We start from the raw sequence: 57,671 nt of genomic DNA on the forward strand, positions 1-57,671 counted from the left end.
TCACCATCGCCAGTTTCTTCGTTCGGGATAAATGAAGATGCATGAATGTCGATTTCGTCGTCTTCACCGTCATCTTCCCCGATTGGGTAATAAAGAACATATGATTTTCCAAATTCATCTGATTCAAATGTGAACAAAATTTCGCATAATTGTTCGTTTCCTTGCTCGTCCACTACTGTAATTGTATTAGTTTCTCCGTGTTCCATTACTTTCACCTCATCATTTCTGGCTATCTAAATAGCCTTGTAATATCATAGATGCTGCCATCTTATCAATTACTTTTTTCCTTTTTTTTCTGCTGACATCTGCTTCAAGAAGGACTCTTTCAGCAGCCATCGTCGTCAGGCGCTCATCCCAAAATACAACTGGTAGACCGAATCTTTCTTCAAGAAGCTTGCCGAAATGTTGGCTTGCTTCACCGCGAAAGCCGATGCTGCCATTCATGTTTTTTGGAAGGCCAACCACTATTTTACTTACATCATGCTCAACAATCAATACTCCTAAACGGTCTAATCCGAATTCTTGTTTCTCTTCGTCGATTTTTACAGTTTCAATGCCTTGGGCTGTCCACCCAAAAGCATCACTAATTGAAACCCCTACCGTTTTTGAGCCTACATCCAAGCCCATTGTTCGCATTTCTTTAATCCTCTCGCTGCTGTTTTAAGTAGAACTTAACAAGCTCTTCAATAATCTCGTCACGCTCTAGTTTGCGCATAATATTTCGTGCATCCATATGGCGCGGGATGTATGCAGGGTCTCCTGAAAGTAGATAACCGACAATTTGATTAATTGGGTTATAGCCTTTTTCTTGAAGAGCATCATATACTTGATTCAACACTTCTTTTACGTCATGTTCATATGGTTCTTCAGGAAAATTGAATCTCATTGTTTTGTCGAATGAGCTCATTTACAACACCCCTATTTTCAGACAGATTCTGTTAATTGATACCTACATTTTACACTACTTGCCCACATTATCAAATGGATTTGATATATTCCTCAACATAGTTTAGCGCTTCTTGCAATTTTTGAGGGTCTTTTCCGCCAGCTTGAGCCATGTCCGGACGTCCTCCGCCGCCACCGCCGCAGCGTGTTGCCACTTCTTTGATGATCTTACCAGCATGGTAACCTTTGTCCATCAAGTCTTTCGTAACAGCAGCAATTAAGTTTACTTTATCTTCATTTACGCTGCCAAGAACAATGATTCCAGAATCAAGCTTTTGCTTCAAGTCATCAGCCATTGTGCGCAAATTGTTCATGTCCACACCTTTAATGCTTGCTGTAAGAACATTAACTCCATTAACGTCTTTTACTTGGTCAACTAGGTTGCCTGCTTCAATGTTGCTTAGTTTTGCTGCAAGCGACTCGTTTTCACGCTGAAGCTGTTTCAGCTCTGCTTGAATTGTCTCAATTCTAGTGCCGACATCTTTTGGGTTTGTTTTCAGCTTGCTTGCTGCATCCTTCAAGATGTTAAGCTGATCTGTCAACTGCTGGTAAGCAGCTTGTCCTGTTACAGCTTCGATCCTTCTTGTACCTGCACCAATACCAGCTTCTGAAATTATTTTGAACAAACCGATTGTGGATGTGTTATCAACATGACACCCACCGCATAGCTCAAGGCTGTAATCGCCAACTTGAACAACACGAACAACTTTTCCGTATTTTTCGCCGAATAAAGCCATTGCTCCCATCGCTTTTGCTTCCTCGATATCTTTATAATCAATTTGAACAGCAATACTTTCCCAAATTTTTTCATTAACGATTTTTTCAATTTTTTCAAGCTCTTCTGCTGTAATTTGCCCGAAATGAGAGAAGTCAAAACGCAAACGGTCTGTTTGTACTAGAGAACCTGCTTGGTTAACATGCGTTCCAAGCACATCCTTTAATGCTTGATGAAGCAAATGTGTTGCCGTATGGTTTTTAACGATTTTTGAACGGTTGCTTCTGTCAACAGCAGCTTCCACTTCGTCATTAACTGTTATAACACCTGATTGCACGATGCCTCGGTGCAGGTTTTGTCCGTTTGGTGCTTTTTGAACATCTTGGACCAAAATAGTAACAGCTTCTGATGAAATGGTTCCAGCGTCTGCAATTTGTCCGCCGCTTTCCGCATAGAATGGTGTCTTATCCAAAATGAACTGGATTTCTTGGCCTTCTTCTGCTTTCTCTACTACCTCTCCATCTACTAGCAAAGCAGATACAACAGCAGAAGCAGTTAGAGATTGATAGCCAACGAATTCACTTTCCACTTTGATTTCCCCAAGAACACTCGATTGAACTTGCATGCTTCCCACTTCTTGACGTGCCTTACGAGCTCGGTCACGCTGGCTTTCCATTTCTTTCTCAAAGCCTTCATGGTCAATTTTCATGCCTTGCTCTTCTGCATATTCCTCTGTCAATTCTACAGGGAAACCATATGTGTCATAAAGACGGAATACATCTTCACCTGAAATAACCAAGCTGTTAGACTTCTTCGCCTTTTCCATTACTTCCCCAAGAATGGAGAGACCTTCATTCAACGTCTCATGGAAGCGCTCTTCTTCGCTCTTCATTACTTTTTGAATAAAGTCGGCTTTCTCTTTCACTGTCGGATAGTAATCAAACATGATTTCACCAACAACAGGTACTAGCTCAAACATGAACGGGCGGTGGATATTGATCTTTTTCGCATAGCGGACAGCTCTGCGCAGCAATCTTCTTAAAACATATCCTCTGCCCTCATTAGAAGGCAATGCTCCGTCACCTACTGCGAATGCAACTGTACGAATATGGTCAGCAATTACCTTAAATGCTTCATCTGTTTCCTTATCTGCACCATATTTCACATCAGCAATTTGTGCTGTTGCCGCAATAATTGGTGTAAAAAGATCTGTATCAAAATTGGTTGGAACATTTTGCACAACAGAAGCCATGCGCTCAAGTCCCATCCCTGTATCAATATTTTTCTTTGGAAGTGGTGTGTATGTTCCATCTGGATTATGGTTAAATTCAGAGAAAACAAGATTCCATACTTCTAAATAACGGTCATTTTCGCCGCCTGGATATAGTTCTGGGTCATTTAAATCATTTCCGTATTCTGGACCACGATCATAGAAAATCTCTGTATTCGGCCCACTTGGACCTTCCCCGATATCCCAAAAGTTTCCTTCTAAACGAATAATGCGGCTTTCAGGAATCCCTATTTTGTCGCGCCATAACGCATATGCTTCTTCATCCTCAGGATGCACTGTGACAGATAGTTTCTCTTTGTCAAAACCAATCCACTTGTCGTCTGTTAAAAACTCCCAAGCCCAATCAATTGCTTCCTCTTTGAAATAATCTCCAATTGAGAAGTTTCCAAGCATTTCAAAGAATGTTTGGTGCCTTGCGGTTTTTCCGACATTCTCAATATCATTTGTGCGAATTGATTTTTGTGCATTTGTAATTCGCGGATTTTCCGGGATTACACGGCCATCGAAATATTTTTTCAATGTTGCAACACCGCTGTTGATCCAAAGCAAAGAAGGATCTTCATGAGGAACTAATGATGCACTAGGTTCCACACTATGCCCTTTTTCTTGGAAAAAATCAAGGAACTTTCTTCTAATTTCTGCCCCTGTTAATACTTTCATAAAAAGTTTGCCTCCTTCTATGTATGACTCCTTAAATATTGATTAGGAGTAATAATTTTAAAGCATAAAAAAAACCCCCATCCCTGGACAGGGACGAAAGTATGCTCGTGGTACCACCCTGATTTATGGCAAAACACTGCCATTTCTCAAATCTCCTTAACGCGGATGGACGGCAGGTATTAACTGCATTCAAGAATTAGCTTTCGACTATCCTTCACTTATGTTCCTTTCAGCCACGGGAACACCTCTCTATTTAGCATACGCCTAAAGTGGACTATAATCTACTTGATTCTATCATCATTTTGTCACTATGTTCTTCTCTCGAATTATACTGATTTTTCTCTGCAATTGTCAACATGTGAATCACTTAAGAATGCTAAGGATTAGTGGTTTTTCCAAAATGAACGTGCAAATGCATGATTGCTACTTTCAAAATAGAAAGGACAGGAACTGCTACTACCATTCCGACAATACCGCCTACCTCTCCACCAAGGAGCAGGGCAAACATAATAAATAGAGGATGCATATGCAAGCTTTTCCCAACAATAAAGGGCGAAAGGATGTTACCTTCCAAAAACTGCAGCACTACAATGATGATAACAACAATGATCAGCATTTTAACAGACATTGTACTTGCAATTATAACGGCTGGAATTGCCCCTATAATGGGTCCGAAGTAAGGAATAACATTGGTAATTCCGATGATTATTCCTAATACTAGCGGGTACTTTAAATCAAAAAAATAAAAGGAAATCGATGATAGACTGCCAATGATAAAACAAACTAGCAGCTGTCCTCTTATATAGCTGCCCAAAGACTGATTTACATCCTTCAAAAATAAAACACTGCTTTCACGCCATTTGTTAGGAGTTAAAAGCAAGGCCGCTCTTTTTACTGCTTCAATATCCTTTAACATGTAAAAAGAAATAAACGGTATTAACATCATAATTACGAATGAATTAACAAAACCCATGATACCTTTAATAAGCTTTGTCAGCAATCCATCCAGCTTAACTTCAAAAGATTCAATCCCTTTATCAACCTTCGTCTGCAAATTATCAGGCCATGCCCTTGTTCGCTCTTGTATATAGTCAATCCAGCTTCTGTACTGGTTTGCAAGCTCTGGCGCATTTTCTGTCAGCTCTCTCATCTGCTCAATGAAAATCGGAATGCACTTATAAAGTCCATAGCCGACTCCTCCAAAAAAGAGGATATATATAAATGCCACAGCAAGGCCGCGATGCAGTCCCATTTCGTGGATTTTTTCAACAATCGGATGAAGCAAATAGGTAATAAATGCACCAAGGACGAAAGGAAATATCACCTTCATCAACAGCTGCAAGATTGGAGTCCAAATTGGAGATAATTTAAAAAAGATAAAAACTACAATAAACAGCAATAGTGTAAATGCTAAGCGATAATACCACTTGACTCTTATTTCCATTCTACACTCCTCCCACCCATAATTTGTGTGAAAAGGAGGTAATTTATACAAATAAAGGAGGCGAATTACACGCCTCCTGATTTCTTAACTGTATCTGCGATTGTCTTCCTCGAACAAGTCATCTAATGAACTAAGGCTTCCATCCTCTTCCACTTGATGTGTATGGATAACCCCTTTTACTAATGACAGCTCAATAAAACAGTTCCAGCAATAATACTGGCTGATTCCAATTTTCCCGATATCTTTGCTTTGGCAATTTGGACAGACTAACATCTGAAAACACCTCTAACAATAAGTTTATAGACAGCCATTTCTCAAAATGGTTGTCACTGGTGTTTCCAGTGTGTCCAATTCTTACCATAAATAAACATCTCATAGCTTTTTTTATAGGAGCCGGCTTTTTAATGCTGTTTTCTTCTCAAAAAAAACAGATGCCATTCCTTAGAATGACATCTATAGCTTGCTTCTTTATATAAAAACAATGTGATACAAACATTTCCACTAATCGTTTATTGTGTCAGCTTTCTTGAGCTGGCATAAAATCATATGGAGTAACATTCTCCATTCCGATAAGCGGATCAATTTCCATTATCCGATCACTGTAAAACAAGGAAACATCTTCTTCTGCTGCCTCGATATCTGCATCACTTTGCGAAAAGACTTCTTTCAGCTTTTCCTGCAGGGAAGTTTGGCGGTTCAGCTCATCATTTCGGCCTACCCCTATTTCCATCGCATCCACTTCGCCAAGCAATATTAAAAATTGTTTACTTCTTGTAATGCCGGTATATATTAAGTTTCTCCGCAGCATCCTATAGTAGCTTTTTACAATCGGCATAATAACAATTGGAAATTCACTACCTTGGGACTTATGAACAGAACAGCAATAAGCATGGGTAATTTGATTTAAATCCTGCCTAGTATAAGTTGCTTCAATTCCATCGAAGGAGACAATAACCATGTCTTGTTTTTCTGTATTTTCCTTTGCATAAAAGATGGATACAATTTCTCCCATATCTCCATTATAGACATTGTTTTCTGGCTGATTAACGAGTTGCAGCACCTTATCGCCAATTCGGTATTTAACATCGCCGAACTTCAATTCCTTACGTGTTCCATCTGGATTTGGGTTCAATATTTCCTGGAGAATGACATTGAGCCGGTCTATTCCTGCAGGGCCTCTGTACATCGGTGCCAGAACTTGAATATCCATTGGCGCATAGCCCTTTTTCTTCGCGTTGAGGACAACCTTCTCTATAGCCTGTGCTATTTGTCCAGAGGCACATTTAATGAAGGACCTGTCTGTTTGCTGCTGAGTTAAATTACTTGGCAATCTGCCGTCCTTTATCTCATGAGCAAGTTCAATGATAGAAGAACCTTCACTCTGCCTGTAAATATCAGAAAGCCGGACTGTCGGAATGCAGCTTGATGCCAGCAAATCCTTCAGCACCTGGCCTGGTCCAACAGACGGAAGCTGGTCTTCATCTCCGACAAGAATGACTTGAATATTGGCTGGCAATGCTTTAAACAGCTGAAAAGCTAGCCAAATATCAACCATGGAGGTTTCATCAACAATAATGATTTTTCCTTCAAGAGGATTCTCCTCGTCCTTGTCAAAACCGCCGCTTCCGTTCCAGCCTAACAGACGATGAATGGTGACAGCAGGTAAACCAGTCGATTCTGTCATCCTTTTAGCCGCTCTTCCTGTGGGAGCCGCTAAAATAAAAGGAAAAGGTTCTTCCTTTTTGTAATCCTTCGGATCAAGGCTGCAGCCATGCAGTTCACCATAAAGCTCTACAATCCCTTTTATAACCGTGGTTTTTCCTGTCCCCGGTCCGCCTGTCAGCATAAGCATCGGCGCCATCAGTGCTGTTTGGATGGCTTCCCTTTGTGATGGTGCATATTGAACTCCAAGCCTGTCTTCCAAATTTCCGAGTGCAAGCAAAAATTCCGATTCTGGAAACTGATCTTCGTATTCCTTCTGTTCCATCACTCTTTTAATATGCCGGACAAGGCCTTTTTCTGAGTAATAAAGGGAAGGCAGGAAAATCTTCTTATCTTCGACGATGATTTTCTTTTCTTCCTGAAGCAAGACAATCTGGTCTGCAATAGCTGAAAAGTCTACTTGCTCCTGTTTATTTTCCTCGAGAAGATCCTTTACTCTGTTCAGCACATATTCTGCTTCCAGGTAGACATGTCCCTCCTGGCTGCTGCCAAGCTCGAGCACATAGAGGCAGCCTGCTTTAATTCTGTCAGGATGGCTGCCAATTAGGCCAATCTGAAAGCCTAAGTCATCTGCTTTACCAAAACCGATTCCTTCTACATCCTCTACAAGCTTATAAGGGTTGGACTGGATAACCTCCAATGTGTTTTCCTTATAAGTCTGGTAAATTTTCATGGATAGCTGCGGCCCGAAACCATACTGATTCAACGATATCATCGCCTGCTCCAGCCCTTGATTCTGCATGAGCGTATCATAAAGAAGCTTCGCCTTGTCTGGAGGAAGTTTGGGAACAGTATCAAGCAAAGATGGTTCATTCAAAATTTTAGAGATGGCATTTTCCCCTAAAGTGTCCACGATGTTCTCTGCTGTTTTCTGGCCGATTCCTTTAAATAGCTCACTAGACAGATAGGTGATAACCCCTTGTTTTGTCTGCGGCATCTCTTTTCGGAAAGAGGAGACCTGGAATTGGAGTCCAAAGCGGGGATGGTCTTTAAATTCACCAAAGAATGTATATGTATCATTTTCATGCATCTTCGGCAAATATCCTGTGACAACGGCTTCCTTATCTTCATAGCTGTCATTCGTTTCATCTACCCTTATCCTGAGCACGGTATAAAGATTATCTTCGTTGTGAAATATCGTGACAAGATGGCGCCCCTTCACATACTTACCCTGCTCCTCGAAAAGATCCAGTGAATTTTGCTCTTCCAATTTTTTCTCCCCCCTCTTTTAAATTTTTTAAAATACCATCAGCCTCCGAGAATTTGTTTTCCCATTTGAGCCAGCTGATGATCAGGCTGAATTTCCAATGCTTTGTTAAACATCTCAAGCGCTTTTTCTTCCTGTTCCTTAAATCCATATGCAACACCAAGATTATAATAAGCATCTGCATGCTCTGGGTCTAACTCAATGCAGCTTGTAAATTTCTCCATTGCTTCATCAATATATTCCCCTTGCGCAAGGCATAAACCAAGCTGGAACAATGCTTCTGCATCCTCACTGTTCAGCTCAACGGCACGCTGCAGAAAGGGAATAGCAAGAATCGATTTTTCCAACCCAATATATGTCATGCCCAGCATGAAATAGTTGTCACTCGATTCGAGTCCTTTCTCAAGTGCTGTCTCGAACATCGCTTTAGCAGACTCAAGCTCCTCCTGTTCAAAATAGACTGTTCCTGCACTATAGTAAGCTGCGGCCATATCTGGATCAATTTCTATCGCTTTTTCATAGAAGGAAACAGCTCTGCTTAAATCACCCAACGCTGACAGCACATTTCCAAAGTTAACATATGATACTGCGTTAGCAGGGTTCTTTTCAATTTCTTCCATAAACACTTTTGCTGCTTCTTCAAATTTGCCTTCTTGCATATATTTAATTCCTAATTGATTTGTCTCCACTTATAAACACACTCCGTTTCTCACTAAAAGTATAGCATATTTTAGCCTAATGGAAATCTTCCAATTCACTCTGCATTTCTTTCTTAAAAAAAAGAGAAACAGCTGCTTAATTCCAAAGGAAAAGCAGCAAGTTTCTCTTTTTTTATCAGCCTACATATGTTAATTGCTCGTTGTTGCGGTACACTTTATCTATTGTTCCGCCGCCAAGGCATTCTTCTCCTTGATAGAAGACAACTGCTTGTCCTGGCGTAACTGCACGAATTGGTTCATGGAAAGTTACTTTCACTTTCGAATCATCGAGCAGTTCCACTGTCACTTTATTATCTGGTTGACGATAGCGGAATTTAGCTGTACATTCGAATGTTTTTGGAGTTGAATCATTAGAAACCCAGCTCACATTATCAGCAATAATGCTGTCAGAGTAAAGCATATCATGATGGAACCCTTGACCTACATACAGCACATTTCTTTGCAAGTCTTTGCCGATAACGAACCAAGGATCACCGCTTCCGCCGATGCCAAGACCGTGTCTTTGCCCGATTGTATAGTACATTAAACCATCGTGTTTACCAACAACCTTGCCATCGAATGTTTCCATATTTCCTTTTTGTGCAGGCAAGTAACCGCTCAAGAACTCCTTAAAGTTCCGTTCGCCGATAAAGCAGATACCTGTGCTGTCCTTTTTCGTTGCCGTCGCTAAGTTCGCTTTAGCAGCCAGCTCCCGCACCTTTGATTTTTCCATCCCGCCAATTGGGAACATAACCTTGCTTAACTGCTCTTCTGTCAATTGGTTAAGGAAATACGTTTGATCTTTATTTTCGTCCTTGCCGCGCAGCATGCGGACTTTGCCATCTTCTCTGACAACTTGCGCATAATGCCCTGTAGCCAAATAATCTGCGCCAAGACTCATTGCATGCTCTAAAAACGCCTTGAACTTGATTTCTTTGTTGCACATAACGTCAGGGTTTGGCGTTCTTCCTGCCTTATATTCATCAAGGAAGTAAGTGAATACTTTATCCCAATATTGCTTTTCAAAATTGACCGCATAATAAGGGATACCCAGTTGATTGCAGACACGGATAACATCCTCATAGTCCTCTGTTGCTGTGCAGACGCCGAATTCGTCTGTATCATCCCAGTTTTTCATAAATATGCCGATAACGTCATAGCCTTGCTCTTTTAAAAGCAGTGCAGCAACAGAGGAATCGACTCCACCTGACATGCCGACAACTACGCGTGTATCTTTTGGTGCTTTTTCCATTTCATTCCCCCCTGTATTCCATAGTCCTATCTATTTGGAAGAATACAGTTCAAGCTAGTCAGATAAGCTTATTGCCTGTTAATCTTTGCACGATTTTAGACAGCTCAGATCCGACCTTTTTGATCTGTTCTTCTGTATTGTATAACCCGAAGCTAAATCGAATAGAGTTCTTCGTCCTTTCTGAGTTCTCGCCAAACATGCTTACGAGTACATGGGAAGGATCGATAGAGCCTGCTGTACAAGCAGAACCGCTTGAAGCAGCAATGCCTGCCAAATCTAGATTTACGAGCAGTGCCTCTACATTTGTTCCAGGAAAGCTTAAGTTTAAAACATGTGGCAGCATATTTTCAACTAATCCGTTTTGCACAAACTCAATTTTATTTTCTTCCAATGTTTGAACAAGCGTTTTTTTAAAGCTTTCATACTTTTGCTTTTTTTCCTGTCTCTCAGAAATGGCGATTTCTGCGGCCAGTTGAAAGCCTGCTACTGCTGGAACATTTTCCGTACCAGCTCTGCGCTTTCTTTCCTGTTCACCGCCAAATAAGCGTGGTGAAAGCTGAATGCCATTTTCAATATAAAGGAAACCAATTCCTTTAGGGCCATTGATTTTATGAGAAGAAACGGACAGAAGATTGATATGCTGCTTCTTCACATCAATTTCCTCCATACCGTAAGCTTGGACAGCATCTGTATGGAAAAGGGCCTGATGGTCTTTTAGGACTTCTCCTATTTCAGCAATAGGCTGGATTGCGCCAACTTCATTGTTTCCATACATAATTGTCACAAGTATAGTATCGTCTCGCAATTCCTTTTTCAACACATCAAGATCAATCACACCAAATTCATTAACAGGAAGATAGGTAACATCAAAACCTTTTTTCGCCAGCTCCTCACATGCATGCAAAACTGCGTGATGTTCAATTTCTGTTGTTATGATATGTTTCCCAAGATGTTGATAGCTTTCAGCCACTCCAAATATTGCGTGGTTATCCGCTTCTGTCCCGCCGCTTGTGATAATGATTTCCGACTCTTGCGCTCCTATGCTTGATGCAAGGCTGGCTCTGGCATTATCAATAATCTTTCGGGCCTGTCTTCCAAATGTGTGAATGCTTGAAGGATTTCCATAAATCGATTGCATCACTTCATGCATTCTTTCGATAACCTTAGGATGCATCGGCGACGTTGCCGCATGATCCACATATATATGTTCCAACTTCTTCACCTACTAAAGTTTTATTCTAAATAGCAACTATCTTATAGTAATAGGATAGGCACATTCTTTCCAATTATTTGTTTCAACGATTAAATATAGAACATGTATGAATCTGTATCATTTTCCTCTTTATGGTTCGCCAAGTCCTCAATTGTTGTGGAATCAAGCACTTCTTTAACTGCATCACGGATTTTCATCCATAGAGCTTTTTTAGCAGGCTCCTCGTTTTCAATCCCCTCAACAGGACTGATTGGTCCTTCTAAAGTGCGGATGATATCACCTGCAGTGATGTTTTTCGGGTCGTCACCAAGAACATAGCCGCCGTATGCTCCTCTGATGCTTCGGACAAATCCTGCGTTGCGGAGCGGTGCTACAAGCTGCTCTAAATAATGCTCTGACAAGTCATTTGTCTGTGCAATTGACTTAAGGGAAATCGGACCGTCTCCATGTTTTTTTGCTAATTCCATCATAATTGTTAAGCCGTAGCGGCCTTTTGTTGAGATTTTCATAAACCAGCACTCCTATTATTAGCTATTTTTTTATGTCGATGATGTGATTTTTTCACATTTGCCAGCAGCAATTCCGTCCATTTCCGGCATTGCGGAATACTGAAACCAGCGATTTTACCGATGATAACCGCATATGCGACCGTTCCCCAAAATACAGGTCCGCCCATAAGCCAGCCTGAAAACAGAACAGCCGCCTCCATGATAAACCTGGTTTTAGAAATACTTAAGCCAAGCTTTTGTGATAATACAAGCATCAAACTGTCTCTTGGCCCCGCTCCCAGGTTCGCAGAGATATAAAAGCCCATTCCATAAGCCATGATAACAAGACCAAATAAAAACATCACTTCCCTGCCAAGTAATGTGGGAGGTGTCTTAATAAATGGCATCATTAAAAATAAATCAATAAAAATACCTACTAACAGCATATTGAGAAATGCACCGATCTGCGGGATTGACTTGGAAAGGATTGCACTTACAAAAAGGACAAAAAAGCCGACAATGATCGTCCAGCTCCCAATTGTCAAACCAAGTTGGTAGTACAAGCCGATATTCAGTACATCCCACGGAGCAGAACCTAAGTCTGCTTCTATCAAAAGAACAATTCCAAATGACATGATAAGCAGGCCGACAATGAATATTACCGTTCGCCATGTAAGCTGTCTCATCTTCAATGTGGCTTCCATTCTTTATATCCACCTTTACATGTTTACAAATATCCGCAGCAAATTGAACAATATGCATTATAACATATTCCCTCTTCACGCCGCTTGCTTCAACACTAATACTTTCATTATGAATATGATATATCCTATCTATTCAATAGGATATCATATTTCTGGTCTTTTTTTTGGTTTTTAAGTGGTTGCTTACGTAAAATTTCGTATTAAAGGCTGTATTTTTGTTATTTCCATGACAAACAGGCAGCTTTTTTAAAAAGCTGCCATTGCATTAATTTTCATCTGCAGTAAACTCATTCAGTCTCATGACAGACAATGCCATAATTTTAATGCCATTTAGCAAACTATCCAGTTCAAATGACATTTTTGGATGGTGCAGGCCTGGTTTTAGGTCTGTACCTAAGCCGATCATTGTCGAGTGTAGGTTTTTTAATTTTTTTGCATAAAAATGGAAGTCCTCGCCTCCTGGTGTGACTGGTGGCGGAACAAGTCCTTTTTTACCAAGCACTTCTTTAATGCTGCCTGCTACTGCTTCTTCCATCGCATTATCCTTCTGTGCTGCAGGCATCTCAGACAAGAGCTCTAACTCTACTTTAGCTCCATTTGCTTCTCCAGCGTGATAGATGCTCCTCTTTAGTTTATCGATAAGGTCATTCATTGCTTCATTCGTTTGTGCTCGCGCATCAATGCCGAATTCTGCATAATCAGGAATGATATTAAAGCTTTTCCCTCCGCCTTGAATGAAGGTCATCTTTGCTGATGCAGGTATGATAGGATTAAGCGGTATAGCGCGGATTGCCGTATTAATAGCCGTAATACTGTCTATAACATTTATTCCTAAATGATGACGGGCGGCATGTGCCTGCAAGCCAAAAACCCGCCCTTTAAATGACGCTGCTGCTCCGTGATAGATAGCTGGAGATGCTTCATTATGCCTCATTTCCTGAATCGGCCGCAAATGAAGCCCAAGTAAATAGTCCACATCATCTAATAAATTTTTATTGATAAAAGAAAGGGCACCGCCGCCTGTTTCTTCTGCAGGCTGAAAAAAACTTTTAATCATTCCTCTCGGTTGTACCCCAAGCTCTTTTAGGCATTTGAGTGTAAAGAGTACAATTGTCATATGGGCATCATGGCCGCATGAATGATTTGCCTTCCATACACCGTCGACATTTTGCCATAATGCATCTATATCTGTGCGCACACCGATAGTTGGTCCGGTCCTGTTATTGCCCCAATAGCCGACTGCTCCTGTTTGGTCCGAAAAAGTTTTATAAGGTATATCTAGCAAATCAAGCTGTTTGCATATAAAAGCTGTTGTATGATGTTCCTCCCAGCTAATCTCTGCATGTTCATGCAAATAATGATACATCGCTTTTATTTCTACTTCTTTTTTGTTCACCCAATCTATTACTCTATCCTTCACTGTTCGTCCTCCGCTCCCTGTTACCAGCCAATATACCGAATGTTCTGTGTTTTCAAATCATAGGAGCACAATCTTAGCATTGCAAGAGATTGTGCTGTATGTTGATTAATTAATTGTGAATGTCTTTTTTCCTAATAAGTATTTTTCAATCACTTGCTCGTTCAGCTCATAACCGATGCCTGGCTTTGTCGGGACTGCTATTTTTCCTGGAGCAGACATAATCACCTCAGGCTGGATAATGTCTTCCTTCCAATAGCGATCAGAAGCAGAAGTGTCACCGGCAATTGTAAAGTTCGCAAGCGAGGTTATAGCAATATTATGAGCCCTGCCGACACCAGCTTCAAGCATTCCTCCGCACCAGACAGGAACATTATAATTATCACATAAATCATGAATTTTCTTTGCTTCTGTCAAACCGCCGACGCGGCCAATTTTCAAATTGATAATTCTGCAGCTGCCCAGCTCGATTGCCTTGCGGGCATTCTCAGCTGAATGGATACTTTCATCCAGACAAATCGGAGTGCTTAGCTCCTTTTGCAGAACAGCATGGTCAATCATGTCGTCAAAGGCTAAAGGCTGTTCAATCATCATCAGCTTGAATGCATCTAATTTTTTTAAATGTGTCAAATCTTGCAGGGAATATGCTGAATTCGCATCGGCCATAAGAGGAATCCCAAATCCGAACTTCTCCCTGATTTTCGCCAATGGCTCCAAATCATAGCCTGGCTTTATTTTAACTTTTATTTTTTTATAGCCATCTGCCAAATATCTTTCGATTTTCAAGAGTAGCTCGTCTAGCGACTTCTCTATTCCAATGCTTACGCCAACATCAATGCTTTTTCTCGTCCCGCCAAGTGCATGGGCAAGGGACACTCCATTTTTTTTGCTGTAAAGATCCCAAACAGCTCCTTCTAATGCTGCTTTTGCCATATTATTTCTTCTGATTGGTGCGAATATATTAGAAACGTCGTCTGGATGGTTAATGGTGCTATTAAACAAAAGAGGAATTAAAAATTCTTCTATTATATGCACAGAAGTGCCTGTAGTTTCTTCACTGTAGCCTGGATTGGGCATAGCAACGGACTCTCCGTAGCCTACATGCCCGCCGCTGAACATTTTAATAATCAGGAAGTCCTTTTCCATTAAACTCCCGATACTTGTTACAAACGGATGCAGCAACGGCATCTTTAGATGAAGAAGCTCGATTCTTTCAATCTTCAAAACTAACTACACGTCCCTTAATCGTTAAATTCGGTAAAGCTTTATTGTTTTTTCTCGTTTTCTGTCCGGAATCCTGCCAGCCGTTCGTAAATAGCCTTAAGCTTTTTCTCTTCTCCCGCCTCAGTTGGCTGATAGTATTGCGTTCCTTTAAGCTTTTCTGGCAAATATTCTTGATTGACCCAGCCGCCGAATGTGCCGATTGGATAATCATGAGGATACACATAGCCAACATGGCCGAGCGCTTTGCTTCCAGCATAATGGCCGTCGCGGAGATGCATCGGAATATCCCCAACATGGCCACTCCTAACATCAGCGATTGCTGCATCGAGGGCCTTATAGGCTGCATTTGATTTAGAAGATAAACACATTTCTACAACAGCAACAGATAAAGGAATTCTTGCTTCAGGCAATCCAAGCCGCTCACTTGCTGTAACGGCTGCAAGTACATTATTGCCTACAGATGTTTTCGCAAGACCGACATCTTCATAGGCAATTACAAGCAGTCTTCTGTTAACAGCAACAAGATCACCTGTTTCGAGCAAATGAGCAAGATAATAAAGAGCTGCGTCAACATCGCTTCCGCGAATGCTCTTTTGCAGGCTGGAAAGAAGGTTATAGAAATGAGACCCCTTCTTATCTCCATAAACTCCGACTCTTTCAATCATTTGTGCGACTGTTTCATCTGTTACAACAAATGTATCTTCTTCTTTATCAGAGGAATAGACAATAGACTCTAAAAGGGTTAAGGATTTCCGAGCATCTCCATTCGTTCCTTGGGCAATTTTTTTTATTTGTTCATCGCTTATCTTTATCGACAGGGTGCCTAGACCCCGTTCTTCTTTAATAGCCCTAGTAAGTAGCTCCTCAATATCAACATCTGTCAATCTTTTAAGCTGCTTAATCTGCCCGCAGCGGCTTCTGATGGCAGGATTCACATCATGATACGGGTTTTCAGTAGTTGCACCGATTAAAACGATATCCCCTCTTTCCACATGGGGAAGCAAATAATCTTGCTGTGCTTTGTTGAAGCGGTGAATTTCGTCGAGAAACAGCAGCACTTTCCCTGTTAATCTCGCTTCATCCACGACTGCCTCCACATCCTTTTTGCCTGCTGTTGTCGCATTTAAGGCAATAAACGGCAAATTCGTCGTACCGGCAATCGCAAAGGCAATGGAGGTCTTTCCTATGCCTGGCTCCCCATATAAAAGCATGGACGGAACATGACCATTTTTAATCATTTTATATAAGCCTGTTTGTTTGCCGATTATATCCTTTTGCCCGACTACTTCATCAATGGTAGTCGGCCGCATTCGATAGGCTAGTGGTTCTCCATTCACTATATGTACACCTCTTTACTCGCACTTCTTTAAAAACTATTATATCGCAACTTACCCCATAAACGAAAAAGTTTAGATGAAACACCAAAAAGCGGATGGTTATATTCCATCCGCAAAAACCTAACTTATGCCGCAACATCTCTTTTCTTGAATACGAAAAAGGCAAGCAAGTGAAAAATCAGGAAATAAACACACAGCATTACAATTGAAAATGTTAATGTCATGCCTTCCATTAATGGAGTACCTTCAAAATACTGAGTCAAATCTGTATTAGCAAATAAAATATATTTTGCCCATTCAAACTTTGTCGACAGCATGTAGGTCACTGTGCCGCCCATAAACATTAAGAATATCGAGATTCCAACAGCAAGTGAACTGTTGCGGAATACACTCGAAATCATAAACGCCATTGTCGTAATCATCAGCAGATCGATTGAATTCAGTCCATATGTTATTAACAGATGGAGAATCATACTTTGTTCTGTCACTTTTCCGTCATGATAATTTAAATAGGGAGTGCTGCTCTCTGGGAATCCGAACAATATGGCGCCCAGCAATAAAGCAAAACCAAATAGAACCAAAATTAAACATACCCCAAACAATATTACGGACAAATACTTAGAAAACAGTATTTTGGCTCTTCCAATCGGGCGTATTAGCAACAGCTTTACCGTACCCCATGCAAACTCGTTTGCAACTATGCCAGCTGCAATGATAATAGTAAACAAGCCGGCAAAGGAGATGAGTTCTGAACTATCTGATATAAAATCCCACACAGAGTAATCCACATTTGTAGTAATATCATGCTCTAATCGATATTCATTAATGGCAATCTGTGACCTTGTATATTCTATTAAATCAGGGGAGACTGTTCCTTCATCGAGCTGTTTTTGATATTCCTTGTTTTCCATCTCTAAACCTTGGCGCCAATTTTCATTGTCAGGAACAGATAATCCATTTTCCTGATACTTCGTAATGGCTCCAATAGCGATTACACTTAGAAGCAAAAGGACAACCATTACGTGTGTGGCTGCACGCTTCCATATCTTCATCCATTCATTTTGCAACAGCTGCAGCATTACAATTCCCCCTTCTCATTTGTTACTTCTAAGAATCTGTCTTCGAGTGTCTTAGAAACTTCTTTAATTCCATAAATGGAGAAATCCTGACCCGAAAGAAGTTTTACCAATGCTGGAATCTGCTCTTTCGTTACTGGGATTTCTATGCCTGCAGCACTTTTGGACACCTCTATGCCAGGCATATACTCACGTACAACACTTAAAGCTTCGTCGCTACGGTCTATTTCCACTTCATAGAGCTTTTCTGTGTTGTTGACAAAGTCCTTCACCAATTGGACATCCACCAGTTTGCCTTGCTGGATAATACCAATCCGGTCACACATCATTTCCATTTCCGACAACAGATGGCTGGAAACTATTACGGCCATCCCTCTGTCTCTGGCGAGCATTCTTAAATGGTCGCGAATTTCTCTTATTCCTGCTGGATCTAAGCCGTTTGTCGGCTCATCCAATATTAGAACTTTTGGATCATGCAATAAGCTTTGTGCAAGTCCAAGTCTCTGTCTCATCCCAAGAGAATAGGTTTTAACCTTGTCACGTATTCTATCTGTCAGGCCGACAAGCTCAACCACCTCATTAATCTTCTCCTTGCTTACTCCTCTTGTCATCCGAGCATAATGGACTAGATTATCGTAACCTGACAGGAATTTATACATTTCTGGGTTTTCTACGATTGCACCGACATGCTGCACAGCCTTTTCAAATTCCTTGGTAATGCTTTTTCCGCTTATTAAAATATCACCGGCTGAAATGTTTATTAGGCCAACAATCATTCGAATGGTCGTTGTTTTTCCGGCACCATTTGGGCCAAGAAATCCAAACACTTCACCTGCTTCTACATTAAAGCTTAAATTATCAATGATTTTCCTGCCTTTAATCACCTTTGAAACATTTTTCAGTTCAACAATGCTTCCCATTTTATCTCCCCTTTTTTATCAATGTTTGATATTGTTCTTCATCCACTCCACAATAGACAACCCTTGCTCTTCTTTCAGCTGGTCAACATGAAAATGCGCCGCTAAATGTCCCTTATTGATAACAACAACATCATCCAAAATTGGCTCTATTTCAGCAATCTCATGTGTAGCAATAATAACTGTCTGCTTTTCAAAATCAATATAATGGAGCAACCCCTTAACGATCGAATCTCTTACCATCGGGTCTAGTCCGGAAAACGGCTCATCCAGCAACAGAACTGGAACCTGCCTGCTTAAAGAGAGAACCAGCTTCAATCTTCCTCTGTTGCCCTTTGACAACTCTTTAATTTTCTTGGCCTTATCAAGCTCCATGAAATGAAGTAGCTCCGTTGCCGTCTCAAGGTTTAAATCCTGAAACTGCGAGGCAGAAAAGCTGATCATGTCAGCAACAGTAAAACCATCGTAGAACATATCTAATTCCGTCAAATACGATACATCTGCTGCTATTTTTCGATTAACCTGTTTGCCATTTACAGTGACAGTTCCAGAGGAAGGCTGAACGAGTCCTGCAATAAGTTTTAAGGTTGTTGATTTTCCGCTGCCATTAGCACCGACTAAGCCGTAGATTTTCCCTGGCAGAAAAGAGAAATCAACATCTTCTAAAGCTGTTTCTTTGCCATACTTTTTTGTAACTTTCTCTAATTTAATCAATCTTTTCAGCCTCCTCCCCCTGCTTAAATGCAGCTTTTAGTTCTGCAATCATTTCCTCTTCTGATATTCCGAGTTCCTTCATACTCTCGACAAACCTGCCAACAAGTTCAAGCTGCAATTTTTTCTTCACTTCCTCTAGCACTTCCTTCTTTTCGGTAATGAATGTCCCTTGCCCTCTTCTCGTTTCCACGATATTCATCCTCTCCAATTCACTATAGGTTCTTTGAATTGTGTTTGGGTTCACTCCTGAATCAATGGCCATTTCCCGTACAGAAGGCAGCTTTTGGCCAACCTTTAATTCCTGTCTTGCAATCTGCCGCATAATCCGATCAACAATTTGCATATAAATCGGCCGTGATTGCTTGTAGTCATCTGCCATGCAGCTTACACCTCTACTTTCTTATCTAACAGCCAAGACGAAACCCAAAAAATAACAAGAGCTGTCAGACAATAGCCTGCTAGGACAAACACGGAAATGTCTGTTGCTTCAAAGGTAGCTTGAAAGGAATTCATACCTGTTTCCATCTGAAAAGCTCTACCTAAATTAAACATCCCTATTTCTTTTAAATCTTTAATAAAGCTGATTTTCCCAAACTGTTCTTTTAACAGTTCCCATCCATAGAAAAAGGCAATGAGGATAATCCAGCGAAATTTCTTCAACCATAGGATGGCTCCTAAACTGTGGTAGACAGTCCAATAAAAGATGACCCAGATGCTCAAGTAAAAAGAGATTAACCATATTGCCGCAGCCATAAATACAATATCAAATGCAGTAAACATTTCTTGAAATTCTGCTATCGGCAAAAGACTTAAAATGGTAATAATGGTTATAAGGACAGCGGAGCATAACGATAATATCGAACAGGCCGTAAGCTTTGACAGCAATAATTGCACACTGCTTGCTGGATTATGGAGCCACAATTGCGTTTTGCCTTCCAAATTAAGTGATGTCAGCAAAGACCCTGGTAAATAAATAACATGGGCAATAATTAAAGCAATCGAAATGGTTCCTGCCAGCATGCTAGTGCTGTAATAACCAGAAAGGAACCAGCCAGCCGCATAGGCGATTGCCATAAAAATTAATATCGTATAAAAATAGCCGATGGTTATTTTTAAGTCCTTCCTCAACAAGCCTTTAAATGCTTTCATATTCTTCCTCCAAAACTTTGTATTAGTGTACTAAGTAGATAGTACACTAATACACCAATGCCTGCAATAGGTTATTTGTAAATTTAAACCAGTATTTTTACTCTAAAAAAAGATCCTAGGCCGATAGCCTAGGATCTTTCGTTTATATTAGTCATTTACACGCTTAATTTTAATGTCCCCCAGTAATTCCTTCACCACATGGCTTGCCATAATTAAACCGGCAACAGATGGAACAAAGGCATTGGAAGAAGGCGGCATTTTTGCCTTGCGAATCGGCGCATCTTCTTTCCCAACCACTTTGCGGACATCTTCTCTGATAACGATCGGGCTTTCATCTGAAAAGACTACTTTAATTCCTTTACGGATTCCCTCTTTTCGCAGACGAAGACGAATAACTTTAGCAATTGGATCTGTATGTGTTTTGCTGATATCAGCAATTTGGAAACGAGTCGGATCCATCTTATTCGCTGCACCCATACTTGAAATAATAGGAATATTTCTTTGTAAACATTCCTTCATTAAGTGAATTTTATAGGAAATAGTATCAGATGCATCCACAACAAAGTCCAAGCCGTATGCAAAGATTTCCTCATAAGTTTCTTCTGTATAAAACATTTTCAGTGCGATTACTTCACAATCTGGATTGATATCTGCAATGCGCTCTTTCATGATATCAACTTTCGGACGACCGACAGTTGACAATAATGCAATCACTTGGCGATTGACGTTGGTAATATCAACATCATCCTTGTCAATCAATATTAATTTTCCGACTCCTGAACGAGCCAGAGCTTCAGCAGAAAAGGAGCCGACCCCGCCAATTCCTAGCACTGCCACCGTGCTGTTTTTTAACTTTTCTAATCCATCTGTACCGATCGCTAATTCATTTCTTGAAAACTGGTGCAACATCTATTTCTTCAACTCCATTATTAGATTTACGTTAATAGGAATTATACATATGTTTTCTAGTATTATACTCTTAAACCCTTTTGTACTATAACATAAATTATTGACAGGTTCTAGCCCTTGTCCTCAGGACTGTTGACAGGAAAAAAAGGCTGTCACTTTTAGACAGCCCTCTTTTATCAGTCATTTTTTTTCGGTGATTTAAGTGCTAGATGCAAATCATCAAGCTGGCTTTGAGAAACCTCGCCTGGTGCATCTGTCAACAGACAGCTTGCACTTGCTGTTTTCGGGAATGCGATTGTATCACGCAGGTTTGTTCTGCCAGACAGAAGCATAATCAGTCTGTCTAAGCCGATTGCAATTCCGCCATGCGGAGGTGTTCCATATTCGAATGCTTCCAGCAGGAAACCAAATTGCTCATAAGCTTCTTCTTTAGAGAAACCAAGCAGTCCGAACATTTTTTCCTGAATATCTTTTTCGAAAATACGAAGTGATCCTCCGCCAAGCTCATAACCATTCAATACAATATCATACGCTTGTGCTTTAACTGCCTTAGGATTGGAATCAAGCAGTTCAATATCTTCTCGTTTTGGCATTGTGAACGGATGGTGAGCTGCATAGAAACGGTTCTCTTCTTCATCAAATTCAAACAACGGCCAGTCTGTCACCCATAGGAAGTTGAATTTCTCTGGGTCTATTAAGTTCAACTCTTTTGCTAATTTAAGGCGAAGTGCACCTAATGAGTCTGCAACAACGCTTGCTTTATCTGCAACAAACAGCAGCAGATCACCTGGTTCAATAGCAAGTGCTGCTTCAAACGCTTTTTGCTCTTCCTCTGAGATGAATTTTGCTATCGGACCTTTTAATCCATCCTCTTCTGCCTTCAACCATGCTAAGCCTTTCGCGCCATAAACTTTCACGAATTCTGTCAAAGCATCAATATCTTTACGAGAATATTTGTCATTTGCTTGCTTCACATTAATTGCTTTTACTTGGCCGCCTGATTCAACAGCAGCTGCAAACACTTTAAAGCTGGAGTCTTTAACGATTTCAGACAGATCTGTAAGCTCCATTTCAAATCTTGTGTCTGGCTTATCCGATCCGTAGCGTGCCATTGCTTCATCATAAGGCATTCTTGGGAATGGTGAAGGAACATCGATTCCTTTCACTTCACGCATAATTGTCACCATCATGTTTTCCATCATTTTCATGATGTCTTCCTGACTTAAGAAGCTTGTTTCAATATCAAGCTGTGTAAATTCAGGCTGACGGTCTGCACGCAAGTCTTCATCACGGAAGCAGCGGGCAATTTGGTAATAGCGCTCAATTCCGCCTACCATCAGCAGCTGTTTGAAAAGCTGCGGAGACTGCGGCAATGCATAAAATTCATTTGGATGAACACGGCTTGGCACAAGATAATCCCTTGCTCCTTCAGGCGTGCTTTTTGTAAGGATTGGTGTTTCGATATCCAAGAAGCCTTCGCTGTCTAAATAATCTCTCATAATCTTTGTTACTTGATGACGCATTTTTAATGTTTCAAACATAACTGGTCTTCTGAAATCTAAATAGCGATATTTTAAGCGAACATCTTCTGCTACGTCTGTTTTATCAGAGATAGCAAACGGCGGTGTTTTTGCTTCGTTCAGAATGATAATTTCGTCTACAACAATCTCAATTTTACCTGTTTGCAGGTTTTCATTGATTGTTCCTTCCTGCCTTGCCACAACCGTTCCTTTAATATCTAGAACAAATTCATTTCTTACTTTTTCTGCAATTTCAATTGCTTCTTTATTTATTTCTGGATTAAACACGACTTGAACAATGCCAGTACGGTCACGCAAATCAATGAAAATAAGTCCTCCCAAATCACGGCGTTTTTGAACCCAGCCCTTTAAGCTGACTTTTTCGCCAATAGCCTTTTCTGTTACTTCACCACAAAAATACGTTCTTCCAAACATATTTCATCCTCCTTTTAGTTCCCTACTATTTATTTTTAATAGCTTTGAAAATCTTGCAGCGCTGCCGCTAATTCTTCCAGCTTCACTTGTTTTTGTTCACCAGTTTCCTGACTCTTCACATTAATCTTGTTTTCCTTCAGCTCATCCTCGCCTATAATAGCGACAAATTTAGCTTGAAGGCGATCGGCAGCTTTAAATTGAGCTTTTACTTTTCTGTCCATATAATCTCTTTCAGCAGATAAGCCTGCTCTGCGCAAATCATTTAAAAGTCCGACCGTATAATCCTTTGCTTCTTCTCCCAATGCAACAAGATAACAATCGATTTTCTTCTCAACAGGCAATTCGATTCCTTCTGCTGTTAAGGCTGCAAGCAATCTTTCCAAGCTCATCGCAAACCCGATACCAGGTGCTTCCGGTCCGCCAAGCTCTTCTGTAAGCCCATTATAACGACCGCCTCCGCAAAGTGTCGTAATGGCTCCAAATCCTTCTGCCTCACTCATGATTTCAAATGCAGTGTGATTATAGTAATCCAAGCCTCTTACTAGATTTGAATCGACTACGAAAGGAATATTTAAGGCAGTTAAATATGCTTTCACTTTCTCAAAGTATTGTTTAGACTCTTCATTCAAGTAGTCTAGGATCGACGGTGCCGACTTCATTAACGGGTGATCATGATCTTTCTTACAATCCAAAATTCTCATTGGATTTTTTTCGAGACGGCTTTGGCAGTCACTGCAGAATTCGCCGATGCTTGGCTTAAAGTGGCCGATTAGTGCATCTCTGTGTGCAAGTCTGCTTTCTTTATCACCAAGACTGTTTACAACGAGCTTCAGCTTTGAAAGCCCAAGTGATTCATATACACTATAGGCAAGTGCCATTACTTCCGCATCAATCGCAGGATCCTTGCTGCCGATTGCCTCTACACCAAACTGGACGAATTGGCGAAAACGGCCTGCTTGTGGACGCTCATAACGGAACATTTGTCCTAAATAGAAAAGCTTAACTGGCTGTGATGGCAACCCGAACATTTTATTTTCTACAAAAGAACGAACGACAGAAGCAGTACCCTCTGGTCTGAGTGTCAGGCTTCTTTCTCCTCTGTCTTCAAATGTGTACATTTCCTTTGTGACAATATCTGTTGTATCTCCAACACTGCGCAAAAACAGCTCTGTATGCTCAAAGATAGGTGTTCTTATTTCGTTATATTGGAATCTGTCGCAAAGCTCTTTAATACGCGTTTCAATATATTGCCATTTTTCCACTGTGCCTGGCAGAATATCTTGCGTTCCTCTTGGAATATTTATTTGCATATTATTATCCTCCTGTATTGGCTTATGTATCGGAATTAGGGATGGGCAATTTTAAAAAAGCAAACAAAAAAATCCCGCCCCTTGTATATCAAGAAATATACAAGGGACGAGATTTTGGAATCCCGTGGTGCCACCCTAATTGAAGAAATGCATCTTTAAAGAAATGCATCTTCCACTTTGCAGTTAACGCCTGCTAACGTTTCATACCTAGTAATGTTAAAAAACATGTTCAGAAGAAAACCTACGGAGTGTTCGTTCATTAAGTCATCATGCAGAAATGCTTCCAGCCTTTGGCATTTCCTCTCTTTTCATGTGTATCCTAACTACTTTTCTCCCTCATTGGCTTTTTTAATTTATCCCTTATTATTTTATTAATAATAATAAGAGATGAATTGATTGTCAATAGCCCTTTAATATCTCCCAACCTGCTTTTTCAGTTTTCTTGCTTCTCCTACAGATAACCCAAACTCTGAAGCAAGCTCAACAGCTGTCGAGTTAGCTTCCTTTTCGATAAAATCATGAAAGTCCACACCGAGTAATTTCGAGCTTACATCATGGGTTTTTATGCTTTTTTCACCAAATCTCATTGTTTTCACCCTTTTTTCTTGTTAATTTCTATTATTATCCCCATGAGTTAAAAAATTTTTCATCATATGTTATATTTATTGTCTAAAATTGAAAAGAAAAAGAGAAAAGTTATCAAAGGAGATTGTATCTTGAAAGAGAAATGTATTAAAATGCAACTAACTATGCTCTTTCAAGGAAGGGAGGAGAAGCTATCAAATGATAAAGAAACAGCATATATGGATAATTCCCATTATGATGCTAATGCTGATTCCTGCAATCCAAGCTAAAGCGGAAAGCAGTCTATCTGTGCAATCGACGACAGTCCTTAATATAAGAGAAGGTCCTAGCCTTGATGATTCAATTATTGGGAAAATGGAAATAGGCACAAGCTATAAAGTGCTGACTGACAATGGGGACTGGCTGGAAATCGATTTAGGAAATGGTCAAGCCGGCTGGGTGGCAGCCTACTTAGTAACAAAGTCTGAAGGTTCGAGTAATGATGCTCCCAATACGCAAACAGACAGCGTCACAGCTTCAGAAGGAACCATTTCTGAAAATGGATTAAGACTGCGCAAAGGACCTGGAACCGAGTATCAGGTTATCACAACACTCAGCAAAGATACTCCTGTCACCATTCTTTCAAATGAAGGAGACTGGGCTGAAATCCAAACAGCGCTCGGAACAGGCTGGGTTAACAGCCAATATATTATCGGCGGCGCGCAAAACACTTCAGACACAACGGACGTCTCACAAACAGACGGCCAAACTGCGATTGTAGCTGACGATGATATAAACGTTCGTGACACAGCTTCTTTGAATGGAGTAGTCATTGGCAAGCTGGCAAAAGGAACGGTAATACATATAGTAGCAGAGGATGGAGATTGGGCTAAAATCCAATTTTCAGGTAATACTGGCTGGGTGTCTAAAACCTTGCTGACTGAGGACAGCGAGGTAGAAAACATTTCTGCAAAACCAATTGATGCATCTGTTACTATTCTTCATGATGGGACAAACATTCGGAGTGAAGCATCCGTACAAGCCTCAGTCTTAAGTATTGCAAGTGAAGGGGATTCCTTTAAAGCAACAGAAGAGATTGGCGACTGGTATAAAATTGAGCTGGCAGACGGTCAAGCCGGCTATGTAGCCAGCTGGATAGTGTCAGAATCTGCTGAAAAGCAAACAGCACCTTCCTCACAAGACAGTAACAAAACAGGCGACTTAAAAGGAAAAACAATTGTCATCGATCCTGGTCATGGCGGTAAAGACAGCGGAACAATCGGAGCTGTCGGCACATTGGAAAAAACGCTGACAATCCGAACAGCTAACCTTCTTGCTGAAAAACTGCAGGCTGCTGGCAGCAATGTTGTGATGACAAGACAGAATGACTTTTTTATCTCGTTGCAGGACCGTGTCAATATGAGCAGCTTCTATAAAGCTGACGCCTTTATCAGCATCCATTATGACAGCATAAAGGACAGCAGCGTCCGAGGGATGACAAGCTATTATTACAGCTCTTCCCAAAAGGAGCTTGCCAACAGTCTGCATGAAAACATTATTGAAGCAACCCAATTAAAGGACAGAGGTGTAAGGAAGAACGATTATTTTGTTCTTAGAGAAAACACACAACCAGCAACGCTTTTAGAGCTTGGTTATTTAAGCAACCAGCAAGAAGAGGCGCTTGTTTCGTCCCAAAAATACCAGGAGACAGTTTCCGCAGCCATTTATGAAGGGCTCGAAAGCTATTTCCAATAATAAAAAGAACCGTTCCAATCGGAACGGTTCTTTTATTTGCTTTCGAGTATAAGAGTAACAGGGCCATCATTCACCAATGAGACATCCATCATGGCACCGAAAACACCTGTCTCCACATGCAAGCCCTTTTCCCTCAGCATAAGATTAAATTGATCGTATAGATTTACTGCATAATCCGGTTTGGCGGCATTCATAAAGTTCGGCCGTCTCCCTTTTCGCGTATCTCCATACAGAGTAAACTGGGAAACAGACAAAATAGCGCCTTCAACCTCCATTATGCTGTGATTCATTTTCCCATCCTCATCATCAAAAATTCGCAGATGGGCAATTTTATCTACAAGCTTGGCTGCATCCTCTGCTGTGTCATCATGTGTGACGCCAACGAGGAGCATATAGCCCTTATCAATTTGTCCAACGGTTTTCCCGTCGACTTCCACTTTTGCTTCTTTCACTCTTTGCAACACAATACGCATACCGTTTCTCCTTAGTTCATGATTCTACGTACAGAATAGACATCAGGTATCTGCTTAATCCGCTCCACCACTTTATGGAGGTGATTGACATTCAGAATGAGAATAGACATCGTGATGGTTGCCATTTTATTGCGGTCAGATTTGCCTGAAACAGCAGAAATATTCGTTTGCGATTCGTTAACTGCCTGAAGAACCTCATTTAAAAGGCCTCTTCTGTCATATCCGCTTATCTCAATTTCCACATTATATTCTTTCCGATCATTCAGCGCTGTTTCCCATTCAACAGGAATCAGTCTTGCTTTTGCATCCTCGGTATCGATATTAGTACAATCTGAGCGGTGAACAGAAACGCCTCGTCCTTTTGTAATGAAGCCGACAATCTCATCGCCTGGCACTGGGTTACAGCAGCGTGACAGCCTGATTAGCAGGTTGTCAATCCCGGTTACCCGCACTCCAGAAGCACGTTTTTTCGCACTAGGAAATGACTTTAATTCAGCAACAGCATTAGATATTGTTGCAGACTGCTCCGCATCACGCTTCTTGCGCCATTTCTCTGTAAGGCGGTTGGCGACTTGAAGGGCTGTTATGCCATTGTAACCGACAGCAGCATACATATCCTCTTCACCAACAAAATTGAACTTCTCAAGCACTGTCTTAATATTATCAGGGGTAAGAATTTCCTTCAGATCAAACTCCATATTGCGGATTTCTTTCTCGACAAGCTCCTTGCCCTTTTCCACGTTCTCCTCTTTGCGCTGCTTTTTGAAGAACTGCCTGATTTTATTTTTTGCTTGTGAGGTTTGTGCAATCTTGATCCAGTCTTGGCTAGGACCATATGAATGCTTGCTTGTATGAATTTCGACGATATCGCCAGTCTTTAACTTATAATCAAGTGTAACCATCTTGCCGTTAACCTTGGCACCAATTGTTTTATTACCGATTTCCGAGTGAATTCGATAAGCAAAGTCAATCGGAACGGAGCCTGAAGGCAACTCAAATACATCGCCTTTTGGGGTAAACACAAATACCATATCGGAAAACAAATCGATTTTCAGACTTTCCATAAACTCCTCGGCATTAATACTGTCTTCCTGGAAGTCGAGAATTTCTCTAAACCATGACAGCTTCTCTTCAAAGGAGGAGCCTTCATCAACTGTTTTTCCTTCTTTATATGCCCAGTGTGCGGCAATCCCGAACTCTGCAATTCGATGCATTTCTGTTGTGCGTATTTGCACTTCCAGCGGGTCACCCTTCGGCCCAATCACTGTTGTATGCAAGGATTGGTACATATTAGCTTTAGGCATCGCGATATAGTCTTTGAAGCGTCCTGGCATCGGCTTCCAGCGTGTATGAATAATTCCAAGCACGGCATAGCAGTCTTTGATGCTGTTTACCACAATGCGCACTGCCAAAAGATCATAAATCTCGTTGAACTGCTTGTTTTGTAGCACCATCTTGCGGTAAATGCTGTATATATGCTTTGGACGTCCCGAAATGTCAGATTGAATTTTTACTTCATCCGTGCCTTCCCGTATTTCGGAAACAACTTCTTCTAAATATTGTTCACGCTCAGCGCGCTTTTTCTTCATTAAGTTAACAATTCGATAATATTGCTGTGGATTCATATAACGTAGAGCTGTATCTTCAAGCTCCCATTTAATTGTAGATATCCCTAGTCTGTGGGCTAATGGAGCGAAAATCTCAAGCGTTTCATTTGAAATGCGGCGCTGCTTCTCTGCAGGAAGATGCTTTAGCGTTCGCATGTTATGAAGTCTGTCGGCAAGCTTAATCAGTATGACTCGTATATCCTGCGCCATTGCGACAAACATTTTGCGATGGTTCTCTGCTTGTTGTTCTTCATGGGATTTGTATTTGATTTTCCCTAGTTTCGTAACGCCGTCAACGAGCATGGCCACTTCATTGCTAAAGCTGTCACTAATATCCTCTAATGTGATATCGGTATCTTCAACAACATCATGGAGAAAACCTGCAGCAACAGTAGCCGGATCCATCTGCAAATCAGCAAGAATCCCTGCCACTTGAATAGGGTGGATTATATATGGCTCCCCAGATTTTCTATATTGTTCACGATGAGCATTTTGGGCAAAATCATAGGCTTTTTGTATGAATTTTGTATGCTCTTCGTTTAAATATCCTTTAGTCTTATCGATGACTTGTTCGGCGGTTAACACTTGATCATTCGCCATGTAATCACCTTTCATATTCCGAGTGTATTATTAGAATTTATCATAAGTTCGACTATTTATCTATCCCGCTATATGTTTTTCCTTATATTGCATCATGCAATTTTTAATAGAATTAAAACAATTTTAGAATGATTATTTCTATTATTAAAAAAAAGAGAGAGAATGTAAAGAGAATCCATGTAATTTTTTTGCAAAACATTAGAATTTTTGTCGAAAACAGTCGAAAGTTCCCGATGCTTTTTTATTGCAAAAAAAAAGAGCGCTATCACAGCGCTCTTCTTCGTTATTAATATTCCATCAATGTCAAAATATCATAGCCATCAAGGTTTTTGCGTCCTTCTAGGTAAGACAATTCAATCAAGAAGGCAATCCCAGCTACTACACCGCCCAATTCTTCTACAAGCTTGATTGTAGCCTCAATTGTGCCGCCTGTTGCAAGCAAGTCATCAGTAATTAGGACTCTTTGGCCAGGCTTAATTGCATCCTTATGGATTGTCAGCACATCCTTGCCGTACTCCAAGCCGTAAGAAACCTTGATTGTTTCTCTTGGCAGCTTTCCTTCTTTACGAACTGGCGCAAAGCCTACTCCTAATGAATAAGCAACAGGACAGCCGATGATAAAGCCGCGGGCTTCTGGTCCGACAACAATATCGATTTCCTTTTCTTTAGCGTACTCAACAATTTTATCTGTTGCGTATTTATATGCATCACCATTATCCATAAGTGTGGTAATATCTTTGAAACGAATGCCCGGTTTTGGCCAATCTTCCACAATTGTTACATACTGTTTTAAATCCATTCTTGCACTTCCTCCTCATTCTTAACGGATTTCTGAAGAATAAGATCAAACCAATTCTTTAACTGCTCATAAGACGAGTATATTAATTCATTTTCGAGCGAAAATTGTGCTTGTTTCTGTTGAAAAGAAGGAGACTCTGTTAAATCTCTTCTATTGCTATTCTTATTCAGCGTAATAAACCCATCCTTCATTGTAACAAAATTCAGCTCAAAAAACACCTTTGACATAAAAACAATTGTTTCTTTGCTCCAGCCTTGGCGTTTCGCAAGCTCTCCGCCGTACTTTTTAAGGTCAAAGCCATTTTGCTTTGCAAGAAAAGCGTAGTACCATTTAAAGTGATCCCTTGTCGGCATCGTGCTGAAAAAGTCGCTGTCCTGCTTAAAAAAGCTTGCATATATTCGTTCAGGGGCAGTGCTAGCTAACAATTGTTGAACGATATCTTTGCTATGCGGAAAGTCTGCCAGTACTAGTATGCGATTTTCGGTTTGGAAGGATGCTGCATCATCAAGATTTTCAATAATTTTATAATCAGAAATAGAATTAAGAGCCTCAGGTACCGAATCCTTGTGAAAGAAAATCCATGTTGCACTGTTGCCTGGTATGGCAGATGCGAGCTTCTCCAAATTTCTAATACCTCGGTAATCGAAAAGCTGCCAATGCTTTACAGCAATATCCTGAATAAATATTTGCGGCTTTTTTATATTATTCCATTCATTGATAGAAAGCTGTCCTAGTACAGACACCTTTGCACTTGGCGATATATGGTCATAAAGCTCGCCAATCCCAAACCCAATTCCATCAAGGCTTGTGTCTTCCTGCTGAAATTGCACCTTCAAATGATTCTGGTTAGCTCCAATCTTCCTTATAGTGCTTATCTCAACAGAATCCATCACAATCCGCGGCTTAGCATTATCCACACCAAATGGCGCAAGCAGCTGCATTTCCTCAATGGCTTGTAAATGCGCATCTTTAAGGTCAATCTCCATATCAACGGCTGTTAATGGAACTAAATCTTCAGGAACAAGCTTGTCAAAAGCGAGTTGGTTCAAGCGCTGACGAAGCTGATCCACATCCTCCAATGCAAGTGTCATCCCTGCTGCCATCGGATGTCCGCCGAAATGGGGAAGTATCTCTCTGCATGTAGACAGATTCTGGTATAAATCAAATCCGGCAATACTGCGTGCCGACCCCTTTGCAATACCTTTTTCCTGATCAAAGCCGAGAACAATGGTCGGTCTGTAAAATTTCTCGACTAGCCTTGAAGCCACAATACCGACTACTCCCGGATTCCATCCCTCTTTACCGACGATAATCACCCGGTTTTCGGCCAACGGATACAGCGTCTCAACTTGTTCAATCGCTTCCTCCGTAATTTGGTTAACGATTGCCTGCCGTTCTTTATTTATCGCTTCCATCTCTTCTGCAAGAGATGCAGCAAGGTCTGGGTCATCTGTTAAGAGCAGTTCAACGGCAGGGTCAGCACTGTCGAGCCGGCCAACAGCATTTATCCTAGGGGCAATCATAAATCCGATTGTTTCCTCATCTATCCCGCTTGCTTCTGTCTTCATCTGCTTCAGTAATGCCTGTAAGCCGATGTTAGCAGTCTGCTTCAACTTCTTGATTCCAAGTTTGGCGATAATCCGGTTTTCCCCTGTCAGTGATACAAGGTCGGCAATTGTCCCAATTGCAGCAAATTGCAGAAGATGCTCTGGGAGTTCGCCGTATAGCGCATGCGCAACTTTTAAAGCAACACCGACTCCGGCAAGCTCATGGAAAGGATACTCGCTCCCATCCAATCTTGGATGAATGATTGCTAGCGCATCTGGAAGAACTAATCCAGGCTCATGGTGGTCTGTCACGATATAGTCTATCCCTAGCTCTTTCGCCACATCTGCTTCCTTGACAGCAGCTATTCCCGTATCCACTGTAACAATCAGCTTAATGCCGATGCTTGCTGCATATCGAAATGCCCCTTCATTCGGTCCATAGCCTTCTGTAAAACGATTGGGTATATAAAATTGAACATCGGCGCCTAAATCCTCCAATGTTTTCATCATAACAGTGGTGCTTGTTACACCATCTGCGTCATAGTCGCCAAATATAAGGATTGGCTCTTGTTTATCGATGGCATGCTTTATGCGGTTTACTGCTATATCCATGCCCTTCATTAAAAATGGGTCATGAAACTCATCTATGCTGTATAAAAATGCTTTTGCCTTTTCAAGGCTGTCATACCCTCTGTTTACGAGTAAACTTGCTACAAGAGGTGTGATTTTTAACTGGTCTGCAAGTATTGCAGCATTATCATTATTTTTCTTTTCTGTAATCCATCTAGATTTAGGATGAAGCATCTTATCACCTCAATCTATCATTATACAAGTATGAGTTAATCCTTTCAATGTTTGATAGTGGAAGAAACAGACTTTGATTACACACAAAAAAGCTTATGCCATTGCTGAGCATAAGCTTTTTTGTGTGTGAAATTATTTTGTTGGAGCAGCTATTGTCTCTACTGGTTCTGCCTCACCAGCTTGTACTGGTTCAAGCTCTTGCAGCCGCAATTGAAGTGACTCGTTTTCCTTAACTGCAGCCTTCCATTTTCTCTGCAACGAATAAATTTTTATCAAGCCAGCAGAGCCTATCATAAGTCCTCCCAGCAATACGGAGATTAGAATTACGAGAATGAGCGGCCATTCTCCTGTTCCAAATAAATAGTTCACTGTAACAGAATCAACATTTATCACAGCAAAAACAGCTACTATAAGTGCAAAAACAATGCCAAATAATAAGTTCCATTGGATTTTCATAAGCTACCTCCAATACTAAGTCCTTCCCTATAACTTTCCCATAATATGCAGGTATTAAACTAAAAAGACAGGTCCTTCAATCAAGGACCTGTCTTAAATCAAACTTATACTTGCGGCTCATCTGAACTTACACGTTTTTCTTTAACCGTAATCAGAACGCCTTTTTTCTTAAGCTCTTTTTTCTTCCATACAAACCATAACTGGGATGCGATAAAGATAGAAGAGTATGCACCGCCAATTAAACCAATCAATAAAGCTAATGAGAAGTTTCGGATTGACTCGCTTCCAAAAATCAACAAAGCAATTACACAGATAACAACTGTGAGAACTGTATTGAGGGAGCGTGTAAATGTTTGGCGGATACTTGTATTGATAATATCTTTGATTTCCTTCGCAGTCGTAATTCTTTTCTTTTTCACAAGGTTTTCGCGGATACGGTCGAACGTAACAATCGTGTCGTTAATAGAATACCCGACAATCGTAAGTACTGCCGCGATAAATGTAATATCAACTTCAAGCCTTGTAAAGCTGAAGATGACAATGATAAAGAATGCATCATGAAGCAGGGCGATAATAGCTGCTAATGCCATATATATTTCAAAACGGATTGTTACATAAAGTATTATCCCTAGTGATGCTAAAATGATGGCATAGAACGCATTTTTGGCCAGCTCTTTTCCGACTGTAGGTGATACGGTGCTGACATTCGGATCGGAGCCGTATTTATCATGCAGAGTCGTTTTCAGTTCTGCGACTTTGCTTTGACTCATATCCCCTTTTATGCGGATTGCAGCTCTGTCATTATTTTCACCAGAAATAGTGATATCATCTGCTGTAATGCCGAGAGCATCCATATCTGCTTGAACCGCTTCTGTTGTCAATGGTTTCTCAGAGCTTATTTCCACCCGTGAACCCGCTGCAAAGTCGATGCCAAGGTTAAGTCTAAACACAGCAATAACAATGATACCTACAACAACAAGCACGCTTGATATTCCAAAGAATACGTTTTTGTATTTTACAAAGTCAATACGGTCAAATTTCGTCGGCAATGTAAGTGTATCGTAGTTTTCGCCAATATGCTTAATATCCTTCTTATTGACACCAAACCATGACGGTCTCTTGTTGAATGCTTTGCTGTTAACAATAAGCCCAAGCAACAATCTTGTCCCATATACTGCCGTGATAAAGCTCACTAGAATACTGACAATCAGCAATGTCGCAAATCCTCTAACAGAGCTTGTACCATATGCAAATAAGATAACGGACGCAAGAATCGTTGTAAGGTTAGCATCAATAATGGTGGATATTGAGTTTTTGTTACCAGCTTGGTAAGCCGATTTCAGTGTTTTCCCTACTTTAAGTTCATCCTTAATCCGTTCATATGTGATGATATTGGCGTCAACCGCCATACCGACACCAAGTATTAGGGCGGCAATTCCCGGCAGTGTCAGTACCCCGTTAATTAAATCAATAACAAGCAGATTTAAGTATACGAATATAGACAGGGTGATGACTGCAATTAAGCCTGGCAAACGGTAGTAGAACAGCATAAACAAGAACACAAGTCCAACACCAACAATGCCGGCAAATACTGTTTCTTTAAGAGCCTGGTCACCAAACTGGGCTCCAACGCTTGTTGAATAAACCTCAGTCAGCTTAACAGGAAGAGCTCCCGCATCCAGAAGCTCAGCCAATGTCTTCGCTTCTTCAATCGTAAAGTTCCCTGTAATCGAAACGGTATCTGTGTTCAATACACTGCTTACCATTGGGTTAGACAGGAATTTAGGATCAGCTTTTGTTGCTTCTTCCGCATAGGAATCGCCTTCTTCATAATCGAGCCAGATGACAAGCGGATTTCCAAGCACTTCTGTCGTTACGTCCTTAAATTTCTCAGCATTCTTCAGCTTTAAGGAAACACTAGGTTTACCATATTCATCAAATACCTGTTCAGCTCCGCCTTGCACTAAGTCAGAACCATCCATCAGCTTTTTATCGTTAACATCACGGAACGACAGGTTCGCTTCTGTCGACAGCAATTCCCGTGCCTTATTCTGATCAGTTATGCCTGCTAGCTGTACACGGATGCGGTCCTTTCCTTCGATTTGAATGCTTGGTTCGCTGACACCGAGCACGTTGATTCGCTTATCTAAGGCTTGAGCCGTACTGTTAAGAATATCCGTATTAATCTTTTTCCCATCTATTGGTTCTACTTTATAAAGAACCTCAAAACCACCTTGGAGATCAAGACCAAGTTTAATATCCTTTAAAATATTATTTGTTGTTCCTCCCATCAATCCTGCAAAGACAACTACAATTAATAGGAAGGCAACTATTCTGCTCCGCTTTACCATTATGTATTTTTCCTCCTCGTTCTAAAAAGGCGTACATATGATTACACCTATTGACAAGCTTAAGCCATCCTGACAGCTTGACAGGACGGCAAGCACTATTCATTACAGAATTTGTTCATGAATTCTTCGTTAATTAAACATTTTCTTTCTATAATAAAACATTATGAAACAGTTTATGAGTGCTGTCAATTTGTACTAAAAATTATCGAACTTCTTCACAAAAAATTCACAAATGCTCTGTATGTAAAGGTTATTTTAGCAGCTCCTTTTTTTCCTCCTCTGAAAGCACAGAGAAATAGTCGTCTGCCTTGTAGGCTTCCACTGTGGCAAAATTCATGAAGTCTAATACTTTAACATTCATTACATCTTGAACAATTTCTGCAATCCTGTAGTCCGTTGAGGTTTTCTTCCACTTTTTCTTCGTTAAGAAGAACCATAGTTCGTTCTCATCTATAGTGTCATAGCCCAGTAGATGAAATTCCTCCAGCTTGCTCTTCAGCGCTGGCTTCACTTGATGGCGAAAATGATCATACAAATGCTCAGATGGCATCTTTCAAACAGCTCCTTTAACATGATGGTCCTTTTCCTCTTATCATAAACCTCTTACGTTTTTCATGATGAAAGGCAATAGTTCCTTTTCGATCCAATCTCTGCTTCTTTTCAAATTCCTTTATATACTTGTCATGCTTTGTCCACATGAATGCATATAGTTAATTGTATAGCATTATTCGTTATTTGAGAAGGCAGGGAAATAGAATGTCTAAGTTTTTGAAAGGCACCATTATACTGCTAGCAGCAGGACTGATCACTAGAGTTTTAGGTTTTATCAATCGCATCGTTATTGCCCGATTTATAGGGGAAGATGGAGTCGGGCTGTACATGATGGTATATCCCACACTCATTTTAGTCGTGACCATCACTCAACTTGGACTGCCTGTCGCCATTTCAAAAAACGTGGCAGAAGCATATGCGGAAGGGAATCAGCGCAAAGTCAAATCCATACTTGTCGTTTCTTTATCAACGACACTTGGACTTGCATTGGTTTTTACACCGCTTTTATATTTGCTTGCTCCATATTTGGCTGAAACATTATTTAATGACAGAAGAACACTAGTGCCAATGATGGCCATCGCACCGATTATTCCTGTCATCGCTGTCTCTTCTGTTCTAAGAGGATATTTCCAAGGGAAACAAACGATGAAGCCGGCAGCTGTTTCACAGGTAATTGAACAAGTTATCCGCATCACGTTAATAGCTGTTCTTACGAAAGCATTTTTGCCTATGGGAATTGAATATGCTGCTGCAGGAGCGATGCTCGCTGGGGTTATTGGAGAATTGGCTTCTCTTCTTTACTTGCTCGCCTCTTTCAAATGGAAAAAGAGCTTTTCCCTTCGAAACAAATTCTTGCAGTATATAGTGAAAGGGAAAACCACCTTTAACGAGCTTATGCAAATTGCCCTTCCTACTACAGGAAGCAGAATGATTGGGAGTATTGCATGGTTTTTAGAGCCTATTGTGGTGGCGCAAAGCTTGGCTATCGCTGGGCTTACTGCCGTCAATGCTACGAAGCAATACGGAGTGTTAACAGGATTTGCACTGCCTCTTTTGATGCTTCCTTCGTTTTTCACACAATCACTGTCCACATCGCTTGTTCCTGCCATAAGTGAAGCCAATGCCAGCAATCAAAAGCAAACGATAGATTATTTGCTGCAGCAAGCGTTAAGGTTCACGTTCATGACAGGCGGACTTGCTGTGATTGTGCTGTATGCATTGGCAGAGCCTTTAATGACCGTCATGTATGGCAGCACAAAGGGGACAACCTTTATTTTGCTGATGGCACCATTTTTTATCTTGAACTACTATCAAGGACCGCTTCAAGCAGCACTGCAGGCGCTTAACTTGGCAAGGGCTGCGATGATAAACAGTTTTATCGGAGCAGCTGTGAAAACAGCCGTTATTCTCCTTCTTGCCAGCAGGCCGGAGTTCGGTATTTACGGGGTAGCCATTGCTTTAATAGTCGGCTTTGTTCTCACAACATTGCTTCATTTCGCTACTATAACTAAATCTATAGGATTTTCTATTTATGTAAAAGATTACGCCAAAATGCTTGCTGTCATCTTTATTTCCGGCTATGCTGGAGCATTTCTGGCTAACTTAAGCTGGATAGACAGCCTTGTGTTAATGGTGGCAGCAGATACAATTATCATTAGCTTGTTGTACCTGATTTTGCTTTTTGTTTTTAAGCTCATTAAAAAAGAAGATATTAGACGGATTCCGTGGATCGGTCCCATATTGACAGGAAAATGAGGATAGAGTCTTGACTCTGCCTCATTTTTCGTCAAAATAATCAATATAAAATTTATCATCCTGGAAACTGCAGAAGGATATCTTATCTATCTTTAGATGCCCCTGTTTCTTCAGCTCCTGCTGTAACCAGCCATGACTTTTTCCAATTTCTTTAAGACTTGCCTCTTGAATGACCCCATCGATTATTAAAGGAATGGTAACGCCTGATTTGTTCGGCTCCTTTTCGAAAACAGACAGCTTTCCAGACGTTTCTAATATCGCAAATTCAACATCAGCAACATTACGAACATCCTTCTCGCGAAGCTGCAGGAGTAAATCGTCCATATTGTAGCGCTGGGAACGCATTGCTTTTTCATCAATTTTCCCTTTATTGATAATGATGGTTGGTTTCCCGTCAATCAAATCTCTAATTTTTTTACTTTTAAGGGAAAGAGCTGCCAGACCAATCTGAATCAGAAGCAGAATAAATATTGGCAAAATAGTAGGAACTAGCTCTGTTTTAATATCTTCAATCGCAGCAACAGCAATTTCTGCAATCATAATATATACAACTAAGTCAAGAATGCTTAACTCCCCTATTTCCCGTTTACCCATCATGCGGAAAACGAGAACGATGATGGCATAAAGCAATAGAGTCCTCAGCAGAATGACAATATACTCCTCCATTATATTCCCTCCCAAAAGTATTTCTTTTCGAATAAACAACCTTTTTAGTTTCTTCTCGCCGATGATTTTTATGCGAAGTAATCAAATTCATGATTCTATTTAGGACAGTTGGCGAATATGCTTGTACTAGTATGAAACTCCAAGATTGTCTCATTAAAAAAGAAAATGGTTGAAAGGAGAGGTTTAAGATCGAAGAAAGCAAAAATGTCGGCAGTGCTGTATTATATGGCCTGATAGCGATCTTTACCCTATTTATTACAAGCAGCATTGTCTTTTCCTTGCTGCTGAGATTCACTTCCCTTCAGGAAGCATCCTTGCAATACATAATCACTGCTGTGTCGTTTATTACTTTGTTTGCAGGAGGGTTTATATCTGGTGGGAAAGGTAAGCAAAAGGGCTGGTTTCTCGGGGGGATAACAGGCTTGATTTATTTCCTGATAGTGTTCTTGTTCAGCTTTTTAGGCTTGGATCAGCTCTTTACTTTCGAGCAGTTCATTTACCATGTTTGCTATACGCTGATCGCGATGATGGGCGGCATATTAGGAGTTAATCTTTCGAAATCTTAATGGAGAATAACTTTACATTAAAAAAAGCTGGCAGCAAAACTTGCTTCCAGCTTTTTGTATTATGCTTTGTCCAGGACAGTGCTGGAAGATTCCAGAACTTCACGAACTGCATTGCGGTCAAAAGTCAGACGGCTTCCGTCTGGAGACTTAAGAACAACAGTGCCTTCATCGATTGCATCGACTGTGCCATGAAGTCCGCCAATCGTGACAATCTTGTCCCCTTTTTTCAAATCACTCTGCATTTGCCTTACCGCTTTTTGACGCTTTTGCTGCGGACGGATAAGCAAAAAGTAGAATAGAACAAACATTAAAATAAATGGTAGTAGCCCCATAATGTTTTGCATTCATTTCCCCTCCTTTCAAATTCTCTATTTAAAAGTTTCTAGCATTTGGCTTATTGAAGCCGTAGCGCTCGAAAAACTCTTCTTTGAAGTCCCCCAATCGATCTTCACGAATCGCTTGTCTGACATTCTCCATTAAGTTTAACAGAAAATAGAGATTATGGTAAGATGTAAGTCTTATTCCGAAAGTTTCATCACATCTGATTAAATGACGGATGTAAGCTCGGCTGTAGTTTTTGCATGTATAGCAGTCGCATTCCGGGTCAAGCGGCCCGAAATCTCTAGCATATTTTGCGTTTTTCACTACAAGTCTGCCCTCGCTTGTCATGCATGTGCCGTTGCGGGCAATGCGTGTCGGAAGAACACAGTCAAACATATCAATCCCTCTGATTGCCCCATCTATTAAGGAATCAGGTGAACCAACACCCATTAAGTAACGCGGCTTATTATCCGGCATTAATGGTGTTGTGAACTCAAGCACTCGGTTCATAACATCCTTCGGCTCGCCGACAGAAAGGCCGCCGACTGCATAGCCTGGGAAGTCTAAAGATACAAGATCTCTTGCACTCTGTTTGCGCAGCTCTTCATATTCTCCACCTTGGATGATTCCGAACAAGCCTTGGTCCTCTGGTCTGCCATGTGCTTTCAAACAACGCTCAGCCCATCTTGATGTACGCTCTACCGATGCTTTCATATAGTCATACTCTGCAGGATATGGCGGACATTCATCAAATGCCATCATAATGTCTGAACCTAACGCATTTTGGATTTCCATCGCTTTTTCAGGTGAAAGGAACAGCTTATCTCCATTTAGGTGATTTCTAAAATGAACTCCCTCTTCCTCAATTTTGCGGAAATCACTTAATGAGAACACTTGGAAACCGCCTGAATCAGTCAAAATCGCTTTGTCCCAATTCATGAATTTGTGCAGGCCTCCCGCCTCTTTCACAATTTCATGACCAGGGCGGAGCCATAAATGATACGTATTGCTCAAGATAATATTTGCACCCATAGTCTTCAAGTCTTCTGGCGCCATCGTTTTTACTGTCGCCAATGTACCGACAGGCATAAATGTAGGAGTTTCAAAGGAACCGTGCGGAGTGTGCACGATACCAAGCCTTGCTCCTGTTTGTTTACACGTCTTAATTAATTCATAACGTATTGCAGTCAATGTAAAATCTCCTTTATTTAAAAATCCACCAATAAGAATTTGCAGCTGCTGCTTTTTAGCGGATGAACATAGCATCTCCAAAGCTGAAGAAGCGGTAGTGTTCTTTAACAGCTGTCTCATATGCATGAAGAATATGTTCCCTGCCGGCAAGTGCGCTTACTAGCATGATAAGCGTCGATTTTGGCAAATGGAAATTAGTGATCATGCCGTCAATCCCTTTGAACTCATATCCTGGGTATATAAAAATGCTTGTCCAGCCGCTGCTTTCCACAAATTGACCGTCATTTGCTGTGGCAATTGTCTCTAATGTGCGTGTGGAAGTTGTGCCGACAGACAAAATACGCCCGCCACTTTCCCGCACCTTATTTAGCAGCTTAGCGGTGCCTGCAGTAATCTGATAGAACTCTGCATGCATTTCATGTTTATCAATATCTTCCACATTCACTGGACGGAATGTGCCAAGACCAACATGCAATGTGATAAATGCAATATGAACTCCTTTTTGCTTAAGCTCCTCTAGCAGCTCCTCTGTGAAATGAAGGCCGGCAGTTGGTGCAGCAGCCGATCCTCTTTCCTTAGCATATACCGTTTGATATCTGTCTTGATCGTCCAGCGTTTCTTTTATGTATGGAGGCAGCGGCATTTCGCCAAGCTCATCGAGAATTTCGTAAAAGATTCCATCATAGACAAACTCAAGAATTCTGCCACCATGTTCAAGCTCTTCTTTACAAACAGCCCTCAGCTTACCGTCGCCAAAGGAGATAACTGTCCCCTTCTTAACACGCTTTGCAGGCTTCACTAATGTTTCCCATTGCTCTCCTTCTTGCTGTTTAAGAAGAAGGACCTCAATATGCGCACCTGTATCTTCCTTTTCTCCGTGCAGTCTTGCAGGCAAGACTCTCGTGTCATTAAGAACAAGGCAATCTCCTGGGTTTATGTATTCAATAATATCCTTGAATGTACGGTGTTCTAAGCTTCCTGTTTCCTTATCTACCACCATTAGCCTGCTGCTAGTCCTATCCTTTAAAGGCACTTGTGCAATCAATTCTTCTGGCAGATGAAAATCAAATAAATCTACTTTCACTATACTTCACCTTTTCTCTTTTAAAAACTATTGTATTCAAACTGGAATCATGGCTATAATGAGCGTGCCATGATTCGTTATACTTCTTTGGTTATATTTAAATGCTCATAGGCTAAATCGGTAACGACACGGCCTCGAGGTGTCCGCTGCAGAAAACCAATCTGCAGTAAATACGGTTCATACACATCCTCAATCGTGTGCGCCTCTTCCCCGATCGTCGCTGCAATTGTCTCTAAACCGACAGGACCGCCTCTAAATTTATGAATCATACCTATTAATAATTTATGGTCAATATGGTCTAAACCTAAACGGTCGACTTGCAAAAGTTCTAAAGAATCATGGGCAAGTTTTTCCGTAATACTTCCATCACCTTTTACTTGAGCAAAGTCTCTGACCCTTCTCAGCAATCGGTTTGCAATCCTCGGTGTTCCTCTCGACCTTCGCGCGATTTCCCATGCAGCCCCGTCATGTATATCTACTTGGAGCACTTGTGCCGTACGAACGACAATACTTTTCAGCTGTTCCTCTTGATAATACTCAAGCCTGCTCAAGACGCCGAAACGGTCTCGCAGCGGCGCAGATACGGAGCCAGCTCTTGTCGTTGCACCAACTAGTGTAAACGGCGGCAGATCAAGGCGCACAGATCTTGCACTAGGCCCTTTTCCAATCACAATATCGAGGCAGTAATCTTCCATGGCTGGATAAAGTACCTCTTCGATAGCTCGGGGAAGCCGATGTATTTCATCAATAAAAAGAACATCTCCAGGCTCAAGGGCGGTGAGGATGGCGGCCAAATCACCCGGCCTTTCAATTGCCGGTCCGGCAGTCGTCCTGATATTAACGCCCATTTCATTAGCGATAATTGTTGCCAATGTTGTTTTTCCTAAGCCTGGCGGTCCATATAAAAGGACATGGTCAAGGGCTTCTTCCCTAAATTTAGCAGCTTTAATAAACACTTCCAAATTATCTTTGACTTTATCCTGACCGATATACTCTTTTAATTGAAGGGGACGCAAACTTTGTTCAAAGGAAACTTCTAATGAATCGGCTTCTCCAGATACGATGCGATCATCCAACATATTCCACTCCTCTCCTTAAAAGATATCTCCGATTACTTAAGCAGCAGCTTTAACGCCAGTTTGATATATTCGTCTGTTGTAAGCTGTTCTTTTTTCAATTGTGGTATAACTCTTTTAACCTCTCTGTCCGTGTATCCGAGCGCAGACAATGCAAGCAGTGCTTCATCAAGAAGAGACTCACCAGCTTTTTTCTGTTCCACTTCTTCCACATTGAACAAGTCTGGAAAGAAATCCGGCATGATATCTGACAGCTTCCCTTTTAAGTCAAGAATCATTTGTCTTGCTGTCTTTTTGCCGACACCAGGAAACTTCACAAGAAATGCCTCATCCTCATTTTCAATAGCAGAAATTACTTGATCCGGCTGTCCTGAAGCCAGAATAGCAAGAGCGCCCTTTGGTCCGATACCAGAAACATTAAGCAGCTTTATAAATAATGTCTTTTCATCCTTTGACCGGAAACCATATAAGCTTATAATATCTTCTCTTACATAATGATACGTATAAACAGTGATTTTCTGGTTTGATAAGGAAGAAAAAGAGAATGGGTTCGGAGTCTTAATTTGATAACCGATTTCATTATTTTCAACCACTATGTATTCAGGTCCAATATACTCTATTTTCCCTTTAATATATTCGTACAAATCCTTTTCGCTCCCTTATTAAAGCTATAAAGACTATTTTAGCATACAATAAAGAAAAACTACCATATAAGATATTTTCGTAAAATTCCAAAAAAATAGCTTTTATAAAACACAAAAAAACCACTTTTAAAAATAATGGTTTTAAAGGCTCCTAATAAGACTTTTTAGGCAATCGAAAGTTTCCCCATTCTTTCGATTAGCCTGTTTGACTATCCATTGTTAATTTGCTTGATTGTTTGTATCAAGATTTTTAAATGTCTCAAGCACTTCCACATAGCGGTTTTTATTCTTAATCGGAATCCCATTTTGCAGATTTTTTTGCTGCTTTGATTCCAGCTTCTCCAAATCTATTTGGAAGAAGGATTGAATAATATTCGACTTATTCGGCTTACCATTATAAACGCCTAAAACGCCTTCTGCTGATACTCCGAAATAGCCATTCGCTTTAAGCAATGGAGAAATATCGTCCATTTCCTGTCTAAAGACAAATTGGTGACTATCCATATTCACCAGCTGCCAATTCTCATATTTAGACCAGAAATCTTCCATCGACCATATTGTTTCCTCTACACACTCTTCACTAACTTCCCCGTCCAAATATACTCTCTGCAACATAACAGAAAACTTCTTCGGAGACTGTGCATGAGCTCCATTTCCCCACCCGGGAGATGCAGATAATAGAATGATAAGAAGAATAGAGAACAATAAAAGGAATCTGGTTTTCATTATGAACCACCTCTTTAACTTACTAGAACAAACTTAAATTCCCTATTAGTCTCACCATATTATCTAAAAACATGCGAATAAATTTCTTTACAAAATAACAAACTTTAAAAATGCTTTCTTACCTCGGTTTTCTCTAAGGTTTTTTGCAGCCCTTCCCACAGCGGGATTTTTGCTTCCCAGCCTAATAGTTCTTTTGCTTTATGAGTCGATACAGGGCAAGTGGAAACTAATGTCTCCTCTTCTCTATCATAAACCGGCTCTAATTTTCCAACCGTCTCACTTACACAAACCGCCGCTTCTTCCAAACTGTGCATAGAGTCTGCTGCAATATTTATGACCTGATTATCTCCACTAGTTAAAGCAGCTAAAATAGCATCGACAGCATCATCGATATAAAGAAAGTTTCGCAGTTCTTGTCCTGTTCCATTGATAAGGGGTGCATGTCCATCTATTGCTCTCTCGATATTTTCTGCTATATATCCGCCATTATCTATTCCATATATATCAGCGAACCTTAAAATAGAAAAGTCCAAGCCGTAAAGCTTGTGATAATGCATGACATATTTCTCTTCCACTTTTTTCGAAAGGCCTTCAAAAAGAATAGGGTCTAAAAATGAATCTTCCACAGCCACATCTGATTGATTGCCATAAACAGAGATCGTACTAGGAAAAATCACCTTTTTCACTTTAGCTTCCGCACAAGCTTCGAGTACATGCATCGTTGTGTGAATATTCTCTTCCGACTGGTCGAAGGAGTCTTTTATTTTATTTGATGTGATAGGTTCACTTTTGAAATGTAGTGCAACTTCTACCTTTTCCTTTTGTAAAATAGGTGTTAAAAGCTCCTTATCAAGCGCTGTATGATAATAAGTAATATTACTGTGGAACGGAGATGTGAACTTCCATTCACAGTTATCGGCAATTACTACATCTATCCCCTTTTTTATAAGCTTCATGATCACTTCAAATGCCATGCTATTGCTGGCTCCCCCAGTCACAAGTACCTTCACGATTTGTCCCTCCACCTTACGTTCTTCAATTGTTCTCTATAACGAATGTTTCTTTCATTATAAAGCAAACATTTCATTATGGAAAGGAAAATCTTTGTATTTTTTCATTATATCGAACAATTATAAGATTCAATTGCCTCTTTTGGCTGTAAAATGTTATTAATTAAGAACATTTATTAATAAATCTCACTTTCACAAAAAAAGCTGACTTTAAAAGAAACTTCTTTTAAAATCAGCTTTTTATTTATAAATTGCTTGTTGGATCTGCTTTTTTAATAATATTACGTTTATTCCTGTCTATCGTTTTTTCAGGAAGACGTTTGCGAATTCCTTTATTAATACTATCTATATTAAGAAAAATCCCTTTATCTGTTACAATGGATGTTTCTTTTCCCTTTATATAACTGCCTATATTTTTTCTGACATCTGCTTTAGTAGTAGTGATTGTTTTTCTGTTATTTACTTCTAATGCCACTAACACATTATCATTATAAACAACAGTTCGAACATCTTTTACATTTTTTACTTTTAAGGCAGCATTGTTAATCTTGTCTGCAAGTTCTGTATTGTAGCTTTCCTCGTTATTGCCAAGCGATGTTTGATCATTTATATTGCTCGCATTAGCACGGTTTTGCTGCCCTTCTAATCCAAAGGTGTGGTCCATTGCCTCTGTCAAAGGTCCGTCATTATCTTGATTGCCTAACACCCTTGCATTCCCTGTACTCTCCTGTTCATGTCTTTCGTTTGAGTAATAGCCTAGGGGTATATCATTTTCACTATTATTTAAATCCTGGTCCGTATTGGCGCACCCTGTCAACAACATGAGAGACAGCGTAAATGGAGCTGCCGCTTTCATCCACTTCATCCTTCGCATACTCCCTTTCACAATTCATTTTGAGCAAATAAAGCTCAAAATTATTTTCTGCGAATCAGGAACCTTTCATGCTGTTAAGTATAGGCATTTTCGTTTAATCAAGATAGGGAAAGCTATTGAAAGCGGTCTGCTAACTTCATCATTTTTTGCACAAATTTTCTTCTTTTGGAGAATTGCTGCTCTGTAAGCTCTACTACATGGTTTCTGGCCAGCTCATTATTAAGCTTGTTTTGTCTAATAATCCTGTTCCATTCCCGCAGTACATCTGTAGGAAAAGCAAGCCCAATTAAAAAGGATCTTTCATTTAAAAATGGCTGAAGCAAGCTTATTTTTTGAAGCTGATGATGTGACCACCCAATTAGCGGCAAAATCCGATTGGCATATTGTAAATAATCCATGCTTTTAGGTCCAATACTAATAAGGTCAAAGTCAATTAAATACAGCTCTCCATTAAGGCCGCGGTGAAAGTTATGATGTGCAACATCTCCATGCAAAATCACTTTTTTTTGGTTTTTAATATTGTCTCTTTCTCTTTCCAAATGATATAGAGACCAATCTATCCAACCATTTAATTCTTGGAGAATGTCTCCTTTTAAAAATTGGGCGGCAACAGGCAAGTTTAGCTTAAACTGGTTACCTCTTTCTGACCACTTTTCAAAAATATCAAAGTCAGGCAAAATATATCGATAAGTATCGACTAGCCTTTCTGTGCAATTATAATAATGGCCCATTAACGATAAAGCCTCGTTTCTGCTGTCTTTATCCATATAGGAGAAAGGCTTAAGGCTTCCAGGTATGTATTCAATGCAGCCATATATTCGGTTATCAATAATAATAGGATCTTGTTCAAAAGAGAAGAAGCGATAGGTTGCATGAAATCCTTCATAGTGAAGCGAGTTTGTGAATGCCTCTTGGATTTTTAGTTTTTTATAGCTTGGGAACTCTTTAAGGATTAGCCAAGCATAATCTGTCACTACCAAATATACTTGTTTGCGGATGCGTTTCAAATCCTTTACTGGATAAGGCAGCTTATTTTGTAATAAAGCGAGGAGACGATAGACTGAATCATCGTCTCCTCTACTATTAATTTTCATAATCGCTGCTTTCGTCTAAATAACGAGGCATGCCAAATGGAGTTACCTCATTAATTCCATACGGATGAACTAATGGGGGCTGACCATTTCCTTGAAATGGAGGTGCAAAGATTGGCGCATTGCCGCCTGGTCCAAATATAGGAGATCCCATTACATCACGAGCTCCTGCAGTTCCGCTTGGCATTCCTTGCATCCCAGGCATTCCAGTGCCCATCTCACCCATAGTGTTTTGCATTGGCACGTTTCCTAGCGCACCTTGGGGGTATGGTGGTTCTTGCATAAAGCCACCAGGCATTGTACCTCCAAATGGATAACCTGGACCTCCTGTCATTGGTAAGCCGCCCATTTCTGGGTTGAAGCCTTGCTGCATTCCTGGCATTCCTCCGAATTGGTCTCCACCCGGCATTCCCGAAAATGGCGGCTGGCCTCCCATCATTCCTGGGTTAAAGCCTTGCTGCCCTCCTGGCATTCCTCCGAATTGGTCTCCGCCAGGCATTCCCGAAAATGGCGGCTGGCCTCCCATCATTCCTGGGTTGAAGCCTTGCTGCCCTCCTGGCATTCCTCCGAATTGGTCTCCGCCCGGCATTCCCGAAAATGGCGGCTGGCCTCCCATCATTCCTGGGTTAAAGCCTTGCTGCGTTCCTGGCATTCCTCCGAATTGGTCTCCGCCCGGCATTCCTCCAAATGGCGGCTGGCCTCCCATCATTCCTGGGTTAAAGCCTTGCTGCATTCCTGGCATTTCAGCGAATTGATCTCCGCCCGGCATTCCTCCAAATGGTGGCTGGCCTCCCATCATTCCTGGATCGAAGCCTTGTTGCATTCCTGGCATTCCTCCGAATGCCATTTCGCCACCCATTCCCATTCCTGGATTAAAGCCTTGCTGCATTCCTGCTGTACCAGGAGCGAATTGGTCACTGCCATAAACTTGACCTGGGTATGGCACAGCAGGCCCGCCACAGCCGCAATCCTCCTGATATGGAAGCTGAACCGGTGCTTGGTATGATGCTGGAGCAACATTTGCATAATCAGAAGACGATTCATGCATATCATAAGAAGAGTGCATGTGATTATGGTGCATTGGCTGAAGTCCATGTTGAAACGGCTGCTGGACTGGCATCTCTTTATGACCAGCTACTGGATTTGTGCCAATATTTGCATGTTGAAACGGTTGTGCTGCTGGTGTGAATGGCGACGCATAAGAAGATGAAGATTCTTCCCATTTATGTTTGATTCCCTGCATCGGCATCGCCCCTGGCATGCTAGCATGTTGGACAGGATAATAATCCATCGGAACTCCTTCTGGAATGCATACACCTGGCGGGAAGCCTGAACCTGGCATCATTGGCGATATTTCATAACAATATGGCTGATATGGAATAATCGGCGGACAGACCTCTGCCTTTGGTTCTTCCTTTACAGGTACAATATTTACAGGCTTTGGCGGGACAGGTTTTTCTTCAATATCCACTTCTACATCAATATTTGTCATATTCATGGAATAATAATTGTGAATATCAATTTCTGGAATAATTGGTGTAGGCATTTTTGGAGTATACGGCTTTTCCTTCGGTTTTTCTTTTTTCGGCATTTCTTTTTTAGGCATTTCTTTTTTAGGCTGTTCTTTTATGATTGGCTGTTCTTTTATGATTGGCTGCTCTTTCACTATCGGTTGTTCCTTTATGATTGGCTGTTCCTTTATGATTGGCTGCTCCTTCTTCATACCTGCTATTGGCGCTTCTTTTTTTATACTGCCGCCAGCAGTCGGAACTTTAACTTTCATACCGGGCATAATCATATCTGGATTACTTAGCTGGGAATTTAACATTTTTAACTCTTCAAAGTTAACGCCATACTTCTTGGCGATTTCCCAAAGAGTATCCCCCTTTTGTACGATATGGATCTTCACTATAGATTCCCTCCTATGCATATGTCCATATAGTCTATGTTGTCGCGGAAAAAGTGTTATTGTTCTTCAGAAAAATTTATGCGCTTTTCTCAGTAATTATGTGCTGTCTTTAGAAATGTTCTTTGACAGTATATTGCCGCATTATCAGTGTTTATAAGGAAAAATTGATATTGATGGCGGTCACAGCAAATAGTTTGGTAAAATAGGACAAGATACCTGAAAATATCATTTAAAATGCCTTAAAACGATATATAGCAAGCTTATATCCATTTAAGAAAGATTATGAAGGAGGAATTACATGGAAAAAATGCTTGGAGAGGAAAGAAGAAGCTTTATACTATCCTTGCTTAAAGAAAATAACCGTCCTTTTACAGGCAGCGAGCTGTCACGGCTGACAAGTGTCAGCAGACAGATTATTGTCGGAGATATTACCTTGCTGAAGGCAAAAAATGAACCGATTATCGCCACTAGTCAAGGATATTTGTATTTGCAGCAATCTAAACCAGAGCTGCATGAAAAAATCATTGCCTGCAACCACCCTCCCGAAAAAACAGAGGAAGAGTTAAATATCATAGTGGATTTTGGAGTAACAGTAAAAGATGTTAAAATCGAACATCCTGTTTACGGTGATTTAACTGCCTCCATCCTTGTGTCAAACCGGAAGGAAGTACAGCAATTTATGAAAAAGATTAAAAGCACAAATGCTGTCTATCTATCACAGCTGACGTCCGGCATTCATTTACACACATTAACAGCTCCTTCTAAAGAGGCGCTTATTGATGCCGAAACTGCATTGCGAAATGCCGGCTTCTTAATTGGACTAGAAGACTAATTTATTTAAAAAGGGAGCCCAACAATTTTGGGCTCCTTAACTTTTTGCTCCTGCATAAAACGGGTATGATCCGAGCAGCTTTACATCACAGCCAATCGCTTCTAGTTCGGACATTGCACCAGGGATGAGGACATCATCAAGCTCCCGATCAATGTCAATAATAAAGAAGTAATTGCCAAGACCAGTCTTAGTAGGTCTTGATTCAATCTTAACTAAGTTCAGCTTGCGCCATGCGAATGCAGACAAGACTTGATGCAAAGCACCAGACTCATCGGCAGGAAGGGAGACCATTAAGCTAGTTTTATAGCCAAGATGAATGCAGTCAACCGGTTGAAAGGCAGTATCCTTTTTGGAAATAATGATAAAGCGTGTATGGTTATTATCAAAATCATGGATATTCCGTTTGACTATTTCAAGTCCATATTCAGCTGCAGTCAATTCATTGCCGATTGATGCAGCAGCGAGGTTGGGATTTTCCTTTATGTATTGAGCTGCGGCAGCTGTTGATGTTGTATTTTCACATCTGATTCCATTCCATTTAGCATGCAAAAACCGGTGACATTGGGCAATCGCATGGGAGTGACTGAATACAACCTCTGCATCTTTCCAACGGTCTTTAAAGTTTGGATGCACCATTAAATGCTGTTTAATTGGAACAGTAATTTCTCCTTTAATCGGAATGTCCACCTCATGAATTAAATAATCCAGCGTGATATTAACAGAGCCTTCTAATGTGTTCTCAACAGGCACAAGAGCAGCCTCTACTTCGCCTTTCATTACAGCATCCATACAATTCGGGATTGTCATATACGGAAGCTTCTCTGCATTTGGAAACATTTTATTTACTGCTATATTCGTAAATGTTGCTTTCGGTCCTAGATACCCTACTTTCAATTTCCTTCTCCTCCAACTTAAAAGCACTATTTATGTATAATTCTGAATTCTCATTGTATAAATGCATCTTTTTTCAAAAAAGAAAAAGGGAGCAGATTATGCTCCTGAGCTTAAAACTTCCACTTTCTCGACAAACTCAAGCATTCGCAGTCTTTCGAGTAATGCATCAATGGATATTTCCATTTCAGCTGTATTTAAGGAAAGGGTCACATTTGCCCGTCCCTGCAGCGGTATAGTCTGATGGATTGTCAATACATTGCATCCTCCTGATGCAACAACATTCAACAGTTTAGAAAGCGTACCTGAACGATCCTCAATATAAAAGAATAACGTAATCAGACGTTCCTTCACGACTGTATGAAAGGGGAAAATTGTATCTCTGTACTTATAAAAGGCACTTCTGCTTAAATCGACTTTTTGAACTGCATCAAAAACAGATTCTGCCTTGCCCCGTTCCAGCAATTCCTTTGCTTCCAATGTTTTCTTCATCGCCTCTGAAAGAACATCCTCACGGACAAGAAAAAAACGCTGGTCCAACTTATTCTGTTTCATTCGCTCAACCTCTCTTAAGCTAAAGGGAAACCTCCATGGGAAGATTCCCATGGAGTCAGCAAATTTAGTTTATTACATAATCTTAAAGGAAAAATTAATCAATGAACTCGAATTCATAATCCATTAATTTAACGATGTCTCCATCCTTAGCACCGCGCTGTCTTAGCTCTTCATCCACACCCATACCTCTCAACTGGCGAGCAAATCTGTTCACAGATTCATCTCTAGAGAAGTCAGTCATCTTGAACAGCTTTTCAATTCCTTCCCCAGTAAGGACAAAGCTTCCGTCAGAGTCTCTAGAAATAAAGAACTGACGCTCATCTGCTTCATGCTTATACAATACGCGGTGAACTCCAGCCTCTTCCTCGACTTCCTCAAGCGGAAATTCTGGTGTGTGCTCTAACTTATCAGCTACTGCAAACAGCAAATCACGTAAACCTGTTCTCGTTAAGGCAGATACTGGGAAGATTGGATAATCCTCTTCGAGTTTTTCCTTGAAGACCTTCAAGTTCTCTTCTGCATCCGGCATGTCCATTTTATTAGCTACAATAATTTGCGGTCTTTCTAAAAGACGCATATTGTATTCCTGGAGCTCCTTATTGATCGTAATATAATCTTCGAAAGGATCTCTGCCTTCAATTGCCGCCATGTCGACAACATGGACAATAACTCTTGTGCGCTCAATATGGCGCAAGAACTGGTGACCTAGGCCGACACCAGAGTGTGCACCTTCAATCAGTCCTGGCAAATCAGCCATAACAAAGCTTCTGCTATCTTCTGTTTCTACCATCCCTAAATTTGGGACGATTGTCGTGAAATGATAATCAGCGATTTTCGGCTTTGCTGCAGACACAACAGAAAGCAATGTTGATTTTCCGACACTTGGAAAGCCAACAAGCCCTACGTCTGCCAATACTTTAAGCTCTAATGTAACTTCACGCTCTTGTCCCGGCTCGCCGTTTTCAGAAAGCTCAGGAGCTGGATTTGACGGGCTTGCAAAGCGTGAGTTACCTCGTCCGCCGCGTCCGCCGCGGGCAATTACAGCCTGCTGGCCGTGCTTCGTCAAATCAGCAATTGTTTCTCCTGTTTCCGCATCAGCAACGACTGTGCCCGGTGGAACCTTAACAATCATATCCTTAGAGTTTTTGCCGTGCTGGTTTTTGCTCATTCCATGCTCTCCGCGGGGTGCCTTAAAGTGGCGCTTATAACGGAAATCCATCAATGTACGCAAGCCTTCTTCCACTTCAAAAATTACATCTGCGCCGTTACCGCCGTCTCCGCCAGCTGGTCCGCCTTTAGGAACATATTTCTCTCTGCGAAAGGCAACCATTCCATTTCCGCCGTCTCCGCCTTTCACGTATATCTTGACCTGATCAACAAACATTTTACAACTTCCTCCTAGTTAGGCAGTATGCCTATGAATCGAAATACAAGTAATGTAGGGAATTTTATGGATGCTGCTTTATTAGCAGCTCTATCGTTAATTCCTCATCTGAAATTTCACTGTTTTGCACGTAAAAACCATCTTGCAGCTCTTCCTGTAAAAAATGGATAAGCTGCTGTTTCTCTTCTATTATTCCGCTAAAATCAAAAAACAATCGGGTTTCCGCCAATTGGGGCTCAATTGACACAGAAAGGTGATTATCGTGATATTTTTTAATGCTGCCATCCAAAATGGAAAAAAATCGGCTTGTCCAGCCAGTCAATGCCAAGTCTTCTATGTATCGACACTTTTCATCATTCAGCACTTCGTATTCCAGACGGAATGAATAGTTTTCCCAATTGGAAGTCAGTATTTTTGTCGCAAAAGCAGGGATATCCAAATTGGACAATTTTGCTTCCTGCTGCGCTTCCAAAATAATATCATCAATAATCTCTTCCACGCGGTCTTTTTTGTTTAATGCCATATTTCCTTTAATCAATTGGATTTTATTCAGCCAATCATGGCGTACATGTCTCAAAAATTCGATTCTTTCCCAGTCTTTGTTCATTATCGTACTCCTACACGGTTATTTAGTGTCAGAAGACTTTCTCGTATGTAAGTATAACAAAAAATGAAACGACACGTAAAAATATAGCAAAAAAATGCAAATCTTTTCTTTCAGCACTTAGACAGAGAGCATAAATGCTGTCTGTCTAAGTGCTGAAATAGAATGAAAAAATAAAAGACTGACTCCAAAAGAGCCAGCCTTTTCATAAGAAACTTATGCTTCTTGTGCTACTGGGTATACGCTAACTTGTTTGCGATCACGACCAAGACGCTCAAATTTAACGATTCCGTCAACTTTTGCGAATAGTGTATCATCGCCACCACGACCAACGTTTACTCCTGGATAGATTTTTGTACCGCGTTGACGGTAAAGAATGCTTCCACCAGTTACTAATTGACCGTCTGCACGTTTAGCACCTAAACGTTTAGAAATGGAGTCACGACCGTTCTTTGTAGAACCTACCCCTTTTTTCGATGCAAAAAACTGAAGATCTAATCTTAACATTCGTTCCACCTCCTATTTAATTATATTTGATAGCAACATGCTTGCCATAATCACGTTCAATCGTTTCTAAGGAAACAACCATACCCTCTAAAAGAAGCTGAATTCTTTCTCGGGTATCTTCCGCGATATGTGCAGGTATGCTGCAGCTCAAAAATCCGCCATCTTTGCCTTGCTCAATATCAGGTGTAATGCCTGTAATGGAGATTACAGCATTAATCGCTCCAATGGAGACAGCTGAGACTCCAGCGCAGACAATATCATTCCCGTGATTAGCAAACAAGGCATGACCGCTTATCGTAAATGATTCAATCAAGCCTGAATCTGTTTTGTTAATCGTAATATCGATCATACAAACACCTTACGCGTTGATTTTTTCGATAACAACTTTAGTGTACGGTTGACGATGACCTTGCTTTTTATGATAGTTTTTCTTCGCTTTGTATTTGAAAACGATGATTTTCTTTTGACGGCCTTGTTTTTCAACTTTAGCTGTAACAGTAGCTCCTTCAACAACTGGGCTTCCTACTTTTACATTTTCTCCGCCAACGAAAAGAACACGGTCGAAAGTAACTGTCTCACCAGCTTCACTGTTTAATTTCTCAATGTAGATAGCTTGACCTTCTTCAACTTTGATTTGCTTTCCGCCTGTTTCAATAATTGCGTACATTAAACTGCACCTCCTTGTTAGACTAAGACTCGCCAATCACAGGCGCTTTGTATGAACAAAGTCTTATGTATACCTGTTCCGAGCGGTTGTAGCGTAGCGGGTGCTACAAACAACATTAAAATACTATCATGATTTTTGGATACTGTCAATCAATCGTTTTTTTTCTAGCTCTCTATTTTTGGGGACCGATATACTTAATATGATAATGAGGAAGAGCGAAGGCTTCTTCGACCAAGTGAATATGAAGGCCGATTGCTTCTTCCAAACGCTTTAAATGGACATTGTTCTCTCCTGCAAACACATTGATAACCTCGGCTCCTGCTTGAATCTCAACCATTTCATGGTCACTTCTTTGATATTCCCATAATTCACGCTCAAGCTTAAATGCCACACTTTCTGCACTCATGACAGAGCCTGTACCATCACAGACTGGACATTTAGTCTTAACTGCTTCCGCTAATGGAATGATTGTTTTTTTGCGGGTGATTTGTAGTATGCCAAGCTCTGTAAAGCCGACCACACGCGTTTGTCTGCTATCCTTCTGCAGCTCATTTTTGATGATTTCTTCAATTTTCTTTTGGTTTTCCTTTGGCATATCAATAAAATCTATTAAGATAATCCCTGAAAGATCCCTGATTTTCAGCTGTCTCGCCGCTTCTATTGCAGCAAAACGGTTTGCCTCAAAAGCCGTCTGCTCTAAATCATGCTTACCTTCAAATTTACCTGTATTGACATCTATAACTGTCGCTGCCTCTGTTTCATCAATAATAAGATAGGCACCTTTATCAAGCCATACAATTCTCTTCAGGGCATCTTGAATATCTTTGTCCACGTGAAAGGCAGAAAATAAACTTTCTTTATCAGCATGATAGTGGAACTTTAAGTGGGGAAATGCAGTGCTCCATGCTTTTGCTTCTTCTGGAACATCTACAAACACCTCTCCAGATTCCATCTGCTCAAAAATCCGAAACAGCTCTTTTGTAAAATCATCCTTTTCTAACAGCAATGCCGGCCTTTTTGTGCTGGCAGCTTTCTGCATTAAGCGGAGATGCTCCTGTCGTAGACTATCAACTTCTGCTGCAAGCTGGTCTTCTAGCATATCAGCAGCACTTGTTCGGAAAATGAGACCTTCTGGTGCTGATGTCAGTTTTTTGCCAATTGCCCGCATTTGCTTTTGCTTTTTGGGGTCAGCGATTTTTTTTGAAACAGCTATGTAACGTCCTTGCGGCATATAAACAAGGTTTTCCTTCTGCAGTTCAATGATGCCTGTCAGCTTCGGCCCCTTCGTACCAGTCGCATCTTTGACAACTTGAACGAGCAGCTTTTCACCCTGTTTCACATATGCGGAGATGCTCCTGCCTTTTTTATCTTCTAATGCCCTATCGTCCGCAGAATAGGAGCTGAGCTTATCCTTTTGCAAATAGCAATTTTTTTCTTCTCCAATATCGACAAATGCAGCATTCATGCCAGGTATAACCTTTGTTACGAAGCCCGCATAAATATTGCCAACAGCTGACTTTTGCTGGGGCTGCTGAATATACAATCTTTCTAGTCTAGAATCAAGGAGATAAGCAAATCGCTTTTCCCTCGTTTTCATATTCACTAACACCTTTTTCAATACATTCATCCTTTTTTTCCATGATTCTTCTATTGTACCTGAAATAGCTAGATGAAAGGAAGCAGCATAAAGAGATGTCTGGATTGTACCAGACATCTCTTTATTTACCGGTAGAGCAAATCCCCGATTTTTGCCGTAACTAGCTTTTCTGCAAAATAAGCATGAAGCACTTCATTCTCATCTAAGGAGTGACTCACCTTGCCTTTTTTCAGAATAATCGGATGCTTGCAGCCGCGATGGAACCGTTCTAGCACATGAAATACTAGCTCCTCTTCCTTCACCTCTATCGGCATTAGCTTTCTAAGTTCATTTGTCTTGCCATAATATCTCTCCAGCAGAAACCGCAAGAATATATAGCGTCTTTGCTTCCATTCATAAAAAATAGAAAACCACAGAAACAAAAGGATGATCCAGGCATTAAGATTGACGGGCATAAATAAAAGGACGCAAACTAAAAACAGCATAGTGCCTGCAAGAGATAAAAGCAGCGTCCATTTATGAGCAGCAGGAAATGACTTCTTTAAAGATAAGAACAAAAACAGGATTTTCCCTCCGTCCAAAGGCCAGATCGGCAGCAAATTAAAACAGAAAATCATCAAGTTAAATTCTAGAAAGCTGTCAAAAAGATATTCAGACATTAAGCCTTGTTCATGAAGCAAATAACCTAAACCTACCATCCATATATGCTGGATTGGACCTGCTGCTGTAACGATTGCTTCCTCCTTCAACGGTCTGTTTCCATGCTCATCCATTTCTGCCACACCGCCAAAGGGGAGCAGGGCAATCCGTTTAATTCTCCAAGAGAAGGATGCAGCCGCCATTGCGTGTCCTAGTTCATGAACTAAAATGATGAACAGCAGCAAACATAATTCATAAAAATGGGCAGTTATGACGCCTATGCCAATAACAGCCCATAAGAATGGATGTATATAAATGGATTGAAATACTCGGAGGTACTTATTCAAACTCAATCACCTGTATAGGATCGATAAAATCATTGTCTTTTTTAATCGCAAAGTAGAACAAGCCTAATGTCTCATTTGTTCCATACCCGGAAGCTAACCCAACCTTGCTCCCCTTTTTGACAGATTGATAAATATTCACATCAACTTCTTCTAAGTTTCCATACCATGACTCACTTTTGTCACTATGCTGTATAACCACGGTGTTTCCGAACCCCTCTTTCTCGCCGATAAAAGTAACTGTTCCTTCATTCAAAGCCTGAACGCTTGTGTCAATGCCTGTTTCAATTGCCACTCTCTGCCCTGTGTCAGCAAAGTCCTCTAGGATTTTCCCAGACGCCGACAAGGCATACTGCTGTAATTGTTCTTCTCCAGTTGAGTCATCCTCTGCAGTTGACGGTAAAAAAGCAAGCGGCTTTCCAAACTGATCCTCATACCAATTAGAAACAAACGCAAAATTAAACTCCTGATTCATTGCTTGTCTTATTGATGTTTCAGCTTTTTGAAAGGCAGGAGATTGATTCCTCACGACAATTGCCACTATTAAAAACAGGACAGCAGCACCGAGGATTTTTAATAAAAATAAGTCCTTCCGAAACAGCGGATGAAAATCATCCTCTTTTTTATCGTTTTCAAAATAGAAAGTATTGTGGTCGCCAGATTCCTCCTCATCATTCCAAAGAACCCTTCTCTCCACATTTTTCTGCATTCTCTCTCGTTCTTTCTTTCTCTTTTCGATTCTTCTTCGGATTTCATCTGCCCGTGAACTCACAAATCTCTCCTCCCTAACACTTGTCCTAATACTCCCATTCTATGAAAAGGCTGAACAGAGTATGACAGGACAATCATAATTTTCTATAGCTAAAATCATGAAGTTATCTGT

Annotated in this window: 56 protein-coding genes and 2 other annotated features (1 of these 58 cut by a window edge); of the genes, 4 read left to right on the forward strand and 52 right to left on the reverse strand. The window is 40.7% G+C overall.

Annotation, left to right across the window (positions count from 1 at the left end; translation table 11 throughout):
• The 24 genes from ACLIJJ_RS04150 to ACLIJJ_RS04265 form a co-directional block, all read right to left on the reverse strand.
• Positions 1-206, reverse strand: the 5' portion of a protein-coding gene (locus ACLIJJ_RS04150) for a DUF1292 domain-containing protein (protein ID WP_233313060.1). 85 nt of this gene lie to the left of the window's left edge; the window shows 206 of its 291 coding nt (coding positions 1-206); the start codon lies at positions 204-206; the stop codon falls past the left edge of the window.
• 13 nt (positions 207-219) lie between these two features.
• Positions 220-636 (reverse strand): Holliday junction resolvase RuvX, encoded by a 417-nt coding sequence (ruvX, locus tag ACLIJJ_RS04155; RefSeq protein WP_233313059.1) that lies wholly within the window; start codon positions 634-636, stop codon positions 220-222.
• A 4-nt stretch (positions 637-640) separates the two neighbouring features.
• Positions 641-907 (reverse strand): IreB family regulatory phosphoprotein, encoded by a 267-nt coding sequence (locus ACLIJJ_RS04160; protein WP_127737353.1) that lies wholly within the window; start codon positions 905-907, stop codon positions 641-643.
• Between the two features lie 70 nt (positions 908-977).
• Entirely contained in the window at positions 978-3,611 is a 2,634-nt protein-coding gene (alaS, locus tag ACLIJJ_RS04165; RefSeq protein ID WP_233313058.1) for an alanine--tRNA ligase, read from the reverse strand.
• 376 nt (positions 3,612-3,987) lie between these two features.
• Positions 3,988-5,055 (reverse strand): AI-2E family transporter, encoded by a 1,068-nt coding sequence (locus ACLIJJ_RS04170; protein ID WP_233313057.1) that lies wholly within the window; start codon positions 5,053-5,055, stop codon positions 3,988-3,990.
• An 84-nt stretch (positions 5,056-5,139) separates the two neighbouring features.
• Complete coding sequence (locus ACLIJJ_RS04175) at positions 5,140-5,328, reverse strand: hypothetical protein (protein ID WP_233313056.1); 189 nt, start codon at positions 5,326-5,328, stop codon at positions 5,140-5,142.
• Between the two features lie 244 nt (positions 5,329-5,572).
• The gene (gene recD2 / locus ACLIJJ_RS04180; RefSeq protein ID WP_411229252.1) at positions 5,573-7,987 is read right to left on the reverse strand and encodes an SF1B family DNA helicase RecD2; all 2,415 of its coding nucleotides are present in this window, start codon (positions 7,985-7,987) and stop codon (positions 5,573-5,575) included.
• 38 nt (positions 7,988-8,025) lie between these two features.
• Entirely contained in the window at positions 8,026-8,673 is a 648-nt protein-coding gene (locus ACLIJJ_RS04185) for a tetratricopeptide repeat protein (protein WP_237941736.1), read from the reverse strand.
• A gap of 145 nt (positions 8,674-8,818) precedes the next feature.
• Positions 8,819-9,934 carry a tRNA 2-thiouridine(34) synthase MnmA gene (gene mnmA, locus ACLIJJ_RS04190; protein ID WP_233313053.1) on the reverse strand — a complete coding sequence of 372 codons (1,116 nt, stop codon included), beginning with the start codon at positions 9,932-9,934 and terminating at the stop codon, positions 8,819-8,821.
• A gap of 58 nt (positions 9,935-9,992) precedes the next feature.
• Positions 9,993-11,147 carry a cysteine desulfurase family protein gene (locus tag ACLIJJ_RS04195; RefSeq protein WP_233313052.1) on the reverse strand — a complete coding sequence of 385 codons (1,155 nt, stop codon included), beginning with the start codon at positions 11,145-11,147 and terminating at the stop codon, positions 9,993-9,995.
• Between the two features lie 89 nt (positions 11,148-11,236).
• On the reverse strand, positions 11,237-11,656 hold the full coding sequence (gene cymR / locus ACLIJJ_RS04200; RefSeq protein ID WP_233313051.1) for a cysteine metabolism transcriptional regulator CymR: 420 nt from the start codon (positions 11,654-11,656) through the stop codon (positions 11,237-11,239).
• Complete coding sequence (locus ACLIJJ_RS04205; protein WP_237941737.1) at positions 11,653-12,339, reverse strand: YczE/YyaS/YitT family protein; 687 nt, start codon at positions 12,337-12,339, stop codon at positions 11,653-11,655. The genes cymR and ACLIJJ_RS04205 overlap by 4 nt, the downstream gene beginning before the upstream one ends.
• A gap of 265 nt (positions 12,340-12,604) precedes the next feature.
• Positions 12,605-13,759 (reverse strand): M20 peptidase aminoacylase family protein, encoded by a 1,155-nt coding sequence (locus tag ACLIJJ_RS04210; protein WP_233313049.1) that lies wholly within the window; start codon positions 13,757-13,759, stop codon positions 12,605-12,607.
• Positions 13,760-13,864: 105 nt separating this feature from the next.
• The gene (menC, locus tag ACLIJJ_RS04215) at positions 13,865-14,980 is read right to left on the reverse strand and encodes an o-succinylbenzoate synthase (RefSeq protein WP_411410576.1); all 1,116 of its coding nucleotides are present in this window, start codon (positions 14,978-14,980) and stop codon (positions 13,865-13,867) included.
• A 41-nt stretch (positions 14,981-15,021) separates the two neighbouring features.
• A complete protein-coding gene (locus ACLIJJ_RS04220) occupies positions 15,022-16,317 on the reverse strand; it encodes a replication-associated recombination protein A (protein ID WP_233313047.1) in 1,296 nt (431 codons plus the stop codon).
• A gap of 125 nt (positions 16,318-16,442) precedes the next feature.
• Complete coding sequence (locus ACLIJJ_RS04225; RefSeq protein WP_251644898.1) at positions 16,443-17,396, reverse strand: ABC transporter permease; 954 nt, start codon at positions 17,394-17,396, stop codon at positions 16,443-16,445.
• Positions 17,396-18,313 carry an ABC transporter ATP-binding protein gene (locus ACLIJJ_RS04230; RefSeq protein ID WP_233313045.1) on the reverse strand — a complete coding sequence of 306 codons (918 nt, stop codon included), beginning with the start codon at positions 18,311-18,313 and terminating at the stop codon, positions 17,396-17,398. The genes ACLIJJ_RS04225 and ACLIJJ_RS04230 overlap by 1 nt, the downstream gene beginning before the upstream one ends.
• Positions 18,314-18,331: 18 nt before the next feature.
• A complete protein-coding gene (locus ACLIJJ_RS04235) occupies positions 18,332-19,024 on the reverse strand; it encodes an ABC transporter ATP-binding protein (RefSeq protein ID WP_411229250.1) in 693 nt (230 codons plus the stop codon).
• Positions 19,017-19,403 carry a GntR family transcriptional regulator gene (locus ACLIJJ_RS04240; protein ID WP_233313043.1) on the reverse strand — a complete coding sequence of 129 codons (387 nt, stop codon included), beginning with the start codon at positions 19,401-19,403 and terminating at the stop codon, positions 19,017-19,019. Before ACLIJJ_RS04240 ends, ACLIJJ_RS04235 begins: the two co-directional genes overlap by 8 nt.
• 5 nt (positions 19,404-19,408) lie before the next feature.
• Positions 19,409-20,173 (reverse strand): hypothetical protein, encoded by a 765-nt coding sequence (locus tag ACLIJJ_RS04245; protein WP_233313042.1) that lies wholly within the window; start codon positions 20,171-20,173, stop codon positions 19,409-19,411.
• Positions 20,174-20,320: 147 nt separating this feature from the next.
• Positions 20,321-21,082, reverse strand: coding sequence for a tRNA threonylcarbamoyladenosine dehydratase (locus ACLIJJ_RS04250; protein WP_411410577.1), 762 nt, complete (start codon positions 21,080-21,082; stop codon positions 20,321-20,323).
• 176 nt (positions 21,083-21,258) lie between these two features.
• On the reverse strand, positions 21,259-23,037 hold the full coding sequence (gene aspS / locus ACLIJJ_RS04255; RefSeq protein WP_237941741.1) for an aspartate--tRNA ligase: 1,779 nt from the start codon (positions 23,035-23,037) through the stop codon (positions 21,259-21,261).
• A 35-nt stretch (positions 23,038-23,072) separates the two neighbouring features.
• Complete coding sequence (gene hisS, locus ACLIJJ_RS04260) at positions 23,073-24,347, reverse strand: histidine--tRNA ligase (RefSeq protein WP_411410578.1); 1,275 nt, start codon at positions 24,345-24,347, stop codon at positions 23,073-23,075.
• A 99-nt stretch (positions 24,348-24,446) separates the two neighbouring features.
• Positions 24,447-24,696 (reverse strand) — a binding site (T-box leader).
• Between the two features lie 61 nt (positions 24,697-24,757).
• Entirely contained in the window at positions 24,758-24,934 is a 177-nt protein-coding gene (locus ACLIJJ_RS04265) for a hypothetical protein (RefSeq protein WP_233313038.1), read from the reverse strand.
• 196 nt (positions 24,935-25,130) lie between these two features.
• On the opposite strand from ACLIJJ_RS04265, the gene ACLIJJ_RS04270 reads away from it, so the two are divergent.
• Positions 25,131-26,666, forward strand: a complete 1,536-nt coding sequence (locus ACLIJJ_RS04270; protein ID WP_237941743.1) for an N-acetylmuramoyl-L-alanine amidase family protein — start codon at positions 25,131-25,133, stop codon at positions 26,664-26,666.
• Between the two features lie 32 nt (positions 26,667-26,698).
• Here ACLIJJ_RS04270 and dtd read toward each other — a convergent pair whose 3' ends face one another.
• The 7 genes from dtd to ACLIJJ_RS04305 form a co-directional block, all read right to left on the reverse strand.
• Entirely contained in the window at positions 26,699-27,139 is a 441-nt protein-coding gene (gene dtd / locus ACLIJJ_RS04275; protein ID WP_233313036.1) for a D-aminoacyl-tRNA deacylase, read from the reverse strand.
• Between the two features lie 11 nt (positions 27,140-27,150).
• Positions 27,151-29,346, reverse strand: coding sequence for a RelA/SpoT family protein (locus ACLIJJ_RS04280; protein ID WP_233313035.1), 2,196 nt, complete (start codon positions 29,344-29,346; stop codon positions 27,151-27,153).
• A gap of 286 nt (positions 29,347-29,632) precedes the next feature.
• Entirely contained in the window at positions 29,633-30,145 is a 513-nt protein-coding gene (locus ACLIJJ_RS04285) for an adenine phosphoribosyltransferase (RefSeq protein ID WP_233313034.1), read from the reverse strand.
• Positions 30,136-32,496 (reverse strand): single-stranded-DNA-specific exonuclease RecJ, encoded by a 2,361-nt coding sequence (gene recJ, locus ACLIJJ_RS04290; RefSeq protein WP_411410579.1) that lies wholly within the window; start codon positions 32,494-32,496, stop codon positions 30,136-30,138. The genes ACLIJJ_RS04285 and recJ overlap by 10 nt, the downstream gene beginning before the upstream one ends.
• A gap of 132 nt (positions 32,497-32,628) precedes the next feature.
• Positions 32,629-32,952, reverse strand: a complete 324-nt coding sequence (locus ACLIJJ_RS04295) for a LapA family protein (protein WP_237941745.1) — start codon at positions 32,950-32,952, stop codon at positions 32,629-32,631.
• A gap of 104 nt (positions 32,953-33,056) precedes the next feature.
• Entirely contained in the window at positions 33,057-35,303 is a 2,247-nt protein-coding gene (gene secDF / locus ACLIJJ_RS04300; RefSeq protein WP_233313031.1) for a protein translocase subunit SecDF, read from the reverse strand.
• A 250-nt stretch (positions 35,304-35,553) separates the two neighbouring features.
• Positions 35,554-35,853, reverse strand: coding sequence for a post-transcriptional regulator (locus ACLIJJ_RS04305; RefSeq protein ID WP_233313030.1), 300 nt, complete (start codon positions 35,851-35,853; stop codon positions 35,554-35,556).
• A 206-nt stretch (positions 35,854-36,059) separates the two neighbouring features.
• Between ACLIJJ_RS04305 and spoVB the strand changes: the two genes are divergently transcribed.
• The gene (gene spoVB / locus ACLIJJ_RS04310; RefSeq protein WP_233313029.1) at positions 36,060-37,610 is read left to right on the forward strand and encodes a stage V sporulation protein B; all 1,551 of its coding nucleotides are present in this window, start codon (positions 36,060-36,062) and stop codon (positions 37,608-37,610) included.
• 21 nt (positions 37,611-37,631) lie between these two features.
• On the opposite strand, the gene ACLIJJ_RS04315 is transcribed toward spoVB, so the two are convergent.
• Positions 37,632-38,276 carry a DUF421 domain-containing protein gene (locus ACLIJJ_RS04315; protein WP_233313028.1) on the reverse strand — a complete coding sequence of 215 codons (645 nt, stop codon included), beginning with the start codon at positions 38,274-38,276 and terminating at the stop codon, positions 37,632-37,634.
• Between the two features lie 188 nt (positions 38,277-38,464).
• Between ACLIJJ_RS04315 and ACLIJJ_RS04320 the strand changes: the two genes are divergently transcribed.
• Entirely contained in the window at positions 38,465-38,842 is a 378-nt protein-coding gene (locus tag ACLIJJ_RS04320; RefSeq protein WP_233314698.1) for a TIGR04086 family membrane protein, read from the forward strand.
• A 59-nt stretch (positions 38,843-38,901) separates the two neighbouring features.
• On the opposite strand, the gene yajC is transcribed toward ACLIJJ_RS04320, so the two are convergent.
• The 10 genes from yajC to safA form a co-directional block, all read right to left on the reverse strand.
• A complete protein-coding gene (gene yajC, locus ACLIJJ_RS04325; protein WP_233313027.1) occupies positions 38,902-39,186 on the reverse strand; it encodes a preprotein translocase subunit YajC in 285 nt (94 codons plus the stop codon).
• Between the two features lie 28 nt (positions 39,187-39,214).
• Positions 39,215-40,354, reverse strand: a complete 1,140-nt coding sequence (gene tgt, locus ACLIJJ_RS04330) for a tRNA guanosine(34) transglycosylase Tgt (protein ID WP_233313026.1) — start codon at positions 40,352-40,354, stop codon at positions 39,215-39,217.
• A gap of 55 nt (positions 40,355-40,409) precedes the next feature.
• Positions 40,410-41,438, reverse strand: coding sequence for a tRNA preQ1(34) S-adenosylmethionine ribosyltransferase-isomerase QueA (gene queA, locus ACLIJJ_RS04335; RefSeq protein ID WP_233313025.1), 1,029 nt, complete (start codon positions 41,436-41,438; stop codon positions 40,410-40,412).
• Positions 41,439-41,515: 77 nt separating this feature from the next.
• Complete coding sequence (ruvB, locus tag ACLIJJ_RS04340; RefSeq protein WP_233314697.1) at positions 41,516-42,514, reverse strand: Holliday junction branch migration DNA helicase RuvB; 999 nt, start codon at positions 42,512-42,514, stop codon at positions 41,516-41,518.
• A gap of 35 nt (positions 42,515-42,549) precedes the next feature.
• A complete protein-coding gene (gene ruvA, locus ACLIJJ_RS04345; protein WP_233313024.1) occupies positions 42,550-43,158 on the reverse strand; it encodes a Holliday junction branch migration protein RuvA in 609 nt (202 codons plus the stop codon).
• A gap of 219 nt (positions 43,159-43,377) precedes the next feature.
• Positions 43,378-43,884, reverse strand: coding sequence for an intercompartmental signaling factor BofC (locus ACLIJJ_RS04350; RefSeq protein WP_233313023.1), 507 nt, complete (start codon positions 43,882-43,884; stop codon positions 43,378-43,380).
• Between the two features lie 104 nt (positions 43,885-43,988).
• A complete protein-coding gene (locus ACLIJJ_RS04355; protein WP_251644894.1) occupies positions 43,989-44,894 on the reverse strand; it encodes an NAD-dependent epimerase/dehydratase family protein in 906 nt (301 codons plus the stop codon).
• A gap of 244 nt (positions 44,895-45,138) precedes the next feature.
• On the reverse strand, positions 45,139-45,759 hold the full coding sequence (locus ACLIJJ_RS04360) for a YhcN/YlaJ family sporulation lipoprotein (protein ID WP_237941749.1): 621 nt from the start codon (positions 45,757-45,759) through the stop codon (positions 45,139-45,141).
• 122 nt (positions 45,760-45,881) lie between these two features.
• Complete coding sequence (locus ACLIJJ_RS04365) at positions 45,882-46,862, reverse strand: phosphotransferase (protein ID WP_233313020.1); 981 nt, start codon at positions 46,860-46,862, stop codon at positions 45,882-45,884.
• Positions 46,852-48,768, reverse strand: a complete 1,917-nt coding sequence (gene safA / locus ACLIJJ_RS04370) for a SafA/ExsA family spore coat assembly protein (RefSeq protein ID WP_411410580.1) — start codon at positions 48,766-48,768, stop codon at positions 46,852-46,854. Before safA ends, ACLIJJ_RS04365 begins: the two co-directional genes overlap by 11 nt.
• Before the next feature lie 298 nt (positions 48,769-49,066).
• Here safA and ACLIJJ_RS04375 point away from each other — a divergent pair, with 298 nt between their 5' ends.
• Positions 49,067-49,600, forward strand: coding sequence for a transcription repressor NadR (locus ACLIJJ_RS04375; RefSeq protein ID WP_233313018.1), 534 nt, complete (start codon positions 49,067-49,069; stop codon positions 49,598-49,600).
• A 36-nt stretch (positions 49,601-49,636) separates the two neighbouring features.
• On the opposite strand, the gene pheA is transcribed toward ACLIJJ_RS04375, so the two are convergent.
• From pheA to ACLIJJ_RS04425, 10 genes are all read right to left on the reverse strand, one after another.
• Positions 49,637-50,494, reverse strand: coding sequence for a prephenate dehydratase (gene pheA, locus ACLIJJ_RS04380; RefSeq protein WP_411410581.1), 858 nt, complete (start codon positions 50,492-50,494; stop codon positions 49,637-49,639).
• Between the two features lie 96 nt (positions 50,495-50,590).
• Positions 50,591-51,046 (reverse strand): ACT domain-containing protein, encoded by a 456-nt coding sequence (locus ACLIJJ_RS04385; protein WP_127737300.1) that lies wholly within the window; start codon positions 51,044-51,046, stop codon positions 50,591-50,593.
• A 94-nt stretch (positions 51,047-51,140) separates the two neighbouring features.
• A complete protein-coding gene (obgE, locus tag ACLIJJ_RS04390) occupies positions 51,141-52,430 on the reverse strand; it encodes a GTPase ObgE (RefSeq protein ID WP_233313016.1) in 1,290 nt (429 codons plus the stop codon).
• Positions 52,431-52,494: 64 nt separating this feature from the next.
• Positions 52,495-53,037 (reverse strand): Spo0B C-terminal domain-containing protein, encoded by a 543-nt coding sequence (locus tag ACLIJJ_RS04395; protein ID WP_233313015.1) that lies wholly within the window; start codon positions 53,035-53,037, stop codon positions 52,495-52,497.
• A 213-nt stretch (positions 53,038-53,250) separates the two neighbouring features.
• The gene (gene rpmA / locus ACLIJJ_RS04400) at positions 53,251-53,541 is read right to left on the reverse strand and encodes a 50S ribosomal protein L27 (protein WP_016201696.1); all 291 of its coding nucleotides are present in this window, start codon (positions 53,539-53,541) and stop codon (positions 53,251-53,253) included.
• 16 nt (positions 53,542-53,557) lie between these two features.
• Positions 53,558-53,890 (reverse strand): ribosomal-processing cysteine protease Prp, encoded by a 333-nt coding sequence (locus ACLIJJ_RS04405; RefSeq protein WP_233313014.1) that lies wholly within the window; start codon positions 53,888-53,890, stop codon positions 53,558-53,560.
• 9 nt (positions 53,891-53,899) lie between these two features.
• Positions 53,900-54,208: a 50S ribosomal protein L21 gene (gene rplU / locus ACLIJJ_RS04410; RefSeq protein WP_127737291.1), complete on the reverse strand. Its 309-nt coding sequence runs from the start codon at positions 54,206-54,208 to the stop codon at positions 53,900-53,902.
• A 15-nt stretch (positions 54,209-54,223) separates the two neighbouring features.
• Positions 54,224-54,306, reverse strand: a sequence feature (ribosomal protein L21 leader region).
• Positions 54,307-54,380: 74 nt separating this feature from the next.
• Positions 54,381-55,922 (reverse strand): Rne/Rng family ribonuclease, encoded by a 1,542-nt coding sequence (locus tag ACLIJJ_RS04415; protein ID WP_411410582.1) that lies wholly within the window; start codon positions 55,920-55,922, stop codon positions 54,381-54,383.
• Between the two features lie 8 nt (positions 55,923-55,930).
• The gene (locus tag ACLIJJ_RS04420) at positions 55,931-56,791 is read right to left on the reverse strand and encodes a M50 family metallopeptidase (protein WP_233313012.1); all 861 of its coding nucleotides are present in this window, start codon (positions 56,789-56,791) and stop codon (positions 55,931-55,933) included.
• A complete protein-coding gene (locus ACLIJJ_RS04425) occupies positions 56,784-57,560 on the reverse strand; it encodes a M23 family metallopeptidase (protein ID WP_233313011.1) in 777 nt (258 codons plus the stop codon). Before ACLIJJ_RS04425 ends, ACLIJJ_RS04420 begins: the two co-directional genes overlap by 8 nt.
• Between the last annotated feature and the right edge of the window lie 111 nt (positions 57,561-57,671).

The organism is Niallia laureatilytica, assembly GCF_046613985.1.
Taxonomy (GTDB): Bacteria; Bacillota; Bacilli; order Bacillales; family Cytobacillaceae; genus Niallia.

What these genes read in the sequence shown, in the direction of transcription:
- ACLIJJ_RS04350 (WP_233313023.1), bottom strand. Translation starts at nt 43,884, where the DNA reads ATGAAAACCAGATTCCTTTTATTGTTCTCTATTCTTCTTATCATTCTA.
- ACLIJJ_RS04365 (WP_233313020.1), bottom strand. Translation starts at nt 46,862, where the DNA reads ATGAAAATTAATAGTAGAGGAGACGATGATTCAGTCTATCGTCTCCTC.
- ACLIJJ_RS04205 (WP_237941737.1), bottom strand. Translation starts at nt 12,339, where the DNA reads ATGGAAGCCACATTGAAGATGAGACAGCTTACATGGCGAACGGTAATA.
- spoVB (WP_233313029.1), top strand. Translation starts at nt 36,060, where the DNA reads ATGTCTAAGTTTTTGAAAGGCACCATTATACTGCTAGCAGCAGGACTG.
- rpmA (WP_016201696.1), bottom strand. Translation starts at nt 53,541, where the DNA reads ATGTTAAGATTAGATCTTCAGTTTTTTGCATCGAAAAAAGGGGTAGGT.
- ACLIJJ_RS04315 (WP_233313028.1), bottom strand. Translation starts at nt 38,276, where the DNA reads ATGGAGGAGTATATTGTCATTCTGCTGAGGACTCTATTGCTTTATGCC.
- ACLIJJ_RS04295 (WP_237941745.1), bottom strand. Translation starts at nt 32,952, where the DNA reads ATGAAAATCCAATGGAACTTATTATTTGGCATTGTTTTTGCACTTATA.
- yajC (WP_233313027.1), bottom strand. Translation starts at nt 39,186, where the DNA reads ATGCAAAACATTATGGGGCTACTACCATTTATTTTAATGTTTGTTCTA.
- ruvX (WP_233313059.1), bottom strand. Translation starts at nt 636, where the DNA reads ATGCGAACAATGGGCTTGGATGTAGGCTCAAAAACGGTAGGGGTTTCA.
- ACLIJJ_RS04375 (WP_233313018.1), top strand. Translation starts at nt 49,067, where the DNA reads ATGGAAAAAATGCTTGGAGAGGAAAGAAGAAGCTTTATACTATCCTTG.
- cymR (WP_233313051.1), bottom strand. Translation starts at nt 11,656, where the DNA reads ATGAAAATCTCAACAAAAGGCCGCTACGGCTTAACAATTATGATGGAA.
- ACLIJJ_RS04265 (WP_233313038.1), bottom strand. Translation starts at nt 24,934, where the DNA reads ATGAGATTTGGTGAAAAAAGCATAAAAACCCATGATGTAAGCTCGAAA.
- ACLIJJ_RS04280 (WP_233313035.1), bottom strand. Translation starts at nt 29,346, where the DNA reads ATGGCGAATGATCAAGTGTTAACCGCCGAACAAGTCATCGATAAGACT.
- mnmA (WP_233313053.1), bottom strand. Translation starts at nt 9,934, where the DNA reads ATGGAAAAAGCACCAAAAGATACACGCGTAGTTGTCGGCATGTCAGGT.
- obgE (WP_233313016.1), bottom strand. Translation starts at nt 52,430, where the DNA reads ATGTTTGTTGATCAGGTCAAGATATACGTGAAAGGCGGAGACGGCGGA.
- alaS (WP_233313058.1), bottom strand. Translation starts at nt 3,611, where the DNA reads ATGAAAGTATTAACAGGGGCAGAAATTAGAAGAAAGTTCCTTGATTTT.
- recJ (WP_411410579.1), bottom strand. Translation starts at nt 32,496, where the DNA reads ATGCTTCATCCTAAATCTAGATGGATTACAGAAAAGAAAAATAATGAT.
- rplU (WP_127737291.1), bottom strand. Translation starts at nt 54,208, where the DNA reads ATGTACGCAATTATTGAAACAGGCGGAAAGCAAATCAAAGTTGAAGAA.
- ACLIJJ_RS04170 (WP_233313057.1), bottom strand. Translation starts at nt 5,055, where the DNA reads ATGGAAATAAGAGTCAAGTGGTATTATCGCTTAGCATTTACACTATTG.
- ACLIJJ_RS04230 (WP_233313045.1), bottom strand. Translation starts at nt 18,313, where the DNA reads ATGGGAAGCATTGTTGAACTGAAAAATGTTTCAAAGGTGATTAAAGGC.
- ACLIJJ_RS04245 (WP_233313042.1), bottom strand. Translation starts at nt 20,173, where the DNA reads ATGAAAGCATTTAAAGGCTTGTTGAGGAAGGACTTAAAAATAACCATC.
- ACLIJJ_RS04250 (WP_411410577.1), bottom strand. Translation starts at nt 21,082, where the DNA reads ATGTTGCACCAGTTTTCAAGAAATGAATTAGCGATCGGTACAGATGGA.
- ACLIJJ_RS04385 (WP_127737300.1), bottom strand. Translation starts at nt 51,046, where the DNA reads ATGAAACAGAATAAGTTGGACCAGCGTTTTTTTCTTGTCCGTGAGGAT.
- ACLIJJ_RS04405 (WP_233313014.1), bottom strand. Translation starts at nt 53,890, where the DNA reads ATGATCGATATTACGATTAACAAAACAGATTCAGGCTTGATTGAATCA.
- ACLIJJ_RS04395 (WP_233313015.1), bottom strand. Translation starts at nt 53,037, where the DNA reads ATGAACAAAGACTGGGAAAGAATCGAATTTTTGAGACATGTACGCCAT.
- aspS (WP_237941741.1), bottom strand. Translation starts at nt 23,037, where the DNA reads ATGTTTGGAAGAACGTATTTTTGTGGTGAAGTAACAGAAAAGGCTATT.
- ACLIJJ_RS04305 (WP_233313030.1), bottom strand. Translation starts at nt 35,853, where the DNA reads ATGCCATCTGAGCATTTGTATGATCATTTTCGCCATCAAGTGAAGCCA.
- hisS (WP_411410578.1), bottom strand. Translation starts at nt 24,347, where the DNA reads ATGCAAATAAATATTCCAAGAGGAACGCAAGATATTCTGCCAGGCACA.
- ACLIJJ_RS04360 (WP_237941749.1), bottom strand. Translation starts at nt 45,759, where the DNA reads ATGAAGTGGATGAAAGCGGCAGCTCCATTTACGCTGTCTCTCATGTTG.
- dtd (WP_233313036.1), bottom strand. Translation starts at nt 27,139, where the DNA reads ATGCGTATTGTGTTGCAAAGAGTGAAAGAAGCAAAAGTGGAAGTCGAC.
- ACLIJJ_RS04160 (WP_127737353.1), bottom strand. Translation starts at nt 907, where the DNA reads ATGAGCTCATTCGACAAAACAATGAGATTCAATTTTCCTGAAGAACCA.
- ACLIJJ_RS04240 (WP_233313043.1), bottom strand. Translation starts at nt 19,403, where the DNA reads ATGGCAGATGACTACAAGCAATCACGGCCGATTTATATGCAAATTGTT.
- ACLIJJ_RS04225 (WP_251644898.1), bottom strand. Translation starts at nt 17,396, where the DNA reads ATGCTGCAGCTGTTGCAAAATGAATGGATGAAGATATGGAAGCGTGCA.
- ACLIJJ_RS04285 (WP_233313034.1), bottom strand. Translation starts at nt 30,145, where the DNA reads ATGGATTTAAAACAGTATGTAACAATTGTGGAAGATTGGCCAAAACCG.
- ACLIJJ_RS04270 (WP_237941743.1), top strand. Translation starts at nt 25,131, where the DNA reads ATGATAAAGAAACAGCATATATGGATAATTCCCATTATGATGCTAATG.
- secDF (WP_233313031.1), bottom strand. Translation starts at nt 35,303, where the DNA reads ATGGTAAAGCGGAGCAGAATAGTTGCCTTCCTATTAATTGTAGTTGTC.
- ACLIJJ_RS04415 (WP_411410582.1), bottom strand. Translation starts at nt 55,922, where the DNA reads ATGTCTGGTACAATCCAGACATCTCTTTATGCTGCTTCCTTTCATCTA.
- ACLIJJ_RS04175 (WP_233313056.1), bottom strand. Translation starts at nt 5,328, where the DNA reads ATGTTAGTCTGTCCAAATTGCCAAAGCAAAGATATCGGGAAAATTGGA.